General features: G+C 74.8%; 45 protein-coding genes and 1 pseudogene (1 of these 46 running past the window's edge). 15 read left to right on the top strand and 31 right to left on the bottom strand.

The features are described from left to right. Both AB0C21_RS26640 and imuA' read right to left on the bottom strand, forming a co-directional pair. Positions 1–78 carry the beginning of a DNA polymerase Y family protein gene (locus AB0C21_RS26640; RefSeq protein ID WP_500207773.1) on the bottom strand. It extends 1,437 nt beyond the left edge of the window, so only the first 78 of its 1,515 coding nucleotides appear in the window; it begins with the start codon at positions 76–78; its stop codon lies off the left edge, out of view. After that, complete coding sequence (gene imuA' / locus AB0C21_RS26635) at positions 75–860, bottom strand: DnaE2-dependent mutagenesis accessory factor ImuA' (RefSeq protein ID WP_500207772.1); 786 nt, start codon at positions 858–860, stop codon at positions 75–77. Before imuA' ends, AB0C21_RS26640 begins: the two co-directional genes overlap by 4 nt. Positions 861–1,006: 146 nt before the next feature. On the opposite strand from imuA', the gene mtnA reads away from it, so the two are divergent. After that, positions 1,007–2,065: an S-methyl-5-thioribose-1-phosphate isomerase gene (gene mtnA, locus AB0C21_RS26630; protein ID WP_500207771.1), complete on the top strand. Its 1,059-nt coding sequence runs from the start codon at positions 1,007–1,009 to the stop codon at positions 2,063–2,065. On the opposite strand, the gene AB0C21_RS26625 is transcribed toward mtnA, so the two are convergent. Then, positions 2,049–2,375, bottom strand: coding sequence for a transferrin receptor-like dimerization domain-containing protein (locus tag AB0C21_RS26625; protein ID WP_500207964.1), 327 nt, complete (start codon positions 2,373–2,375; stop codon positions 2,049–2,051). The genes mtnA and AB0C21_RS26625 overlap by 17 nt on opposite strands. Before the next feature lie 112 nt (positions 2,376–2,487). Between AB0C21_RS26625 and AB0C21_RS26620 the strand changes: the two are divergent. After that, positions 2,488–3,436, top strand: a pseudogene (locus AB0C21_RS26620) (RNA-guided endonuclease InsQ/TnpB family protein); the annotation flags it as partial. Between the two features lie 18 nt (positions 3,437–3,454). Next, on the top strand, positions 3,455–5,707 hold the full coding sequence (gene recD2 / locus AB0C21_RS26615) for an SF1B family DNA helicase RecD2 (protein WP_500207769.1): 2,253 nt from the start codon (positions 3,455–3,457) through the stop codon (positions 5,705–5,707). On the opposite strand, the gene AB0C21_RS26610 is transcribed toward recD2, so the two are convergent. The 7 genes from AB0C21_RS26610 to AB0C21_RS26580 form a co-directional block, all read right to left on the bottom strand. After that, positions 5,698–6,483 (bottom strand): MBL fold metallo-hydrolase, encoded by a 786-nt coding sequence (locus AB0C21_RS26610; RefSeq protein ID WP_500207768.1) that lies wholly within the window; start codon positions 6,481–6,483, stop codon positions 5,698–5,700. The two genes, recD2 and AB0C21_RS26610, sit on opposite strands and share 10 nt — an antisense overlap. A 9-nt stretch (positions 6,484–6,492) precedes the next feature. Continuing rightward, entirely contained in the window at positions 6,493–7,056 is a 564-nt protein-coding gene (locus tag AB0C21_RS26605; protein ID WP_500207766.1) for a TetR/AcrR family transcriptional regulator, read from the bottom strand. Between the two features lie 97 nt (positions 7,057–7,153). Beyond that, a complete protein-coding gene (locus tag AB0C21_RS26600) occupies positions 7,154–7,987 on the bottom strand; it encodes an oxidoreductase (protein WP_500207765.1) in 834 nt (277 codons plus the stop codon). Beyond that, positions 7,984–8,562: a TetR/AcrR family transcriptional regulator gene (locus AB0C21_RS26595; RefSeq protein ID WP_500207763.1), complete on the bottom strand. Its 579-nt coding sequence runs from the start codon at positions 8,560–8,562 to the stop codon at positions 7,984–7,986. The genes AB0C21_RS26600 and AB0C21_RS26595 overlap by 4 nt, the downstream gene beginning before the upstream one ends. A gap of 109 nt (positions 8,563–8,671) precedes the next feature. Beyond that, complete coding sequence (locus AB0C21_RS26590) at positions 8,672–9,694, bottom strand: LacI family DNA-binding transcriptional regulator (protein ID WP_500207762.1); 1,023 nt, start codon at positions 9,692–9,694, stop codon at positions 8,672–8,674. Between the two features lie 44 nt (positions 9,695–9,738). Beyond that, positions 9,739–10,278 carry an NADPH-dependent FMN reductase gene (locus tag AB0C21_RS26585; protein WP_500207761.1) on the bottom strand — a complete coding sequence of 180 codons (540 nt, stop codon included), beginning with the start codon at positions 10,276–10,278 and terminating at the stop codon, positions 9,739–9,741. Between the two features lie 16 nt (positions 10,279–10,294). Continuing rightward, positions 10,295–11,824 carry a peptide ABC transporter substrate-binding protein gene (locus AB0C21_RS26580; protein WP_500207760.1) on the bottom strand — a complete coding sequence of 510 codons (1,530 nt, stop codon included), beginning with the start codon at positions 11,822–11,824 and terminating at the stop codon, positions 10,295–10,297. Positions 11,825–12,028: 204 nt separating this feature from the next. Between AB0C21_RS26580 and AB0C21_RS26575 the strand changes: the two genes are divergently transcribed. Next, the gene (locus AB0C21_RS26575) at positions 12,029–13,474 is read left to right on the top strand and encodes an LVIVD repeat-containing protein (protein WP_500207759.1); all 1,446 of its coding nucleotides are present in this window, start codon (positions 12,029–12,031) and stop codon (positions 13,472–13,474) included. Between the two features lie 16 nt (positions 13,475–13,490). Here the strand turns inward: AB0C21_RS26575 and AB0C21_RS26570 are convergent, their stop codons facing one another. Together AB0C21_RS26570 and AB0C21_RS26565 are read right to left on the bottom strand one after the other, a co-directional pair. Beyond that, complete coding sequence (locus AB0C21_RS26570) at positions 13,491–14,882, bottom strand: FUSC family protein (protein WP_500207758.1); 1,392 nt, start codon at positions 14,880–14,882, stop codon at positions 13,491–13,493. Between the two features lie 79 nt (positions 14,883–14,961). Beyond that, entirely contained in the window at positions 14,962–15,495 is a 534-nt protein-coding gene (locus AB0C21_RS26565; protein ID WP_353819556.1) for a CGNR zinc finger domain-containing protein, read from the bottom strand. 116 nt (positions 15,496–15,611) lie between these two features. On the opposite strand from AB0C21_RS26565, the gene AB0C21_RS26560 reads away from it, so the two are divergent. Beyond that, entirely contained in the window at positions 15,612–15,767 is a 156-nt protein-coding gene (locus AB0C21_RS26560; RefSeq protein WP_500207756.1) for a hypothetical protein, read from the top strand. 33 nt (positions 15,768–15,800) lie between these two features. On the opposite strand, the gene AB0C21_RS26555 is transcribed toward AB0C21_RS26560, so the two are convergent. Then, positions 15,801–17,258 carry a type I glutamate--ammonia ligase gene (locus AB0C21_RS26555; protein ID WP_500207754.1) on the bottom strand — a complete coding sequence of 486 codons (1,458 nt, stop codon included), beginning with the start codon at positions 17,256–17,258 and terminating at the stop codon, positions 15,801–15,803. A 97-nt stretch (positions 17,259–17,355) separates the two neighbouring features. Here AB0C21_RS26555 and AB0C21_RS26550 point away from each other — a divergent pair, with 97 nt between their 5' ends. From AB0C21_RS26550 to AB0C21_RS26535, 4 genes are read left to right on the top strand one after another with little or no spacing between them, the layout of a single operon-like run. Then, positions 17,356–18,471 carry an amidohydrolase family protein gene (locus AB0C21_RS26550; protein ID WP_500207752.1) on the top strand — a complete coding sequence of 372 codons (1,116 nt, stop codon included), beginning with the start codon at positions 17,356–17,358 and terminating at the stop codon, positions 18,469–18,471. A 57-nt stretch (positions 18,472–18,528) separates the two neighbouring features. Then, positions 18,529–19,917, top strand: coding sequence for an FAD-dependent oxidoreductase (locus AB0C21_RS26545; RefSeq protein WP_500207750.1), 1,389 nt, complete (start codon positions 18,529–18,531; stop codon positions 19,915–19,917). Between the two features lie 37 nt (positions 19,918–19,954). Further along, entirely contained in the window at positions 19,955–23,299 is a 3,345-nt protein-coding gene (locus AB0C21_RS26540) for a DUF4132 domain-containing protein (protein ID WP_500207749.1), read from the top strand. A 13-nt stretch (positions 23,300–23,312) separates the two neighbouring features. Beyond that, positions 23,313–25,475: a DUF4132 domain-containing protein gene (locus tag AB0C21_RS26535; protein ID WP_500207748.1), complete on the top strand. Its 2,163-nt coding sequence runs from the start codon at positions 23,313–23,315 to the stop codon at positions 25,473–25,475. Here the strand turns inward: AB0C21_RS26535 and AB0C21_RS26530 are convergent. From AB0C21_RS26530 to AB0C21_RS26515, 4 genes are all read right to left on the bottom strand, one after another. Then, positions 25,472–26,722 (bottom strand): tetratricopeptide repeat protein, encoded by a 1,251-nt coding sequence (locus tag AB0C21_RS26530; protein ID WP_500207746.1) that lies wholly within the window; start codon positions 26,720–26,722, stop codon positions 25,472–25,474. The genes AB0C21_RS26535 and AB0C21_RS26530 overlap by 4 nt on opposite strands. 48 nt (positions 26,723–26,770) lie before the next feature. Continuing rightward, positions 26,771–27,880, bottom strand: coding sequence for a cystathionine gamma-lyase (locus AB0C21_RS26525; RefSeq protein ID WP_500207745.1), 1,110 nt, complete (start codon positions 27,878–27,880; stop codon positions 26,771–26,773). A 67-nt stretch (positions 27,881–27,947) separates the two neighbouring features. Then, positions 27,948–28,847 (bottom strand): tetratricopeptide repeat protein, encoded by a 900-nt coding sequence (locus AB0C21_RS26520; RefSeq protein ID WP_500207743.1) that lies wholly within the window; start codon positions 28,845–28,847, stop codon positions 27,948–27,950. A gap of 16 nt (positions 28,848–28,863) precedes the next feature. Beyond that, on the bottom strand, positions 28,864–32,322 hold the full coding sequence (locus AB0C21_RS26515) for a protein kinase domain-containing protein (RefSeq protein WP_500207741.1): 3,459 nt from the start codon (positions 32,320–32,322) through the stop codon (positions 28,864–28,866). Positions 32,323–32,371: 49 nt separating this feature from the next. Between AB0C21_RS26515 and AB0C21_RS26510 the strand changes: the two genes are divergently transcribed. Further along, on the top strand, positions 32,372–35,662 hold the full coding sequence (locus AB0C21_RS26510; protein ID WP_500207739.1) for a DUF4132 domain-containing protein: 3,291 nt from the start codon (positions 32,372–32,374) through the stop codon (positions 35,660–35,662). 25 nt (positions 35,663–35,687) lie between these two features. Here AB0C21_RS26510 and AB0C21_RS26505 read toward each other — a convergent pair whose 3' ends face one another. Beyond that, positions 35,688–37,100 (bottom strand): aminotransferase-like domain-containing protein, encoded by a 1,413-nt coding sequence (locus AB0C21_RS26505; protein WP_500207737.1) that lies wholly within the window; start codon positions 37,098–37,100, stop codon positions 35,688–35,690. Between the two features lie 61 nt (positions 37,101–37,161). Here AB0C21_RS26505 and AB0C21_RS26500 point away from each other — a divergent pair, with 61 nt between their 5' ends. Continuing rightward, positions 37,162–38,556, top strand: a complete 1,395-nt coding sequence (locus AB0C21_RS26500; RefSeq protein ID WP_500207736.1) for a pyridoxal phosphate-dependent decarboxylase family protein — start codon at positions 37,162–37,164, stop codon at positions 38,554–38,556. Here AB0C21_RS26500 and AB0C21_RS26495 read toward each other — a convergent pair. From AB0C21_RS26495 to AB0C21_RS26480, 4 genes are all read right to left on the bottom strand, one after another. After that, the gene (locus AB0C21_RS26495) at positions 38,553–39,080 is read right to left on the bottom strand and encodes an SbtR family transcriptional regulator (protein ID WP_500207735.1); all 528 of its coding nucleotides are present in this window, start codon (positions 39,078–39,080) and stop codon (positions 38,553–38,555) included. The two genes, AB0C21_RS26500 and AB0C21_RS26495, sit on opposite strands and share 4 nt — an antisense overlap. Before the next feature lie 293 nt (positions 39,081–39,373). Then, positions 39,374–40,759 (bottom strand): hypothetical protein, encoded by a 1,386-nt coding sequence (locus tag AB0C21_RS26490; protein WP_500207733.1) that lies wholly within the window; start codon positions 40,757–40,759, stop codon positions 39,374–39,376. A 25-nt stretch (positions 40,760–40,784) separates the two neighbouring features. Next, on the bottom strand, positions 40,785–41,393 hold the full coding sequence (locus AB0C21_RS26485) for a hypothetical protein (RefSeq protein WP_500207731.1): 609 nt from the start codon (positions 41,391–41,393) through the stop codon (positions 40,785–40,787). 187 nt (positions 41,394–41,580) lie between these two features. Further along, positions 41,581–41,901, bottom strand: coding sequence for a hypothetical protein (locus AB0C21_RS26480; RefSeq protein ID WP_500207730.1), 321 nt, complete (start codon positions 41,899–41,901; stop codon positions 41,581–41,583). Positions 41,902–42,075: 174 nt separating this feature from the next. On the opposite strand from AB0C21_RS26480, the gene AB0C21_RS26475 reads away from it, so the two are divergent. The 4 genes from AB0C21_RS26475 to AB0C21_RS26460 are packed head-to-tail and all read left to right on the top strand — an operon-like array spanning position 42,076 to position 48,690. Then, positions 42,076–43,248, top strand: coding sequence for an ATP-binding protein (locus AB0C21_RS26475; protein ID WP_500207729.1), 1,173 nt, complete (start codon positions 42,076–42,078; stop codon positions 43,246–43,248). Then, entirely contained in the window at positions 43,206–45,569 is a 2,364-nt protein-coding gene (locus AB0C21_RS26470; protein WP_500207727.1) for a DUF5682 family protein, read from the top strand. The genes AB0C21_RS26475 and AB0C21_RS26470 overlap by 43 nt, the downstream gene beginning before the upstream one ends. Next, positions 45,566–46,726 (top strand): VWA domain-containing protein, encoded by a 1,161-nt coding sequence (locus AB0C21_RS26465; protein ID WP_500207726.1) that lies wholly within the window; start codon positions 45,566–45,568, stop codon positions 46,724–46,726. Before AB0C21_RS26470 ends, AB0C21_RS26465 begins: the two co-directional genes overlap by 4 nt. Then, the gene (locus tag AB0C21_RS26460) at positions 46,723–48,690 is read left to right on the top strand and encodes a YehQ family protein (RefSeq protein ID WP_500207724.1); all 1,968 of its coding nucleotides are present in this window, start codon (positions 46,723–46,725) and stop codon (positions 48,688–48,690) included. Before AB0C21_RS26465 ends, AB0C21_RS26460 begins: the two co-directional genes overlap by 4 nt. 7 nt (positions 48,691–48,697) lie before the next feature. On the opposite strand, the gene AB0C21_RS26455 is transcribed toward AB0C21_RS26460, so the two are convergent. From AB0C21_RS26455 to AB0C21_RS26415, 9 genes are all read right to left on the bottom strand, one after another. Beyond that, positions 48,698–49,636: an MBL fold metallo-hydrolase gene (locus AB0C21_RS26455; RefSeq protein ID WP_500207723.1), complete on the bottom strand. Its 939-nt coding sequence runs from the start codon at positions 49,634–49,636 to the stop codon at positions 48,698–48,700. Positions 49,637–49,708: 72 nt separating this feature from the next. Then, positions 49,709–50,767, bottom strand: a complete 1,059-nt coding sequence (locus AB0C21_RS26450; RefSeq protein WP_500207721.1) for a rod shape-determining protein — start codon at positions 50,765–50,767, stop codon at positions 49,709–49,711. Positions 50,768–50,948: 181 nt separating this feature from the next. Continuing rightward, on the bottom strand, positions 50,949–51,848 hold the full coding sequence (locus tag AB0C21_RS26445; protein WP_500207719.1) for a metal ABC transporter permease: 900 nt from the start codon (positions 51,846–51,848) through the stop codon (positions 50,949–50,951). Next, the gene (locus AB0C21_RS26440; RefSeq protein ID WP_500207718.1) at positions 51,845–52,543 is read right to left on the bottom strand and encodes a metal ABC transporter ATP-binding protein; all 699 of its coding nucleotides are present in this window, start codon (positions 52,541–52,543) and stop codon (positions 51,845–51,847) included. Before AB0C21_RS26440 ends, AB0C21_RS26445 begins: the two co-directional genes overlap by 4 nt. Continuing rightward, positions 52,540–53,448, bottom strand: coding sequence for a metal ABC transporter solute-binding protein, Zn/Mn family (locus AB0C21_RS26435; RefSeq protein WP_500207716.1), 909 nt, complete (start codon positions 53,446–53,448; stop codon positions 52,540–52,542). Before AB0C21_RS26435 ends, AB0C21_RS26440 begins: the two co-directional genes overlap by 4 nt. Before the next feature lie 159 nt (positions 53,449–53,607). Next, positions 53,608–54,603 carry an aldo/keto reductase gene (locus tag AB0C21_RS26430; RefSeq protein WP_500207715.1) on the bottom strand — a complete coding sequence of 332 codons (996 nt, stop codon included), beginning with the start codon at positions 54,601–54,603 and terminating at the stop codon, positions 53,608–53,610. Between the two features lie 101 nt (positions 54,604–54,704). Continuing rightward, on the bottom strand, positions 54,705–55,712 hold the full coding sequence (locus AB0C21_RS26425) for a C40 family peptidase (RefSeq protein ID WP_500207713.1): 1,008 nt from the start codon (positions 55,710–55,712) through the stop codon (positions 54,705–54,707). A 150-nt stretch (positions 55,713–55,862) separates the two neighbouring features. Next, positions 55,863–57,293, bottom strand: coding sequence for a maltokinase N-terminal cap-like domain-containing protein (locus tag AB0C21_RS26420; protein WP_500207711.1), 1,431 nt, complete (start codon positions 57,291–57,293; stop codon positions 55,863–55,865). Between the two features lie 2 nt (positions 57,294–57,295). Continuing rightward, positions 57,296–57,671, bottom strand: a 376-nt coding sequence (locus AB0C21_RS26415) for an alpha-glucosidase C-terminal domain-containing protein (RefSeq protein ID WP_353822039.1), incomplete at its 5' end; no start/stop codon positions are given.

Genomic DNA, 57,671 nt, shown 5'->3' with positions numbered 1-57,671 from the left:
GGCCCCCGGCGTCGCCGCGTCGATCCCGACCGCGGTGACCGGCCAGTCCGGGCACCACGCCACGAGGACCCTGGTCACGCGATCCCCTCCTCGACCGCCGCCCGCACGAACGGCGGGGCGCCGGACGGCCGCGGATGCACGGGCGCGCCCGCGGCCACGGAGCCGGGGACCAGCTCCAGCGGCGGCCGGGCCGTCTCGACCGGCCGGACGGTGCCGTCGGGCGCGGGGAGCCAGAGGCCCGCGCGGCGGCCGGCGCCGGGGGCGTCCCGGCCCTCGGCGACCACCTGGACGCGGCGGCCGGTGAGCCGGCCGTGCCCCTCGGCCAGGCCCTCCCAGGCCGGGTCCTCCACGCGGAGGCGGAGCCGGGTGCCGGGCCAGTCGCGGGCGAACGCCCCGGTCAGCGTGAGGACGCAGCCGTGCTTGCGGGCCAGCGCCGACAGCCGGCGGACCGCGGCGGCGCCGGGCCGCTCCGGCGGGCACAGCAGGACCAGGTCGACGGCCTCGGCCAGCGCGGCGACCACGTCCGGCCAGCGGTCGCCGGGCTCGTCGACGAGCAGGAGCCGCTCGGGCGCGGCGCCCATGCCCGCCGCGGCCGCCACGCCGAAGCCGGGGAGGCCGACGACGCCGCACCAGCCGCCCGCGCCGTCCTCGCCGCCGTGCGCGGACACGCCCGCGACGAGCGCGAGGCCGAGGGAGGCGGCGCCGGGGCCGTCGAGCCCGACGGCCGAGCCGGGACGCAGCCCGCCGCCGGGGACCACGGTCCGCAGCGCGGGCAGGACCGGCACGGTCGCGTGCGGCGCCGTCCCCGCTCCGGCGCCCTCCAGCGCCGTCGCGAGATCCCGCAGGGCCGCCTCCGGCACGCTCGTTCCTCCTCTCGAACCCTCCCGGATCAATTTCGAACACGAGTTCGACCTCTGTCAAGTTGTCGCAGGTCACGCGGGGGAGTCGGGCGGGCCCGAAAGCCTGGTGGGGCAGGGCTTCCCGGTATTTCGGACATGATGGGGGCATGACGACCGACGTGCCGACCCTCGAATGGACCGGCGACGGCCTGCGGCTGCTCGACCAGACCGTCCTGCCCGGCCGGGTCGAGTTCCGCACGGTCCGCGACGTCGACGCGCTCGTGGACGCGATCCGGCGGCTGGTGGTGCGGGGCGCGCCCGCGCTCGGCGTGGCGGGCGCGTTCGGCGTCGCCGTCGCCGTGGCGCAGGCCGCGCGCGAGGGCTGGGACGACGCCCGGCGCGACGCCGCGATCGCCCGCGTCCGGGAGGCGCGCCCGACGGCGGTGAACCTGGCCGCCGGCGTCGACCGGGTGCTGCCGTTCGTGCCGCGGGGCGCCGGCGCGGTGGCGGCCGAGGCCCAGGCCCTGCTGGACGAGGACGTGCGCGGCAACCGGGCCATCGGGGCGCACGGCGCCGACTGGATCCTCGCGCGGGCGGGGGACCGGCCCCTGCGCGTCCTGACGCACTGCAACGCCGGGGCGCTCGCCACCGCCGGCTGGGGGACGGCTCTCGGGGTCGTCCGGGAACTGCACGACCGGGGACGCGTCGAGCTCGTCTACGCGGACGAGACCCGCCCCCTCCTCCAGGGCGCGCGGCTCACCGCGTGGGAGCTCGACCAGGCCGGCATCCCGTGCGTCGTGCAGGCGGACGGGGCCGCGCCGAGCACGATCCTGCGCGGCCTGGTGGACGTCGCGGTCATCGGCGCCGACCGGATCGCCGCCAACGGCGACACCGCCAACAAGATCGGCTCGGTCGGCGTGGCGCTGGCCTGCCGGGAGGCCGGGGTCCCGCTGGTGGTCGCCGCGCCGTGGAGCACGGTCGACCTCGCGCTCCCCGACGGGACCGGCGTGCCGATCGAGGAGCGCGAGGCCGAGGAGATCCTGGCCTGGGGCGGCGCGCGGACCGCCCCGGAGCGGGTGGGCGCGTTCAACCCCGCGTTCGACGTCACGCCCGCCCGCCTGGTGACCGCGCTGGTCACCGAGACGGGCGTGCTGGAGGTCTCCGCGGGCGCGACACCCGCTCAGCGGGCGGCCGCGAACGCCCCCGGGGTCACTCCTCGGGCGTGAGGTTGCGGGTGGCGGCGCGCAGGCTCTCGAACAGGCGCGCCTCCTGCGCCCTCGCGGCACGGACGTCGCGGTCGACGAACAGGGCGTCGTGCAGCCGGGGAAGCCGCTGCGTGGCGTAGCCGGTGTCGATCCCCGGCGCGTAGATCTGGTGCCGGTACCAGGGGCGGCCCGGCAGCCCGGCCCGCGTCAGCAGATCCCGCTCGGTCCGCATGATCTTGTCGTTGAGGCGCCGGAACGCGGCCGTGCCGCCCCTGCGCAGCGCCTCGTCCGCGCGCGCCTGCAGCGCCTCAGCCGCGCGCTGCCGCCGGATACCTGGCCGACTTCACCACCGAGCAGCGCAAGCGGCTCGGTCCGTCGTCGTGGACGTCTCGCGCGACATCGCGCAGGCCAGGGCCTGGCGTCTCCTCCGCGTACGGGCGGGGCACCTGCAGACGGCGTTCACCAACTTCTTCGCCAAGCGCGCCGCCTACCCGCGGTTCAAGTCGCGCAAGAGGTCCCGCGCGTCGGCCGAGTACACCCGCAGCGCCTTCACCTGGCGCGACGGGCACCTCACACTGGCCAAGATGACTGCGCCGCTGGACATCCGCTGGTCGCGTCCGCTGCCCAAGGGCGCGGAGCCGAGCACGGTGACGGTGTCGCGTGACAGCGCGGGCCGCTGGTTCGTGTCCTTGCTGTGCCAGGACATCATTCCTGCGGCCCCGGCCACGGAGCGCGGTAGGAATCGATGCCGGGATTACTTCCCTGGTGGTCCTGTCGTCCGGGGAGAAAGTCGACAATCCCCGGCACGAGCGGCGTGACCGCGCCCGCCTGGCCAGGGCGCAGCGGAACCTGTCCCGCAAGGCCCCGGGTTCGGCGAATCGGGAGAAGGCCCGCCGCAAGGTGGCCCGTGTTCACGCGCGGATCGCCGACCGGCGCCGCGACCTGCTGCACAAGGTGTCGACTCGCCTCGTCCGTGAGAACCAAACGGTCGTGATCGAGGACCTCGCTATCAGCAATCTCGTGAAGAACCGCAGGCTCGCGCGCGCCATCTCGGATGCGGCGTGGCGGGAACTGCGCTCGATGCTGGAGTACAAGTGCGCCTGGTACGGCCGCGACCTGGTCGTGATCGACCGCTGGTTCCCCTCCTCCAAGCTGTGCGGAACCTGCGGAACCGTCCGCGCCAAGCTGCCGCTGGACGTCCGCCAATGGACGTGCGGCTGCGGCGCCGTGCATGACCGCGACGTGAACGCCGCGCGCAACATCCTGGCCGCCGGGCTGGCGGCATCCGCCTGTGGAGACGGTGTAAGACCTCAACGGGACACCTCCCGGACGGGGCACTCGTCGGCGAAGCAGGAAACCCAGCGGGCGACCGCCGGAGCCCTTCGCCTCTAGGCGAGGGAGGATGTCAACATGGTTGTCGTGCCGACCTCCCCGAACCCACCCGCCACGCCGCGTCCGGCGGAGCTGGAGGCGGTGCTGGAGGCGGTGCTGGAGCGGATCACCTACGCGAACGAGGACACCGGGTACACCGTCGCGCGTGTCGCGACCGCCAAGAGCGGCCCCGACCTGCTCACCGTCGTGGGCGCGCTGCTCGGCGCGCAGGTGGGGGAGAGCCTGCGCCTGGTCGGGCGGTGGCGCTCGCATCCCAAGTACGGCAAGCAGTTCGAGGTCGACTCCTACACGACCGTCCTGCCGGCGACGATCCAGGGCATCCGCCGCTACCTCGGCTCGGGAATGATCAAGGGCATCGGCCCGGTGATGGCCGACCGGATGGTCTCGCACTTCGGCACCGACATCCTGCGCGTCATCGAGGAGGAGCCGGAGCGCCTCGTCGAGGTCCAGGGCCTCGGCCCCAAGCGCACCAAGCGGATCGGGGACGCCTGGCAGGAGCAGAAGGCCATCAAGGAGGTCATGGTCTTCCTCCAGGGCGTCGGCGTCTCCACCTCCCTCGCCGTCCGCATCTACAAGCAGTACGGTGACGCCTCGATCGACACCGTCCGCAAGCGGCCCTACCAGCTCGCCTCGGACGTGTGGGGGATCGGGTTCAAGACCGCCGACACGATCGCGCAGGCCGTCGGCATCCCCCACGACAGCCCCGAGCGGATCAAGGCGGGCCTGCAGTACACGCTGTCGGAGGCCGCCGACGACGGGCACTGCTTCCTGCCCGAGCCCAACCTCGTCACGGCGGCCGAGAAGATCCTCGGCGTCGGGCGGGAGCTGGTCGTCCCGGCGCTTGACGAGCTGGCGCGCGAGGAGGGCGTCGTCCGGGAGCCGATCCCGGGGGAGGGGGAGGACGCCGCGACGATCCCCGCCGTGTACCTCGTCCCGTTCCACCGCGCCGAACGCTCCCTGGCCCGCGGCCTGCTGGAGCTGCTCGACGCCCCCGAGGACCGCCTCAAGGCGTTCGCCGGCGTCGACTGGGACAAGGCGCTCCCGTGGCTCAAGAAGCGCACCGGCCAGGCGCTCGCCCCCGAGCAGGAGGACGCCGTCAAGCTGGCGCTCACGTCCAAGCTCGCGGTGCTGACCGGCGGCCCCGGCTGCGGCAAGAGCTTCACCGTCCGCTCGGTGGTGGAGCTGGCCGCCGCCAAGCACGCCAAGATCGTCCTGGTGGCGCCGACCGGCCGGGCGGCCAAGCGGCTCGCCGAGCTGACCGGGCACGAGGCCGCGACCGTGCACCGGCTGCTCCAGCTCCAGCCGGGCGGCGACCCCAAATACGACCAGGACAACCCCCTCGACGCCGACCTGGTCGTCGTCGACGAGTGCTCCATGGTCGACCTGATCCTGGCCAACAAGCTGGTGAAGGCCATCCCGCGCGGCGCGCACCTGCTGCTCGTCGGGGACGTCGACCAGCTCCCGTCCGTCGGCGCGGGCGAGGTGCTGGCCGACCTGCTCGGCGCCGAGGCCGTCCCGCGCGTCCGGCTCACCAGGATCTTCCGGCAGGCGCAGCAGTCGGGCATCGTCGTCAACGCGCACCGCGTCAACTCCGGCGACCACCCCCACACCCGCGGCTACCCCGACTTCTTCCTGTTCCCCTGCGAGGAGCAGGACGAGGCCGCCGAGCTGACGGTGGACGTCGTCGCGAACCGCATCCCGCGCAGGTTCGGCCTCGACCCGCGCCGCGACGTCCAGGTCCTCACCCCGATGCACCGGGGCGCCGCCGGGGCCGGCACGCTGAACTCACTGCTCCAGGAGAAGCTGACCCCGCACGACGAGGCCCGCCCCGAACGCCGCTACGGCGGCCGGGTCTTCCGCGTCGGCGACAAGGTCACCCAGCTGCGCAACAACTACGACAAGGGCGAGGCCGGCGTCTTCAACGGCACCGTCGGCGTCGTGTCGTCCGTCTCCCTGGAGGACCAGTCCCTGACCGTCGTGACCGACGAGGACGAGAGCGTCGACTACGCCTTCGACGAGCTGGACGAGCTCGCCCACGCGTACGCGATCACGATCCACCGGTCGCAGGGCAGCGAGTACCCGGCCGTCGTCATCCCGCTCACCACCGGCGCGTGGATGATGCTGCGCCGCAACCTCCTCTACACCGGCATCACCCGGGCCAAGAAGCTCGTGGTCCTCGTCGGGTCGCGCCGCGCCCTGGCCGCCGCCGTCCGCACCGCCGGCGCCGGCCGCCGCCACACCGCCCTGGCCCACCGCCTGAGTCAGCGGTAGCGGGCCAGTTCCCAGGGGTCGTGGGCGCAGAACACCTCGACCTCGCCGCCGTGCGCCAGCTCCCGCAGCCGCGCCACGTTCGCGAGCCGCAGCTCCCGGTCGACCTCGCCGCTCATCTGGACGAGCTCCATCAGCGGATGCACGACCGGTTCGGGGCGGTCGACCTCCCCGTGGTACATGTACGCGTCGCCCGCGTGCAGCAGCCAACGGGCGCCGTCGCGGACGGCCACGCCGGCATGCCCCGGCGTGTGGCCGCCGAGCGGGACCAGCAGGATGTCGTCGGGTACGCCCTCCAGCGACCGGACGCCCTCGAAGCCGTGCCAGGTCCCGCCTCCGCCGCCGTCGTAGGCGACCCACTTCGGGCCGTGGGCGAGCTGCGCCGGGGTCTTGCCGCCGTCCGCCAGCTCCGCCTCGAACAGGTGCACCGCGGCGTCCGGGAAGTCGCTGAGCCCGCCCGCGTGGTCGCGGTGCAGGTGCGTCGGGACGACGTGCCGGACGTCGGCGGGCGAGTACCCGAGCCCCTCGACCTGCCGGACGGCCGTCGCGGACGGATCGAGCGTCGGCCCCGCCATCTCCACCCAGTCGTCCAGCAGCCGCTCGGACGGCCGCTCGATGTCGCCGAGCCCGATCCCGGCGTCCACGAGCACGAGCCCGGCCGAGTCGGTCTCCACCAGCAGCACATGGCCCGTGGCCCGCGCCGGCCGCAGCGGGCTCTCCGGCCCGTCGGCCGGTTCGATCTCCCGCATGGGAGCGCAGTCGAGATGGTGAACGCGCATTGAAGCTCCTTAGACCAGGTCGCCGAGCCGGCGGGTGACCTCGTGGATGACGGACACGTCGCGCCGGACGCGGGCGAGCATGACGGCGCCCTGCACCGACGACAGGACGAGCTCCGCCAGCGGATCGGCGCGCTCCTCCGGCACGCCCCACCCGCGCAGGGCCGCCGCGATGCCCCGCTGCCATTCGGCGTAGACGGCGTCGCAGGCGGCCCGGATGGTCTCGCTCTCGGCGGCCGTCTCCAGCGCCACCGTCGCGACCGGGCACCCCTTGGTGAAGCCGGATTCCACCAGGGCGCGCGCGAAGTGGTCGCCGAGGGCGGCCAGCCCGGCGCGCCCGTCCGGCGCCGCGACGAGGGCCTCGGCGAGCGCCTCGCCCACCGCGCGGCCGGACCGCGCCACCGACTCGGCCGCGAGCTGCTCCTTGCCGTCCGGGAAGTGGAAGTACAGCGAGCCCTTGGGCGCCCCGCTCTCCGCGAGGACCTGGTTGAGCCCGGTGCCGTGGTAGCCCTGCCGCTGGAACAGCTCCGCCGCCGTCCGCAGGACGCGCTCGCGCGTCTCGCCCCGAGGTGTCATGACCCCAAACTAGACCGACTGGTCTATAGATTACAAGTCGGCGCCGAGACGGATCCGCGAGCGGATCGAGCCACCCGAAATATTTCGAGCCCCTGCCTCAGGCGCCGCGGAACTGCATGCGCAGGTAGGCGTCGAAGGCGCCGGCGCCGAGCAGGCGGCGGGTGTGGATCAGAGCCCTGGCGGCGGGGGTGACCACGTACCGGGAGCGGGGCCGGGCGGCGGTGACGGCGCGTTCGATCACCTTGGCGACCGACTCGGGCGGAGCGGACAGGGCGGCGTTGCGGTAGGAGGCCGCCATCTGGCGGTCCGCGGCGGCGTTGAGAGCGGCGTAGGGGCCGGCGGACCCGGCGGAGCCCGCGAGGGTGTGGGCGGCGGTCTCGCCGAAGGAGGTGCGGATCAGGCCGGGTTCGATCAGGCTGACCTTGATCCCGAACGGGGCGGCCTCGAAGCGCAGCGCGTCGGTGAGGGCTTCGACGGCGTACTTGCTCGCGTGGTAGTACCCGCCCGCGGGGAAGACGATCCGCCCGCCCATGGAGCCGACGTTGACGATCCGCCCCCGTCCGGCAGTCCGCATGCCGGGCAGGACGAGCTGGGTCATGCGGGCGAGGCCGAACACGTTGGTCTCGAACTGGCGGCGCACGCCGTCGAGGTCGGTCTCCTCGATGGTGCCGTACTCGCCGTAGCCGGCGTTGTTGACCAGCGCGCCGACCGCCCCGTGCTCGGCCTCGACCGCGCGGACCGCCGCGCGCATGGACTCCTCGTCGGTCACGTCGAGCGCCAGGACGCGGGCGCCGGCCTCGGCGAGGCCGGCGATCGTCTCGGGGCGGCGGGCGGTGGCGTACACGGTCAGCTCGGCACGGGCGGCCAGCCGCTCGGCGGTGGCCCGGCCGATGCCGGAGGAGGTCCCTGTGATCAGGACTGCGGTCGTCATGGCTGCTCCGAGGTGAGGGGTCGCTGCTGGGTCAGGCCCGCCACGAGCAGCGCCACGGCATGGCGCAGCCGTCGGGTCGGGGCCTCGGGGTCGGTGAGGTCGGCCTCCAGGCCGCGCGTCAGGGCGAGGAGGAGCTCGGCGAACTCGGCGGCGTCCGCGTCCGGGGCGCCGGTGCGGACGGTGGCGGCGAGCAGGTCGCGCATGGCGGTGTCGTAGGACTCGATCAGGTCGGCGGACAGGCGGGCGTCCTCGCCCAGCAGTTCGGCGGCATGCGCGGGGCTGTCCTGCCACAGGCGCAGTGCCAGGCCGAGCTTGGCCTGCAGCGCCGCGGTGAGCCGCGCCGCCAGCCCTTCGCCGGACTCCGCGCCGAGCCGGGCCTCGGCCAGGGCCCGCTCCAGTAGCCGCTCGGCCAGGCGGCGGAAGGCGTCCTGCTTGTTGCTCACGTGCTGGTACACCGCCGCGCGCGACATGCCCGCCTCGCGGGCGATGTCGTCCATCGTGGTGCGCCGGACTCCGTGCCGGGTGAAGCACGTGTACGCGGCGTCCAGGATGGGTTCGATCCTCGCGTCCGTCACTCTGACATTCTATGCATAAAATGTCAGACTGACACACAGGGACGCGAGGGAGTGGCCGACGGCGGCCGGGAAGAGTTCGGTCGGAACGGCGGAACGCGCTTGAGCGCGGTCAGCCCGCTTCGGGCGGCGGGGCGGTGCTCTTGCGGACGACCAGGCTGGTCGACAGCTCCATGCGGGTGGCGACGGGCTCGTCCGCGCGGACGCTCAGGATGATCTGGGCGGCGGACTCCGCCATCTGCCGCAGCGGCTGGTGGACGGTGGTGAGCGCCGGGCTGGCCCAGGGCGCCACCGCGACGTCGTCGTAGCCCACCACGGAGAGGTCGTCCGGGACCCGCAGCCCGTGCACCCGCGCGGCCTCCAGCACGCCGAGCGCCTGCAGGTCGCTGCCCGCGAAGATCGCGGTCGGCCGGTCGGGCCGGGCGAGCATCTCCGCGGCCCTCTCGAACCCGCCCTGGACGTGGAAGTCGCCGTAGGCGACGAGGGACGGGTCGACCTCCAGGCCCGCCATGCCCATCGCCGACCGGAACCCGTCGAGGCGCGCGACCGAGCACAGCATGTCGGCCGGCCCGGTGATGATCGCGATCCGCCGGTGCCCCAGGTCGATGAGGTGCCGGGTCGCCGCGAGGCCGCCGGACCAGTTGGCGGAGCCGACCGAGGGGACGTCGGGGTCGGGGTCGCCGGCCGGGTCGATGATGACGAACGGGATCGACCGGGACCGCAGCCGCTTCTTGTCCTGCGGCGCGAGGCTGGAGAAGGTCAGCACGACGCCGAGCGGGCGGCGCCGCAGCACCCCGCCGATCCACTCGGGGCCGGGGGAGTGGCGGGTGCCGCTCTCGGTCAGCACCAGGCTCGCGCCGTTGGCCTTCGCGACGCTCTCCACGCCCCGGATCAGCTCCATGGTCCACAGGCTCTCGATCTCGTGCAGCACGAGCTCGATCAGCGGCGCGTCGGTCGCCATCCGGGAGCCCCGCTGGTAGCCGTGCTGCTCCAGCAGCCGCTCCACCCGCAGCCGCGTCCCGCGCGCCACGTCCTCGCGGCCGTTGAGGACTTTCGAAACCGTCGAGATGGAGACGCCGGCCTGGTCCGCGACCTGGGCCAGGGTCACCCGGCCCGCCCCCTCGTCCTGCTCCATGCCGGCAAGCATAGGGATTTCGGGCGACGCCCCGAAACTTGCCGTCAGCGGAGCGCGGCCCGCAGCGCCTCCATCGCCGCGGCGATCCGCTCGCGCGGCTCCGCGGTGCGGACCAGCCCGTCCTCGCCCACGTCGGGCCGGGTCACCGGGATCCGCGCGCACGCGGCCTCGACGATCTCGGCGCCCGCGTAGCCGAGCACCTTGCGCAGCGAGGCGTGCGCGTCGCCGCCGCCCGTCGGAGCCGACGGGGAGGCCACGTTCAGCCAGGCGGCGGGCTTGCCGTAGACCTCGCCACCGCCGATCGTCCAGTCGAGCAGGTTCTTGAACGAGCCGGGGAGCGCGCCCGCGTACTCCGGGGTGCAGATCAGCAGCGCGTCCGCGGCGCCGATCGCCGCGCGCAGGCCGGCGACGGCCGGGTGCAGCGGCTCGCGGTCGTCGTCGGGGTTGAAGTGCGGCAGGTCGCCCATGCCGGGGTAGAGGGTCGCCTCGGTCCCGGCAGGCGCCACGGCCTGCGCGGTGCGCAGCGCAGCCTCGTTCGTGGACCCCTTGCGCAGGCTTCCGCACAGCATCAGCACGTTCGTCACGATCACCAGGTTACGGTCAGTCCTCGACGGTCAGGCGGTCGAGGCGCAGGCCGGTGAAGGCGTCGGCGGTGACGCCGCGGACGCGTTCGGACCAGACCATGTGGTCGTGGTGCGACCACAGCGGCATCGCGGGCATGTCGCGCAGCATCGCGCTCTCGGCCAGGCGCGCCGGGATCACGCCCTCCTCGGGGGTGGCCGCCCGCTCGGCCTCGGCGACGAGACCGGCCGTGTACTCGTCGTCGAACCCGGTCCCAGCGCCCAGGAGCGGCGCCAGCGCGGCGACGGGCGCGGGGTAGGCGGCGGTCGTGCGGACGGCGAAGGGGCCGTCCACGTCATGGGAGTCCAGGGCCTTGCGCAGGTCCGCGACGGGGTGGGGGCGCGCGTCGAGCTTCAGTTCCTTGCGGAGCTGGTCCGCGACCGCCTTCACCCAGGCGTCGTCGCCCCGGCCCGCCTCGTACCAGAGGTTCAGCGGGCCCTTCAGCCCGCCCGCGTCGGCCAGCGCGGCGACCGCCGCCTTGGAGTCGTGGACGCACAGCCGGCACTGCCCCTCGCGGCGGCCGGGGCGGATGCCCGGCGCGACGAGCGAGTCGGAGGGGGAGTACTGGTGGCCGAGCGGCCCCTCCGTGACGGCGGAGCGGTCGATCGCCATCGACAGCGCCGACCGGACCGTGGGGGACGACAGCCGCTCCGCCCAGGCGGGGAACGCCAGGTAGGCGGCGTCGCGGCCGGGGACGGCGAGGTGCCGGTCGCCGAAGTCGGCCTCCATCGTCTCGTGCCGGTCCGCCGGCACCGTCGTGGCGACGTCCAGGTCGCCGGAGCCGGCCGCGGTGTACTGGCGCTTCGCCTCCGGCATCGCCTTGACGACCACGGACCGCCCGTCGCCCGAGCGCCGGCTCAGGACGATCTCCCGCGCGCTCCGCGACCGGAGCCGGAACGGCCCGTTGCCGACCGGGGCGCGGCCGTAGGCCGCCCAGTCGCGCGACGCCAGGACGCTCTCCGGTACCGGGAAGAACGCGGGGTCGCCGAGAAGGGCGGGGAAGCCGTTGAGGGGGCGGTCCAGCGTCACCTCGAAGGTCCGCTCGTCCTTCACCTTCAGGCCCGCGACCCCGTCCTCGCCCGCTCGGGCGCCCTTGACGTGCGCGACCTCGGTGAACAGCCGCGACCCGGCCCAGCCCTCGCGCAGCACGGCCGTCCAGGCGCCGGTGAACGAGCGGGACGTGACGGGCGAGCCGTCCTGGAACGTCGCGCCGGGGCGGAGCCGGACCGTCCAGACGCGCCGGTCCGGGCTGGTGACCGACTCGGCGGCGGCGTTCACGGGCGCGCCGGTCCGCGGGTCGTAGGCGACCAGGCCCGTCCACACCGCGTTCGCGATCATCCGGCCGGGGGCGTCGCGGACGTCGCCGGGCAGCAGCGTCGCGGGGGCCGAGGCGCCGACCGAGATCCGCGGATCGGCGGGTTCGCTCCACGCCTTCAGGGCCGCGACGGGCGCCACCAGCACCGCCACGGCCCCGGCGACCAGGGCGGCGGTGCGGGCTGAGCTCTTCAAGGGCCACTCCCGGGAGCTGGGCGGGCGCCGCCGGGCCGGGACGGCTCCGAGGGCCGGGGCGGCCCCCAGGGGAGGCTAGACCACGATGTCAGGTCCCACCAGTCCTTACGGTGCTGAGTCCATTTCGTGACCCGCGGGCCTGTTGATCACCTCGGCGGTGCCGGTCACACTGGCGCTTGCGAAGATCCTTTCCGTGGAGGCGCGATGCACCCCCGCACATCCTTTCCCTCCGGGCGCCTGCTGCAGGGCGCCGCGGCGGTCGCGGCGACCGTGGCGCTGACCGCCGGCAGCGCCTGGGCGTGCCCGCCCGAGCCGGAGAACTCCCAGACCAAGCAGGCCGCCGCGGCCGGCGGCGAGGCCGCCGAGGGCACCGGCGGCCACGCCGGGCACTACCACCGGGCGGCCCCCGCGAGCACGAAGTCCGAGGCGGTGAAGGGCGTGCGGCGCGTCGGCGGCGTGCCCGACGCCAAGGGCGCCATCTCCCTGATGTTCATGGACTACGGCCGCGGACCGCACAAGCGGACGATCATGTACGCGACCGGCCAGTTCGGGCTGAAGGCCTACGACATCAGCGCCGACCCCCGCGTCCCCAAGCTGGTCGGGCAGCTGAACATGCCCGGCATGTGGGAGACCGAGGACACCGACTTCGACCCCAAGCGCAAGATCATCTACCTCTCCCGGGACCCGCGCGCGTTCGGCGGCAACACCGCCACCGGCGAGTCGGGCATCTACGTCGTGGACGCCTCCAAGCCGGAGAGCCTGCGCCAGATCACCTACGTGAAGGTGCCCGCGGGCCACACCACGACCTGCGTGAACGACTGCAAGTACCTGTGGACGGGCGGCCCGGCGAAGGCCAGCTGGATGCCCGCGGACTGGGGCGGGCGCCCCGTCTGGGTCACCGACGTGCGCAACCCGGCCAAGCCGAAGGTCCACAAGGACCCGATCGACACCGGCCGCAACGACGGCAAGACCGACTACACCCACGACATCCAGGTCGACTCCGACGGGGTCGCCTGGGCCTCCGGGCGCGGCGGCGTGCGCGGCTACCACACGACCGGCCGCCACTACGACCCGGTGGAGAAGAAGTGGCGCACGGCCACCGCGGTCGACCCCGTCCCGTACGCGGGCGGCGGTCTGGACGAGGCCACCACCAACTCCACCTTCATGCACAACAGCTACCGGGCGGTCGGGCAGACCCGGGACCAGGCCGCCGACCCGCGCCGGTGGGGTAACGGCAAGCTGCTGTACGTCACCGAGGAGACGTTCAACGACGGCTGCGCCAACGACGGCCTGCTCGTCATCGCGTCGCTGAAGGGCTCCTACGGCGGCGAGGGCTGGCGGTCCACGCCGGAGCACAAGTTCCGCCTGAACACCGTCGCGACCTGGGGAGTGGCGGGCAAGGAGGGCAGCGACCCCGAGAGCACGGACTGCTCGGCGCACTACTTCGACGTGCGGGACGGCGTGATCGCCCAGTCGTTCTACTCGCAGGGCACCCGGTTCCTGGACGTCACGGACCCGACGAACCCCAGGCAGGTCGCCTACTACCGCCCGGCGGACGCCGCGTCCTGGCAGCCGTACTGGCACGGCAAGTACGTCTACGTCGCCGACAACACCCGCGGCGTCGACGTGCTGGAGCCCACCTTCCGCTGACCGTCCCACCGGGGCCTCACGCCCCGCGCGAAGACCCGTCCCCCTCCCCCCGGGGGCGGGTCTTCGCCCTGCTCGGGTCGGTCGCGCGCGTCTCGATCTCGCCGGCGCCGCGCTCGGCGGCCGCGACCGCGGACCCGGCCGCCCGGCGCAGCTGCTGCCCCGCCTGCTGGACGACCTGGACCGGCCGCGCCGGCAGGTGCCGCGAGGCGCCGCGGTGCCGCCGCCAGTGCTCGCGGGCGCGGGCCCGGTGCTCGACCCGCAGGTTCTCGATGAGGCGGTCGATGTCCATGGAGACCTCCCCGTACAGCGGCCACAGGTCGCCCGCCGCGGCCCGCTCGTGCAGCCGCCGGGTCAGCCGGGCGCGGCGCTCGCGGGCCACGTCCACCCGCACCTCCAGCTCGTGCTCGGCGAGGAACGGCCGGGCGTCGCGGGTGAGGTCGGAGCGGGCCAGCCGGCCGTAGGAGGCGATGCTGGCGGCGATCCCGGCCAGCGCGTCGCCGAGCTCGCGGCGCAGTTCCGGGTCGGTCAGCAGCCGCCCCCGCTCGCCGAGCCGCTCGTCGTCGGCGAGGGAGCGGGTCAGCCCGCGCAGCGACAGCGTGGAGTGCTCCATGGTCTCCATGGCGTTGCGCAGCGCGACACCGGCGTCGATGAGCCGCCGCGCCTGGGTCCGCGGGTTGAGCCGGACGCTCTCCTCTGCGGCGCCGAGGTCCCGGTCGGCGCGGCCGATCTCGCGCGCGAGGCGCTCGGCGTCCGCCTGCCAGCGGGCCGCCTCGGCCGGGGTGCGCTCGCCGCGCAGCCCGTCCGCGATGCCCTCGATCAGCTCCCGCAGCTTCTCGGCGACGTCCTGGACGGCCTCCTCAGCGGGCCGCACCCGCACCGTCGGCACCAGCAGCGTCGCCGCCAGCCCGGTGGCGGCGCCGATCAGCGTCTCCAGCACGCGGTCGGCGGCGCCCGCCTCGCTCGCCGCTCCGAGCGCGAAGATCAGCATCGCGGAGATCGGCGCCTCCAGCACGTGCTCGCCGAGCCGCAGCACGTGCCCGATGACCAGGGCCGCGAGGATCGTCAGGCCGAGCGTCCACCAGGAGAACCCGATGGTGCTCGCGGCCATCACCGCGACCAGCACCCCCGAGGTGACCGCGGCGACCCGCAGGATGCTCGCCTTGATCGTCTGGTAGACGGAGAACTGCACGACGAGCAGCGCGGTCAGCGGTGCCAGCAGCGGCTGCGGCCCGCCGGCCGGGAGCACCTCCAGGGCCAGCACGAACGCCAGCGTGGCGGTGATCGTCAGGCGGGCGATGCGGAAGACCGTGGAGCGCATCTCCGTCGCCACGCGCAGCGGCGAGCGGTCGCGGCGGTCACCCTGGCCGGAACGCCGGCGGAAGAACACGAGCGACATGCGCTCTGTCATGCCCGCAGGCGGGTAAAGGTCACAGATAGGGACAAAGATCACAAAAGCGCTGAAGCTGCAGGTCAACGGGGGAGGGGCGTCACTCCCGCCGGCGCGCGCGGAACGCGGCGACGTTCGTGCGGTTGGCGCAGGCCTCCGAGCAGAACCGGCGCCGGCCCGCCCGGGACGTGTCGGCGTACACGCGGTCGCAGCCGTCCGCCGCGCAGACGCCCGTCCGGCCGAGCCCGTGCTCGACGATCAGCTCGGCGAGGTTCATCAGCGTGGTCGCGCGGAACCGCTCCACCAGCCGGGACGAGGGCGGCGCGTAGTGCATGTGCAGGCCGTGCGGCTCGTGGTCGGAGAGGTGGGGGTGCATGGGGATCTCCAGCATGAGCCCGTTCAGCAGCGCCATCGCCTCCTCCAGGCTCCGCGCCTCGAAGAAGGGTCGCAGGACCCGGCCCCAGCGCCGGAAGTCGCCGGCGTCGGCGTCCTCGAACTCCTGCCAGAAGAACTCGTTCTCCCGCAGGATGCGGCGCAGCGCGCCGGGCGAGTCGTCCCCGCCGGCGCTCGTCACGGCGTTGACCAGCGCGGCGGCGGCGGCCACCCCGTGACTCTTGTATCCAGTGATGCGCATTACCCGGGCCTCCGGTCCCGCAGCCGATCAGTAAATGTTATCTTGTTTATAACCCTTACAGACGTCCCTGGGGATGCGCGGTGGAATGCCCACGCTGTGGCTGGCCTGAGTCCGATGTGTACGAGGTGCTGTCGCGGCACCTGACCTCCGAGGGAGTGGTGACCTACACCCGCTGCGCGTGCGGCCGGCTGCAGATGCGCGTGCAGCGGTTCGAGGCGGGCCCGGTCGCGGCGGCCGGTCGCGACGGCGGGGCCGCGCCGAAGCACCCCTAGCCGCACCCCTGGTCGCGCACTGGGCGGCCACCGCTAGTGCCGCCAGCGGGTGGCGGCGGCCACCTGCTGCGGGGTCGCCCCGTCCAGCAGCGCGATCTCCCCGCGCCGCACCGCCGCCACCGTGTCGGTGACGGCCTCGCCGAGCGCCTCGCGCAGGACGGCGTCGGCCTCGAACGCCGCGACCGACTCGGCCAGCGACGACGGCAGCGGGGCGATGCCCCGCGCGGCGCGCTCCTCCTCCGCCAGCCCCGCCGGGTCGACGTCGACCGGCTCCGGCAGCCGGAGGTCGGCGCCGAGCCCGTCCCGGCCGGCCGCGAGCAGCGCCGCCAGCAGCAGGTACGGGTTGGCGGCGCCGTCCAGGCACTTGACCTCCAGGTTCGCGGCGGTGGCGCGCTCGCCGTCCGCGCCCGTCACGAACCGCAGCGCGGCCTCCCGGTTCTCCAGCCCCCAGCACGCGTACGCGCCCGACCAGTGCGAGGGGATCAGCCGCAGGTAGCTCGCCACCGACGGCGCGCCGACCGCGAGCAGCGCGGGCAGCCGCCGCAGGATGCCCGCCGCGAAGGCCTCCCCGGCCGCCGTCATCCCGTACGGGCCGGAGCCGCCCGCCATCGCGTTCACCGCGCCGTTCGCCGCCGCGTTCGCCGCGCCGTCCCGCCACAGGCTGAGGTGGACGTGCGCGCCGTTGCCGACCGAGTCGGCCTCGACCTTCGGGGAGAACGAGGCGGCCATCCCGTGCCGCATCGTCACCGCGCGGATCGTCTCCCGGACGAGCACGGCGGTGTCGGCCGCGCCGACCGGGTCCTCGGCGGCCACCGACACCTCGTACTGCCCGGGCGCGTACTCCGGGTGCAGCTGGACGACCGTCACGCCCGTCGCCCGCAGCGCCTCCAGCAGGTCCCGCAGGTAGCCGGCCAGCTCGGTCACCCGCGTCATCCCGTACGCGGGGCCCTTGCAGGCGGGGGAGAACTCCTCGCCGCCGCCGTCCGACACCGCCCACTCGATCTCGAACGCCGCCTTCACCGCCCAGCCGCGCTCGGCGAGCCGGCCCGCCTCGCGGCGCAGCAGGGCCCGCGTGTCCAGCGGGTGGATCGAGCCGTCCTGGGCGTACCGGAGGGCGGGCGCGTGCGCCCAGCCCGGCAGCGCGGCCAGCGGGACGAGCCGGTCCAGGTCGGGGTGCAGCCGCAGGTCCCCGCTCGGTCCGCCGATGTGCCGCCCGGACACGATCGAGTCGTCCAGCAGGAACACGTCGAACACCGGGGACATCCCGACGCCCCACGCCGCCGCGTGCTCCAGCCGCTCCACCGGGACGGTCTTGGTGCGCGTGATGCCGCTGACGTCCACCCACGTCAGCGCCACGGCGACGATGCCCTCGCCGGCCAGCCTGCGCCCCGCCTCGGCGGCGCGGGCGCCGAGCCGGGCGCGCTCGTGCCCGTCCAGTGCCTGCGCTCCGGTGCCGCGCCCCCGGGGGGCGGGAAGAGAGGTCGGTTCCACGGTGCTGGCTCCCGGTCGGGTGGCGGCGGAGGTGGACACGCTCCGTAAGGGCATCGTAGGGAGAACGCGTGCGTGTTTCAGGAAGGAGACGGGAACCGTGCTGGAGTATCTGGAGTCGCTGCGGCTGGTCGACCACCACTGCCACGGCGTCCTCGACAGGGACCTGGGCCCGACGGCCTTCGAGGAGATGCTGACCGAGGCGGAGACCGCCGGGCCGCCCGGCGTGAGCATGTTCGACACCCAGGTCGGGTTCGCGCTGCGGCGCTGGTGCCCGCCCGTCCTCGGCCTCGACGCGCACGCCGGGCCGGACGAGTACCTGGCGCGCCGGGACGAGCTGGGCGCCGCCGAGGTGAACCGCAGGTTCCTGGACGCCGCCGGGCTGGACGCGCTCTGCGTCGACACCGGCCACCTGCCGGAAGCGATGCTCGACCCGCCCGCCCTCGGCCGCCTGGCGGGGGCGGAGGCGCACGAGATCGTGCGGCTGGAGTCGGTCGCGGAGCAGGTGGCGGCGGACGGGGTCGAGGCGGCCCGGTTCGCCGACGAGGTGCGCTCCCGGCTCCACGCCAGGGACGCGGTGGGCGCCAAGTCGATCGCCGCCTACCGGGCCGGGCTGGAGCTGTCCGGCGAGCGGCCGTCGGAGGGAGAGGTCGTCTTCGCCGCCGACCGGCTGATGCTCGCCGCGGAGCGCGCCGGGACCCCGCCGCGCGTGTGCGACGAGGTGCTGCACCGCTTCCTCGTGTGGTGCGCGGTGGACGCCGGGCTGCCCGTCCAGTTCCACGTCGGCTACGGGGACGTGGACGCCGACCTGCGCCGCGGCGACCCGCTGCTGCTCATCGAGCTGCTGCGCGCCATGGACCCCGTCCCCGCGATGCTGCTGCACAACTACCCGTTCCACCGGCACGCCGGGTACCTGGCGCAGGTGCTGCCGAACGTGTACGTCGACGCGGGCCTGGCGACGCACAACCTCGGGCATCGCTCGCCCGCGCTCATCGCCGAGCTGCTGGAGCTGGCGCCGTTCGGGAAGGTGCTGTACTCCTCGGACGCGTTCGGCCTGGCCGAGCTCTACCACCTCGGGGCGCTGCTGTTCCGGCGCGCGCTCGCCGGGTTCCTGGCCGGGGGAGTGGACGACGGAGCCTGGACGCCCGGGGACGCCGAGCGCGTCGCGGGCCTGGTCGCCTCCGGCAACGCCCGCCGGGTCTACGGTCTGAAGTGAACCGATCATCCGGGCGGAACCGGCGATCGGGAGGATTCGGCATTTGGGGGGACCGGTATGGCCGCACGTGAACGCCTGCTCGTCGTCGGGGGCGACGCCGCGGGGATGAGCGCCGCGTCCCAGGCCCGCAGGCTGCGCGGCCCGGACGACCTGGAGATCGTCGCCTTCGAGCGGGGGCACCACGCGTCCTACGCCGCATGCGGCATCCCGTACTACGTCGGCGGCGTGGTCGAGGAGCTCGACTCGCTCATCGCCCGCACGCCCGCCGAGTTCCGCGAGCGCGGGATCGACCTGCGGCTCCGCACCGAGGCCGTGGAGATCGACCCCGGCGGCGGCCGAGTGCGGGTCCGCTCCCTGGACGGCGGCGGCGAGCGCTGGGAGTCCTACGACCACCTCGTGATCGCGACCGGCGCCGTGCCCACCCGGCCGCGGCTGCCCGGCGCGGACGCAGAGGGCGTCCACGGCGTGCAGATCCTCGACGACGGCGTGGCGATCCGCCGCGCCGTCGAGGACGGGAGCCCCCGCCGCGCCGTCGTCGTGGGCGGCGGCTACATCGGCCTGGAGATGGCCGAGGCGCTGGTGATGCGCGGCCTGGAGGTGTCCCTCGTGGACTTCGCCGACCAGCCGATGCGCACCCTCGACCCCGACATGGGCGCGCTCGTCGCGGACGCGATGCGCGGCATCGGCGTGCGGTTGTACCTGGGGGAGCCGGTCGAGGGCTTCGACACCTCGCCGGACGGGCGCGTCACCGCCGTCCGCACGCGCGGCCGCACTTTGCCGGCGGACCTGGTCGTCCTCGGGCTCGGCGTGCGGCCGGCCTCCGAACTGGCTCGCGAAGCGGGGATCGAGACCGGCCCGACCGGCGGCATCGTCACCGACCGGCGGATGCGCACCCGTACCGAGCGGGTGTGGGCCGCGGGCGACTGCGTCGAGACCCGCCACCTGATCTCGGGGGCGCCGGTCGCGATCGCGCTCGGCACGCACGCGAACAAGCAGGGCCGCGTCGCCGGGATCGGCATCGGCGGCGGCTACGCCACGTTCCCCGGCGTCATCGGCACCGCCGTCTCCAAGATCTGCCACGTGGAGGTGGCGCGGACCGGCCTGAACGAGGCCGAGGCGGCCGCGGCCGGGTTCGAGACGCTGAGCGTGGCCGTCGGGTCCACGACCCGGGCCGGCTACATCCCGGGCGGCGCCGCGATGACGACCAAGCTGATCGCCGAACGCAGGTCCGGGCGGCTGCTCGGCGCGCAGATCGTCGGCGAGGAGAACGCGGCCAAGCGCATCGACGGCCTGGCGATCGCGCTGTGGAACGGGATGACGGTCGAGGAGATGACGGGCCTCGACCTCGGCTACGCGCCGCCGTTCGCGCCCGTCTGGGACCCCGTGCTGATCGCCGCCCGCAAGGCCGCCGACGCCGTCGAGCGGGACATGCGCTCCGGCTCTTGATCCTCTTTGTCGGTGATCTCCCTTACGGTGTGGCGTCATGGCGACTGCGGGGCCGGCGGCGGCCGACGAGAGCACCTGGGTGATGCCGGAGGAGTGGCGGCGGATCGCGCATCCGCGCCGGGACCGTCCCGGGCCGTGGCCGGACGTGCGGATCGACACCGGGGCGGTCGGCGAGGCGCGGGCGCTGGTGGAGGCCGCCCGGGGCGACGTCGAGGAGGTCCTCGCGCTGCCCGGCACGCCCTCCGAACTGGCCGAGCGCGGCCGCGCCCACCTGAAGGGCGAGGCGGACGCTCTGGGCGCGGCGGTCGTCGCGTCCGTCGCGGTGTCCAGGCGCGGCCTGCGGGGACTCCGCGGGATGGACCCGTTCCGGGACGCGTGGGCCGCCGAGCACGGCCTGCCGTTCGCCGCGTGCGCCTACGCCGAGCTGTGCGACATCACGACCGACTACCGGCAGGCGGGGGGTACCGCGACCTGGAGCGGCGTGCGCTGGGCCGAGGCGTCCGACCACCGCGGCGGCTGGTGGGCGAGGCAACGCGCGGCGCGGCACCTGCGGGCCCTGGTGTCCGCCGCCGATGACGACGAGTACGCCGAGGTCGTCGCGGAGCTGGCGGGGCGCCGCCGGACGCCGCTGCAGCGGATGGTGGTCTCCTACCTGGCGCCGACCAGGCGGGACTGGGTGGACGAGGTCCGCGCCGACCCGGCGATCATCGGCCTGCCGCCCCACATGACGTACCGGTGGATGCTGTTCTGCTCGCTCGGCGCGCCGGAGCAGGTCGACCCCGCCGCCCTGCCGCTCGGCCCCCACGACCGGCGGACGAGCGTCGTCGCGACCCTCGTGGACGGCGTCGGCCCCTCCGCCGCGGTGCCGCTGGTGGCCAGGGCCCTCGAACGCGGGTACACCGACGCGGAGACGTACCGGGGACTGCTGGACGTGCTCGCCCGGCTGCCCGTGGACGAGGCCTTCCAGGCGCTTCTGGACCGGATCCGCTTCAAGGACGTTCCGCCCGCGCTGACCGCCGCCGCACGTGCGTATCCGCGGCGGGCGCTGCGCCTTCTCGCTTCGGCCGCGCAGAGGCCGGAGGTGGAGGAGGTGCTGTGGGCGCACCTGCTCACACATCCCGAACTGGCGGATGAGACGCTGCCGGAGCTGCCGGGGGGACCGCGTGCGGTGGTCGAGGCGCTCCGCGAGACCACCGTCCGCGTACCGGAGGCGTCCGTCGACGCCCTGCCGCCGCTGCTCGTCGATCCGCCCTGGACCCGTCCCCGAAGGAAGTCCAAGCCCGTCGTCATCAAGGACCTGGAGCCGCCGGGCACCTGCTCCGTCGTCTGGGAGCCCGGCGAGCGGCAAGCCTGGAGGGCGGGGGTCACCCGGCCTCGATGGGCCGAACGCGTGGACTGGGCCCTCGAGGTCGAGGAGCTCAAGAATGGCACCCTTCTCATCTCCCGGCGGTCGATGCTTTTCCTCGAGGCGCCCGAGGAACTCGTCCGCCCGCTCTTGGCGGACCTGGATCTGTCCGACTGGTACGCGGACGAGTGGCTGCGGGCCATCGTCGCCCGCTTCGAGCTCGACGCACTGGAGCTCGCCGTCAACGCGGCGCGGGGCAACCCCGCGAAGGCGGGCCCCGCCCTCCTGCCGTTCCTGAGCGACGAGGTCGCGCTGCTGATGGCCGACTGGCTCCTCCGGCTCAAGCAGGCGGGCGGGACCGCGCGGGCCTGGTTCCGGCGGCACGGCTTGGCCGCCGTCCCGGCCCTGCTGCCACCCGCGCTGGGCAAGGCCGGTGCTCAGCGCCGCGCCGCCGAGGCCGCGCTGCGCCTCGCCGCCGAGCGGAACGGTGCGGAGGCGGTCGTCGCGGCGGCCCGCGTCCACGGTGACCGGGCCGCGGGCGCCGTCGAGGCGCTGCTGGCAGCGGACCCGCTGGACCTCCTGCCCGCGAAGACACCGTCCGTCGGCGACTGGGCCGACATACGACTGCTCCCGCAACTCCTGCTCCGCGGCCGGGAGCGGGCGCTGCCGGACACCGCCGCGCGGCACGTGGTGACGATGCTCGCGATGTCCAGGCCCGGTGACGTCTATGCCGGGGTGGACGCCGTCCGCGAGCTGTGCGATCCGAGGTCGCTCGCCGAGTTCGGGTGGCGGTTGTTCCGGCGGTGGGAGGCGGAAGGAGCGCCGTCCAAGGAGGGATGGGCGCTGACGCAGCTCGGCCTGACCGGCAACGACGAGACCGTCCGCCGCCTGACCCCGACGATCCGGGAGTGGCCCGGCGACGGCGGGCACGCCAAGGCGGTCACCGGCCTGGACGTCCTCGCCGCCATCGGCACCGGTCTGGCCATCACGCACCTGCACGGTATCGCCCAGAAGGTGAAGTTCAAGGCGCTCCGGACCAGGGCGCAGGAGAAGATCGAGGAGGTCGCCGCCGAGCTGGAGCTGACCGCCGAGCAGCTCGCGGACCGGCTCGTCCCCGACTTCGGCCTCGACGAGGGCGGGACCCTGACGCTGGACTACGGTCCGCGCCGCTTCGTCGTCGGCTTCGACGAGCAGCTGAAGCCGTACGTGGCCGACGAGGACGGTGTCCGCCGCAAGGCGCTGCCGAAACCCGGCGCCAAGGACGATCCCGAACTCGCCCCCGCGGCCTACAAGGCGTTCTCGACGCTGAAGAAGGACGTGCGGGCTGCCGCCTCCACCCAGCTCCGCCGCATGGAGGCGGCCATGGTCGCGCAGCGCCGCTGGCCGGTGCGGGAGTTCCGGGAGCTGCTGGCCGGGCACCCGCTCGTCCGGCACATTGTCCGGCGCCTGGTGTGGCTCGCGTGCGAGGGCGAGGGCGAGGGGGAGGGCGCGAGGACGACCGCGTTCCGCGTCGCCGAGGACGGCACGTTCGCCGACGTCGAGGACGACGCCGTCGCCCTCCCGGAGTCGGCGGAGGTCCGGGTGGCGCACCCCCTCGACCTCGGCGGCTCCCTCGCCGCCTGGTCGGAGGTGTTCGCCGACTATGAGATCCTGCAGCCGTTCCCGCAGCTCGGACGGCCCGTGCACCGGCCGGCCGACGGGGACGGCGGGCTCGGGCGCTTCGAGGGGCAGACCGTCCCGGTCGGGAAGGTGCTCGGCCTGACCTCGCGCGGCTGGGAGCGCGGCGAGCGGCAGGACGGGGGCGTCGAATTCTGGATCTCACGAGGGCTCCCCAGTGGCCGGTACGTCGTCATCGACCTCGACCCCGGCATCGTCCCCGTCGCGGTGGAAGCGGCGCCCGAGCAGACGCTGCGGGGGATCGGCCTTGTGGACGGCCGTGAGCAGGTGGGCTCGGGCGGCGCCGGCACGGCGTCCCTCGCCGACCTCGACCCGATCACCGCGTCCGAGATCCTCGCCGACCTGGCGACGCTGACCTGAGAAAGAGAACCCCATGGATCTGCCTGAAGCGCTGCTGGACCCGCCGTGGGCGCGCAAACCGGCCGCCCCGCCCACCGGCGACGAGCCGGTCATCATCGTCCCCGGCCTGGCGGCGCCGGACGGCCGCGAGATCGTCTGGGCGCCCGGCGAGCGCGAGGAATGGGCCGCGATCCGCTCCTACGAGTCCTGGAAGGACGACGAGTGGGAGGAGGCCGCCGAGCAGTTCCGCGACGGCCGGATGGGCTACGAGCCAACCCGGGCGGGCTTCCTCGCGCAGGCGCCCGAGCATCTGGCGCGGCCGCTGCTGGACGGGTGGGAGCCCCACGTGACGTGGGACTTCGACCATTCCCTCAAGCCGATCGTGGCGCGGTTCGAGACCGCGGCCTGGGACGTGGCGGTCCGGCTCGCGAAGCAGAACCCCTTCGGGACGGGCCCGGTCGTGCTGCCGTTCCTGTCCGCCGACGTGGCCCGGCTGGTCGCCGACTGGCTCTACCGGCTGAAGTCGGCGCAGGAGCTCGCGCACGCGTGGTTCGAGCGGCACGGCCTGGCCGCCGTCCCGTACCTGGTGCCGGACGCGCTGGGCAAGCGCGTCGGGCCGCGCCGGGGCGCGGTGAAGGCCCTGCGGACCATCGAGGGGGACGTCGTGGCGGCGGCCCGCGTCCACGGGGACGAGGCGGCCGAGGCGGTCGCGCGGCTCCTCGCCGCCGCGCCGTCCGTCGCCGCGCCCGTCGAACCTCCGGTCAGGGCGCCGTCCCTCCCGAGGTGGCTCGACGCCGACGCGCTTCCCCGCCCGGTCCTGCGGGACGGCGGTGAACTGCCGCGCGACGCGGCCCGCACCCTCCTGCTCGCCCTGACGGTGAGCCCGGGCGGACGCCTCGATGCGACCGGCGTGGTGGACGCCGCCGCCGAGGTCTGCGAGCCGGAGTCGCTGACCGCGTTCGCGTGGGCGCTGTTCGAGGCGTGGCAGGCGGCGCGCATGCCGAACCGCAGCGGGTTCGTGCTGGCGGCCCTGGGGCGCTTCGGCGACGACGGGACCGTCCGCCGGCTCACGCCGATGGTCAAGGAGTGGCCGGGGCGGAGCGGCGGCTACAGCAGCGCCGTCCAGGGCCTCGACGCGCTGGCGGCCATAGGCACCGACGTCGCCCTGACGCACCTCAGCGGCATCGCGCAGAAGTCGCGGTACAAGGGGCTGCGCGGCGAGGCGCAGCGGAGGCTGGCCCAGATCGCGGAGCGGCGCGGCCTGACGGCGGAGCGGCTCGCCGACCGGCTCGTGCCCGACTTCGGCCTGGACGCGGACGGGACCCTGACGCTGGACTACGGTCCGCGCCGCTTCGTCGTCGGGTTCGACGAGCAGCTCAAGCCGCAGGTGTCGGACGAGAGCGGCGCGCGCCGCAAGGCGCTGCCGAAACCCGGCGCGAAGGACGACCCCGATCTGGCCGCGGCCGCCTACCGGCGCTTCGCGGAGCTGAGGAAGGACGTCCGCGCGGTCGCGTCCACGGAGGTGGCCCGGCTGGAGGCGGCCATGGTCGCGGGCCGCGAATGGTCGCACGGCGAGTTCGGCGAGTTCGCCGTCGCGCACCCGCTGATGCGGCACCTCGCCCGGCGGCTGGTCTGGCTGAGCGGCGGCCTGGCGTTCCGGATCGCCGAGGACGGCACGTTCGCCGACGTGCATGACGAGACCGTCGCGCCCGACCCCGCGGCGGGCGTCCGCATCGCCCATCCGGTGCTGCTGGGCGAGTCCCTGGCCGCGTGGGTGCGGGTGTTCGCCGACTACGAGATCCTCCAGCCGTTCCCGCAGCTAGGAAGGCCCGTCCACGTGCTCGCCGACGGCGAGGGCGAGAACGGCAGGCTCGAACGCTTCGAGGAGGCGGCCGTCCCGACCGGCAGGTTCCTCGGCCTCACCCGGACGGCGTGGAAGCGCGGCGCCCCGCAGGACAACGGCGTCGAGCACTGGATCTCCTGCACGCTCGCGCCGGGCGTGGCCGTCGTGGTCGACCTGTACCCCGGGATCGCGGTGGGCCTCGTCGACCTGAACCCCGTCCAGACGATCGAGCGGGTCTGGATCGGCCGGGCGCCCGGCGACCCGTCCAGCATGATCGCGAACGGGCTCGCCGGTGCGGACCCGGTCCTGGTCTCCGAACTCCTCGCCGACCTGACGGCCCTCACCGCGTCCTAGGCGAAGCGGCTGCTGGGGACCGGGCCGGGGGAGTGCACCATGTACCTCGGCCCGGCGAGCCAGTGGCCGGCGACCGCACGGACGAAGCCCGCCAGGCGCTCGTCGGGGTCCGGCGGCGCGTCGCCGTCGCCGGCCTCCGGCGCGGGGTCGGCGGTGACGATCTCGGCGGCCAGCTCCTCCTCGGGGCGCTCGTCCTCCGGGGCCCGCTCCGGTTCGCCGCCGGGCGAGAACCGCAGCTGCTCGCCCCACGGCGACACCACGACCTGGTGCAGGAACCCGGTGACGTCGGCGCTCACCGCGGGCGGGTCGGTCCAGCAGGAGGCGTGCTCGAACAGCACCTGCCCTTCGGCCCGCTCGTGCAGGCCGCCGGGGTCCGTCTCGTTCAGGTCGTAGGCGACCACGAGGGCGCCGGGGCGGTCCGGGTCGAACGGCTCGGCGGGCAGCCCGAACAGCCGCGCCGCCGCCAGGCCCAGGATGCGGCTCGACCGGCCGGGCAGCAGGCCGACCGACGTGGGGCGCCGCCCCGCCGCGTCCAGGACGAGCCGCAGCCGGTCGAGGGTCCGCCTGCACGTGGCGAAGCTGTCGGAGGTGTAGGCGAAGCGGCCCGTCATGCCGTCCTCGAACCCGTACGGGGAGATCGTGGCGAGGACGGAGCCGCCGAGCGCGAAGTGCCAGCCGCGGAGGTCCCGGGAGTCGAGCGGGCTCACGGCCCGGGCAGCCGCCGCCCGGGAGAGCATCCGCGCGAGCCGGTCGTTGGCCAGGCCCCACTGCTCGTCCGGCGCGGGCAGCCTCGCCGCCTCGCGGGCGGCCCGGTCCAGGTCCCCGGAGAACAGCGCGTTGTAGGCCAGCAGGTACCGGGACGGCCACGGGTCCAGCGCGTCCACGTGCGGTTCCAGGGCGGCGACGGCCTCGGCGTTCCGGTTCTCGCGTTCCAGCGCCGACACCAGTTCCGCCAGCAGGGCGGGCTCGCCCGGCATCATCTCCAGCGCCCGCCGCAGCGCCGGGACGGCCAGGAAGGCGACGCCGCGCTCGATGCAGGCGTAGCCGAAGTCGTAGAGCTGCTGCGGCTCCTGCCGGGCGGCCAGCGCCGCGGCGGCCTCGCGCATGTCGTCGAAGCCGGACACCGCCGCCGCGCCCTCCATGAGCCGCGCGACCTCGGCGGGCTCCATGGCGTCGGCGTTGAACCGCAGATGCCGGATCAGGCCGGAGATGTCGCCGCTTTCCAGGAGTTCCCGCGCTTCGCTCATGGGCCGCCACGCTAGCGGCGGCCGCCCGCGGCGATCACCCGGTTTTTCCTATTCGGTCGCCGCCAGCGCCCGCAGGATGTCCGCGACGAGGTCGCGGGTGTCCTCGATGCCGGCGGACAGGCGCACGAAGCCGGGCGGCACGGCGTCGCCGCCCCACCGGCCGCGCCGCTCCGCGGAGCTCTGCACGCTGCCGAAGCTGGTGGCCTGCATGACGAGCCGCAGCGAGCCGAGGAACCGCTCGGCGGACGCCTCGTCCCTCAGCGCGAACGACACGACGCAGCCGAACCGCCGCATCTGCCGGGCCGCGACCTCGTGCGCCGGGTCGTCCGGCAGCCCCGGATACCTGAGCCCGGACACCAGCGGATGCCCCCGCAGCGCCTCGGCCACGGCCAGCGCGTTGGCCGTCTGCCGGTCCAGCCTCAACTGGAGCGTGGCGAGCGACCGGTGCGCCAGCCACGCCTCCATCGGCCCGGGAATGGCGCCGACGGTCTTGCGCCAGAAGCGGACCGCGTCCGCCAGCTCCGGGTCGCGGGTCGCGACATGCCCGAGCAGCAGGTCGCCGTGCCCGCTCATCGACTTGGTGTCGCTGGCGACGGAGAAGTCGGCCCCGAGGTCCAGGGGGCGCTGCCCGAGCGGCGTGGCGAGGGTGTTGTCCACGGCCACGAGCGCGCCCGCCCGGTGCGCTGCGTCGACGATCCGCCTGACGTCGCACACGTCCAGGTTCGGATTGGTCGGGGTCTCCAGCCAGACCAGCCGCGCCCCCTCCAGCAGCCCGAGCTGCGCGTCGCCCGCGGTCGGCGCCATCCGGACCACGGCCCCGTAGGACTCCAGCCGCTCCTTCAAGGCCCGGGCCGTGTAGTAGCAGTCGTCGGGCATGACCACGACGTCGCCTGAGCCGGTCTGCGACAGCAGCACACTTGCGACCGCCGCCATGCCCGACGAGAACGAGACGACCTCCGCGCCGCCCTCCAACTCGCCGATCGCCCGTTCCAGCAGCGCCCACGTCGGGTTGGAGTCGCGCCCGTAGGTGTAGGGGCCGACCGCCTCCCCGGCCAGGTGGTAGTGCGCCGCGAACACGGGACCGGGCAGCGCGGGGGCGAAGTTCTCCGCCTCCGGCCGCCCGGCGCCCACGGCCAGCGTCCCGTCCCCGATCTCCACGCGCGCTCCTTTCCCGCAGGTCCGGCCCCCATCGTCCCACCCACGGACCCGACCGGGCGCCTGCGGCTCAGGAGTGGCGCAGGGAGTCGGCGATGCCGCGTGCCCTTTCCGACTCCTCGATGCGGCCCAGCCGCTCCAGGGCGTAGGACTTGTTGTAGTGGTCGTTCCAGGAATCGGGGCCGTTGTCGATGGCGTAGTCGATGACGGGCAGGGCCTCCGCGTAGCGGCCGAGCTTGACGAGCGCCGCGCCCTTGACGCTGTGGGCCGAGGCGAGGTCGTAGCGTCCCGCGCCGACGGCGCTCCCGGAGGTGAGGAGGGCGATGGCGCGGTCCACGGCGGCCAGCGCCTCAGCGTCCCGGCCGCCGTCCATGAGGATGATCGCCCGGTTGATCTGCGGCGCGGCGTAGCCGGGCCGCAGGGCGATCGCCTGGTCGTAGGCGGCGATCGCCTCGGCGGGGCGCTCCATCCGCAGGAACGTCCCGGCCCGCTCGACGTGCGCGAGCGCGTCGGACGGATTGAGCTGGAGCGCCTGGTCGAACGCGGCCAGGGCCTCGGCGTGCCGCCCCGTCCCGCTGAGGGCGATGCCGCGCAGCCGATGCGCCTCGGCGTACTCGGGGCGGAGCCGGACGGCCTCGTCCAACTCGGGCAGGGCGTCCTGGAACCGGCCGGACTCCATGAGGCGCACGGCCTGGGCGTGGTGCTGGGCCGCGGCCGGCCGGGGGCGGCCGCTCATCTGCTCCAGCCTCGCACCGGGGACGAGCTTGCCTCCGCAGGACGTACAGCGCGGAGCGCGGAAGCGGGAGCCGGGCTCATGGCACCGGTCGCAGAAGTTGCTGCCGCAGAAGTCGCAGATCATGAACTCGATCGCGAACCCGTCGGGGTCCTGCCGCGCCACCGGGTTGCCGCCCGGCACCTTCGACACCGAGATGAGCCGCGTGCACGCCCAACCCGAACAGCTGAGAAGCATGGTCGCTCCCGTTCCCTTAGTGTGCGTAATCCCAGTCGAGTTCCCAGACGCGCATACCGTGGTCCCGGGTTCGCGTGATCGCGATCCGGGTGTCGGCGGTGAGGCCGACCCACTCGATCGCGGCGGTGTCCGCGCCGAACGCGTGCAGGCAGCGGCCGGCGGGCAGGTCCCACACCCGCACGGTCCCGTCCGCTTCGCCGGACACCGCGAACCTGCCGTCGGCGGCGGGGGCGAGGCAGACGGTCGAATCCGACAGGCGGTGCAGGAGGCGCCCGGCGCGCACGTCGAAGACCCGCAGGGCGTGCCCGGGGCCGACGGCGGCGGCGATCCCGCCGTCCGCGCTCACCTCGATCGCCGCGAGCTGCTCGGACGGGCCCCGGACGTAGCCGGTGGCCTGGCCGGTCGTGCCGTCCGCCGTCCACAGCGTCCCGACCGTGTGCCCGCAGGACACGACGGTGCGGCCGTCGCCGCTCATGGCGGCGGGCGTCTGGCCGGGCAGGATGTGGCGGCGCTCCCCGTCCAGCTCCCACAGCGTCACGACCCGCTGGAAGTCGCCCACGAGCAGGGTCCGGCCGCCCTGCCCGAACCCGACCTCGAACACGATCCCGCCGTGGCCCTTGAGGACGTGCCTGCGCCTGCCCTTGGCCAGGTCCCAGACGCGGACGGTGCCGTCCTCGTCGCCGGACGCGGCGAGCCGCCCGTCCGGGCTCACCGCCAGCGCCCTGACCTCGGCGCGGTGCCCGCCGAGCACGTGGACGCAGGCGCCGGACGCCACGTCCCACATCCGGACCTTCCCGTCGCTGGCGCCCGTCAGCAGCAGGGCGCCGTCGGGCGAGAAGGCCGCGGCGCCGACGGACGTCCCGCCGACGTGGAGGGTGTGGAGGTGCTCGCCGCCCTCGACGTCCACCAGCCACACCTCGGACCAGCCGCCGAACCGCACGGCGAGGACGCCGCCGCGGCTCAGTGCGGTCCCGTTGACCGCGCGGCCCCCGGTGTCCGGGAGGGCCCGCACCTCCCAGGCGCCCAGGACCGCCGTGGGACGGCCGTGCCGTCCGGCGGCCCGCCACAGGTCGAGCAGCTCGCGGTTGCGCTCATGGCCGGGGACGCTCCGCGCGGCGCGGATCTGCGCCGCGGCCCGCGCCCAGTCGCCGCGCTCGGCGTGGCCGCGGGCGCGGGCGGCGGCGAGGGCGGCGGTGTCCGCCTCGCGCGCGAGCTCCGCCGCCCCGCGCGGCCGGGCGTGGCTCCACGGCGCGCGCGGTCCGGCGGGCCCGAGCCGCCAGGCGTGGACGGTCCGTCCCGCCGCGGTGAGCCCCACGCGCCCGTCGGCGCTCAGCACGGGCGCGGTCAGGGAGCCGCCGTCGCCGGGCAGGGTGCGCAGGCAGCGGCCATCGTCCAGGTCCCACAGCTGGAGGCTGCCGGTCAGCGCCCGCGACCCGTCGCCGCTGACCGCGAACCGTGCGCCCCGGCCGACGGGGAAGCGGACCGTCCGCAGCGGCAGGCCCGCGACCGGGTCCACCAGCCGCTGCTCGGTGTCCGACACCGCGAGCGCGACGCGCCCGCCGGGGCCGAGCGCGACGGTCGTCCCCGGCAGCGGCATCGTGCGCACCAGGCCGCCGGTTCCGGTCTCCCAGACGCGGAGCCGCATCGTCGTCGGCTCCCACTTCACGATGTGCGCGCCGTCGCCCGTCACCGCGACGGCGGTCCCGTGGCCGCGGCCGAGGTCCTGCTCGTTCTGGAGCGCGTGCACGCACCGTCCGCCGAGCGTGGCCCACACGCGGACGGTCCCGCCCTCGGTGGCCGACACCAGCAGCGAGCCGTCCTCGGAGAAACCGAGCGAGGCGACCCTGCTGGGATGGTCCTCGAACCGGTGCAGGACCCGTCCCGCGCGGACGTCCCAGAGCAGGAGGGCGCCGTCCGCGCCGGCCGAGGCCATGAACCGGCCGCAGGGGCTCAGCGCGACGGCGCTCACCCCGCCGGCGAGCCCGCCCGGATGCGCCGGCAGCGCGTGGAGGCAGCGCCCGGAGGCGAGGTCCCAGAGCCGGACGGTGCCGCCTTCGGAGCCCGGCGGGGGATTGGACGAGTCGTCCCGCCCGCCGCTCACCGCCAGAGCCGCCCCCGGGCCGAGCGCGAGCGCGTTGACGCCGTTGGCGTGCCCTTCCAGGACGACCGGCGGCCCTGGCGCGTGCAGGCGCCGGGCGCGTTCCAGCGCGGCGGCGGGCTCAGGGGCGTGCGGCGCCCGCCGGACCGCCGCCTCAAGGAGCGCCGCCGCCTCGGCCGGGTCGCCGCGCTCCAGGTGGACGAGGCCGAGCAGGTGGTCGCCGATCCAGTCGCCGTCGTGCGTCGCGCGGACCGCCTCCAGTTCGGCGAGCAGCTCGGCGTCGGTCAGCCGCCCCGCGCGCCAGCGGTGCAGGCCCCGGTCGAACACGGCGTGCGGGTTGTGCGGATCGGTCTCCAGGGCCCGCTCCCACAGCGCCTCCGCCTCGGCGGGGTGCCCGAGGTCGAGCATGGACAGCGCCTGGTTCGACAGGCCGTCGGCGAGCAGCGTGGCGGGACGGGGCCGGGCCCGCGGGTACGGGACGCCGGCGACCTGCGCGTAGACGGCCGCGAGCGCGTCCGCCAGCTCGTCCATCCGGTCCGGCCGCGCGGCCGGGTCGGGGCGGAGGCACGCGCCCAGCAGGGCGGTCAGATCCGGCGGCAGGCCGGTCGCCCGCGCCGCGAACTCCTCGAACGCCCGCCCGCCCAGCGCGCCGAACCGGACCGGCGGGCCCCCGGTGAACATCGACAGGACGCTGAGCGCCCACGACCACACGTCGGTCGCGCGGGTGAGCGGCGTCCGGCCGTCCTCCGCCGCGAGCGCCTGCTCGGGCGAGCAGTACGCCGGGGTCAGCCCGGCGATGCTGACCAGCGGGTCGGCGTCGGGGCGCGGCACGCCGTCCTCGCCCGCCCGGACGCGGGCCTTCGCCAGGCCGAAGTCGGTCACCTTGGCGGTCCCGTCCCGCGTGAGCATCACGTTGGCGGGCTTGACGTCCTGGTGGACGAGGCCGCTGCGGTGCGCGTGGTCCAGCCCCCACGCGAACTGGATCGCGACGTCGACGATCCGGGCCGTCGCGCGCCGCGGGTCGGGGTCGCGCAGCCGGCCGTCCCGGACCGCCTCCGCGAGGCTGCCCCCGTCCACCCACTCGGCGAACACCCCGAGCAGCGGGCCGAGCCGGCGCACGTAAGCGCAGCTCACCGTGTGCGGGTGCAGGCCGAGCCCGACCCAGGTCTGCGCCTCGTCCTCGAACGCGCGCAGGTCGTCCGGCGATCCCAGCAGTTCCGGCCGGGGCACCTTCATCGCCAGCTCGGCGTCCCACCCGCGGTGCCGCACCCGGTAGACCAGGCCCATCCCGCCGCTCGCCACCACGTCGAGGACCTCGTAGAGGTCGAGGACGACGTCGCCGCGCCGCCACGTCCGCGCGCCGCCAGAGTCGATCATTTCCCGGATCCTACGGATTTGTCGGCGCGCCCCTCTACGGTTGGGCGCCATGGAAGATCAGCTCCCCGGCGAGGACGACCTGGTGATCCCGGACGCCTGGCGGCGTTCGCTGCACGCGCGGCGCGGCGGCGCGCCCGGCCCCAAGATCAAGTTCGACCGCTCGGCAGCGCGCGCCGTCCAGGGCTTTGTGGAGCAGGCCGCCTGGGCGGTCGAGGCGCTCCTGGAGGGCGGCGCCGGCGAACCCGACCTGACCGAGGCGGCGCGGCGGCACCTCGACGGCCGGCCCGATCCGGCCGGGGCGGCGGCGGTCGCGGCCGTCACCGTGATGGGCGTGCCCGGCGTGGACCAGAAGGACAAGGCCCACCGGGCGTTCGTCGACGCATGGGTCACCGAGCACGGGGTCGCGTTCGCGGCGTGCGCGCTGGTCGAGCTGAGCCGGATGGAGGCGACCAGAGCGGGCCGCACCGGGGCCGGCGTCCAGCGCATCGCGGACGAGCGCGGGCGGCACAAGACCCTGGATGAGGACGCGCGCCGCGTCCGCGGGCTGCTGGCCGTCGCGTCCGAAGCCGAGTACGCGGACGCGGTCGAGCGGCTGGCAGCTCTCAGGACCGGCTGGCACGCCCGGTGGTTGGTGTCGTACCTCGTCCCGACCCGGGAGGACTGGGTCGACGAGTGCTGCGCGGCCCCGCTGCCGCAGACGCGCTCTCACGGCCTGATGTGGCTGGTGATGTCGGCGCTGGGCAAGCCGGAGCAGCTCGCCGCCCCGTACCCGGCGTACGGCCTGTCCTGGGGCCAGGCGACCCGGGCGGTGCTGGCCACCATGGCCGACGGCATCGGCCCCGGTGTCCTGTCCTTCCTGCTCGCGGAGGTAGACGCCTACGGGCTGGAGTCGGAAGACCGCAGGCGCATCTTCGAGACGGTCGCGATCCTGCCGACGGACGAGGCGTTCCAAGCGCTGCTCGACCGGCTCGACCGCAAGCACGTCAGGGCGGCCCTCGGGGAGGCCGCCCGCCGGTTCCCGGTGCGGGCGCTGCGGCTGCTGGCCCGCGCCGGCGCCGACGACCTGCTCGCCGCCCACGTCGAGGCCAACGCCGACCTGGTCGTTTCCGTGCTGCCCGGCCTGCCGGACGACGTGGCCGACGCCGTCCGCCGCGCCTCCGCCGCGTCCGCCCGCGTCCCGGCGGCGGCGCCGGACGAACTGCCCGCCGTGCTCACCGACCCGCCGTGGCTGCGTCCCCGCCGCCCCGTCCTGACCGGCCTCACCGTCCCCGAGCCGCGACTCGCGTGGCTGGACGGCGAACGGCAGAAGTGGCTCGACGCCTCCCCGGGGGTCAAGGAGCCGGACGGCGCCGACTGGGAAGCGCTCGTCGAGCACTACAAGACGGCGAACCACAGGACCGGCGCCGTGGAGCTGATGGTGTTCGGGCCGGAGGATCTGATCCGTCCCTTGCTGCCCGACTGGAAAGGCTACGGCGTCCGTTGGGCCTACACGTGGATGCAGTTCCTCGCGGCCCGCTACGAGATCGACGCCCTGCCGGCGGCCGTCCAGACGGCCAAGGCGCACCCGGAAACCTGCTGCGACCCGCTGATGCCGTACCTGGACGAGCGTGTGGCGATGCTGATGGCGGAGGGCCTCGCCAAGCGCGGCGCGCTCCTCTCCCCGGCCCGCGAGTGGCTCGGCCGCCACGGGCTCGACGCGGTGCCCTTCCTGGTCCCGGCGGCGCTCGGGAAGAAGGCCAAGGACTGGCGGAACGCCGAGACGGCCCTCCGCCACCTGCTGGACGCGCACGGCCCCGACGCGGTCGTGGCCGCCGCCCGCGACGCCCATGGCGGCGAGGCCGCGGACGCGATCGGGGAGCTGCTGTCCCGGCCCGCGGCGGAGACGGGCCTCGACCAGCCCGCCAAGATCGGTGCCTGGGCGGATCCGGCGCCGCTCCCGCAGGTGCTGCTGCGCGGCCGCGACCGCGCCCTTCCCCTGGACGCGGTCAGCCGCCTGATCGAGCTGCTCGCCCTCCCGACCCCCTACGGGATGGACGAGCTGGCGGAGGCGTGCGCGCCGGGCGCGGTGGCCGAGTTCGGGTGGGCGCTGTTCCGGCAGTGGCTCGACGCCGGCAAGCCGTCCAAGGACGCCTGGGCCCTGCGGCAGCTCGGCCGCACCGGCGACGACGAGACCGTCCGGCTCCTCACCCCGGTGATCCGGACGTGGCCGGGGGAGGGCGGGCACAGGAACGCCGTCAACGGCCTCGGCGTCCTCGCCGAGATCGGCACCGACGTGGCGCTGATGCACCTGCACGGCATCGCGCAGAAGGTGAAGTTCAAGGGCCTCCAGTACGAGGCGCAGGAGCGGATCCGGCAGGTCGCCGAGCGGCTCGGGCTGACCACCGACCAGCTCGCGGACCGGCTCGTCCCCGACTTCGGCCTCGACGCCGACGGCGGCATGGCCCTCGACTACGGGCCGCGCCGCTTCCTCGTCCGGTTCGACGAGCAGCTCAAGCCGTTCGTCGCCGACGAGGACGGGAAGCGCCGCAAGTCCCTCCCCAAGCCCGGCGCCAAGGACGACCCGGAACTCGCGCCCGCCGCCTACAAGGCGTTCGCGGGGCTCAAGAAGGACGTCCGGACCGTCGCCTCCGAGCAGATCCGCAGGCTGGAGCAGGCGATGGTGACGCGGCGCCGCTGGACGCCCGCCGAGTTCGGCGAGCACCTCGTCCGGCACCCGCTCGTCTGGCACGTCGCCCGCCGCCTGGTCTGGCTGGCGGAGGACGGCGCCACGACCACCGCGTTCCGCATCGCCGAGGACCGGTCGTTCGCCGACGCCGGCGACGACGCGTACGCCCTTCCCGAGTCGGCGCGCGTCGGCATCGCCCACCCGCTGGACCTCGGCGACGCGGCGCAGGCGTGGACGGAGGTGTTTGCCGACTACGAGATCACGCAGCCGTTCCCGCAGCTCACCCGCCCGGTCTTCGCGCTGACGGAGCAGGAGCGCGGCAGCGGGCGGCTGGAGCGGTTCGAGGGCCTCAAGCTGCCCTTCGGCGACGTCCTCGGGCTGGTGAAGCTGGGCTGGGAGCGTGGCGCCCCGCTGGACGCGGGGGTCGAGCGGTGGATCTACCGGCGCGTCGCCGATCAGCAGTACGTCGTGATCGACCTCGATCCCGGCTTCGCGGTCGGCGCGCTCGACGCCACCGGCGACCACCAGGTCCTCGACTACGTGTGGCTCGCCCCGGAACCCGACGACTTCTGGCCCAGCAAGGGGACGCCGCTGACGTTCGGCGAGCTGCACCCCGTCATGGCGTCCGAGATCCTGTCCGACCTGGCCGCCCTCGCCGAGAAGGCTGAGAAGTGAGCGGCACGACCACCTGAGCGGCAGCTCACCTGCCGGGTCGCGTCCCCCGGCGGCCCGGACTCGGGACCTGCGGGCCTTGGCCGCCGCACGCGCCGTCCAGCACGGCGGCGACGCGGTCCAGCGTGGCGATCGGCGAGGTGTAGGGCAGGCGCAGATGGCGGGAGCAGGTCGCGTCGGCCGCGAAGGACGGCCCGGGTGCGAGTTCGAGCCCGTGCGCACGGGCCCGGGCCGTCACGAGGTCGGATCGCACGTCGGTCAGGCGCAACCACAGCGCGAGCCCTCCCGGAGGGACCGTGAACCGCCAGCGGTCGTCTCCGGCCAGCAGCCCGCTCAGGTGGTCGCGCTGCCGTCTCAGGGCCGCCCGCCGGTGGTCCAGGACCGGGGCGGGGTCGCGGAGGAACTCGGCGGCGATCATCTGCTGCGTCGGCGCCGCGGACAGCGGCTCGCACAGCGGATGGCGGGCCAGCTCGCCGACCAGCGCGGCCGTCCCGCGGATCCAGCCGACCCGCAGGCCGGCCCAGACCGTCTTGGCCGCCGACCCGATGAGGACGGCGCGGGGTATCCGCTCGAACGGCTCCGGTGCGGCGCGCAGATCGATGTCGCGCATGGTCTCGTCCACCAGGACGGTCACCCGGTGCCGTTCGGCGAGCCGCGCCACGGTGCGCCGGGCGGTGTCCGGCATGAGCGCGCCGGTCGGGTTCTGGAAGTCGGGGACCAGGTAGGCCACCCCGCCCGCCGAGGCCCGGAACGCGTCGTCGAGCTGGTCCAGGTCCCAGCCGTCCGTGGTGACCCGGCAGCCGGCCAGGCGGGTTCCGGCGGCCCGGAAGGTGGCCAGCACGGCGGGATAGGTGGGGATCTCCACGGCCGCGGCCCGGGGACGCAGGTGCGCCGTCAGCAGCGCGAGGGCCGCGCGCGCCCCCGAGGTGACCAGGATCTGCTCGGGCCGCGTGACGAGCCCTTCCCCCGTGTAGCGGTCCGCGATCAGTGACCGCAGCTCCGGAAGCCCGGGGCCGGTCTCCCCGCTCTCGGCCAGGACCGGGCCGGAACGCTCGGCCGCTCTCAGGACCGCCTGCTGGTACGCCGTGTGGGGCGCGGCCGGAACCGCCCTTCGCAGGTCGATGACGCCGTCCTCGCCGACGGCCGAGGTCGGGGCGACGCGCATCGCCGCCTCCGGCGGAAGCCGCAGCGTGCTCGCGCTGCCGCGACGCGTGTCGACCCATCCCTCGGCACGGAGGATGTCCAGCGCCGCGGTCATGGTGCCCCGGCTCACGCCGAGCGCGGCGGCGGCACGGCGTTCGGCGGGAAGCGGGGAGCCGACCCGCAGCCGGCCGTCCAGGGCGGCGTCGCCGACCGCGTCGGCCAGCGCCCGGGCCAGCGCCACGCCCGGTCGTCGCCACGCGCCCAGCGCCGCGGCCAACTGGAGGTCGGTAGTACGCACTGGTCCAGTTTGCCAGTATTGGACCACGTTTTCGGACGCCGGCCTGGATAGCGTTCCGCTCATGCATCCACGCCTCGCCGCTGATCTCGCCGGGCTCCCGGATCTCCTGCGGACGGTCGGCCTACGCGCGAACGACATCCTCGGCCGCCTGCACGAGCAGCCGGTCGTCCCGCCGCTGCGCCTGCCCGACGCCGAACCGCTCCCCGAGGAGGGGACCGGGCTGGCTGCGGCGCTCACGGAGTTCACCCGCGAGTGGGCTCCGCTGCTTTCCGCCAGCGCGGGGCCCCGCTACCTGGGCTTCGTCACGGGCGGCGTCACACCGGCCGCGCTGGCGGGCGACTGGTTGACGGCGGCCGCCGACCAGAACCCCACGTCGGCGCTCGACGGCGCGGGCCCGGAGCTCGAACGCCGGACGGTCGGCTGGCTGCGCGAGCTGTTCGGTCTCGGCGCCGGGCACCAGGGGGCGTTCGTCAGCGGCGCGACCATGTCCAACACGGTGGGCCTGGCCATCGCCCGCGAGTGGCTCGGCGAGCGCATGGGCGTCAACGTGGCGGAGGACGGCGCGGCGGCGCTGGGGCGGGTGCGCGTCCTGTCCGGCAGCCCGCATTCGAGCATCGGGAAGGGCCTGTCCCTCCTCGGCCTCGGCCGCGCCTCGCTGGTCCACGTGCCGGTTCTGCACGGCCGGGAGGCGGTCGATGTCGAGGCGCTGGAGCGGGCGTTGGCCCAGTCCGGCGGCCCGGTGATCGTGGTCGCCAACGCCGGCACGGTCAACACCGTCGACTTCGACGACCTCCGCGCCATCGCCGCGCTGCGGGAACGCCACGATTTCTGGCTCCACGTCGACGCCGCCTTCGGCGCCTTCGCGGCGCTGTCGCCGGACCACGCGGACCTGGTCGCCGGACTCGACGCCGCCGACTCCATCTGCGTCGACCTGCACAAATGGCTGAACGTCCCCTACGACAGCGCCGTGCAGTTCACCCGCCACCGGCGCCTCCAGACCCGGGTGTTCCAGAACGCCGCGGCCTATCTCGGCCCGCTCGGCGAGACGCCCGACCCCGTCCACCTCACCCCGGAGAACTCCCGCCGCCTGCGCGCCCTCGCCGCCTGGTTCACGCTGCGGGCCTACGGACGGGACGGGCACCGCGAGATCGTCCAGCGGAACATCGCCTGCGCCCACGCCCTCGGGCAGGCCGTCGAGACGACCCCCGGACTGCGCCTGCTGGCACCGGTCCGCCTGAACGTCGTCTGCTTCACGCTCGCCGAGGACCCCACCGCCGAGCGGCTCGCCGGCCTCGCCGCCGACCTCAAGGACGAGGCGTTCCTCACCCCGACCACCTATGCCGGGGTACCCGCGCTCCGCGCCGCCTTCAGCAACTGGCGTACCACCGAGGCCGACGTCCACCGCCTCACCGAGGCCCTGAGGCACAAGCTGAGCCGTCCGACCTTCGCGCCCTAGGCATCCGCCGCCTGACCACCTGCACCGCCAAGGGCGATATCCGCCGGGCGGTGCGGCGCGGCGCGGGGAACGGCAGATCGGCGGTGACGAAGCGTGGGGCCGACACCGCCGCCCGAGACCACCCGCCCGCCCCCGGCCGCCTGACGTCGTTCCGCGACTGCCAGGCGGCCGGGAACTCCTTGTGCCTGAGCACCGCGCCGGCCTGCTCCGCGGCGAACTCGCGGTAACCCTTGGGCCGCGGCGCCACCGCAGGACGCACCGCTCCATCCGGATGACGTGGGGGAGGGGCGCAGGTCAGCGCGGTCGGAAGCCGTCGAACATGAAGGCCAGGGCGCGGGTGCGCGGGCGCGGACCAGCAGCGCTTCGATGGCCTCGACCATGTCACGGTGCAGGTCGTCCATGCCCGCCTTGACGTCCACGCCCGCGTCGGCGAGGGCGTCCACGAGCATCTTCTTGTCGGTGGAGTCGGCCACGACGCGGGTGAAGAAGGCGAAGAACGCCGCCCCGGCGTCGTCGGCGGGCACGGGCTCGGCGCCCTGGTCTACTCCCCGCTCGGCGGCGGCGTGCTGACCGGCCGCTACGGCCGCGACACCGCCCCGGACGCGGGCAGCCGCATGGGGCTGCTGCTGGACTCCGACCTCCCGGCGGCCCGCACCTGGGCGCGGGAACTGCTGCGCGATCGCAACCTGGACATCGCCGAGGAGGTCACGCCTGGCGCTCGACCTGCCCGCCGAGGCCGCCGACCGCCTGACGGAGGTGTCCCGGTGCACGACGATCGCCCCGGTCAACGGCATGAACGACCCGACCCGCCCCGCCTTCAGCCCTCGAACCGACGCGGGCCGGTTCGCCGGCGTGCATGTTCGCGCCGCCGGCGCTGATGACGGTGGCCCATAACGAGCATCCAGCTAAATGTGGCGGTGATCGCGGTGAAGAACAGGGTGAGACCCAGCGCCGAACCCCCGTCCAAGCCGGTGTCGTCCGCAGGCGGCGTCCGGAACGACTGCCACGCCGTCACACCCGCCCAGACGGCCAGGGAACCGAACAGGGCGACGACGGCGCCGAGCACCACCGTGACGCCGACCATGAATCGTATGCTCTCGGGCCGCTTGATCTGCGGTGCCGGCTCGTGGTCGGCGGGGACGACCTCGTACGGCTCGATCTCGTCTCCGTTCCGGAGGCCGGGGAAGTCGACGCCGACATCGAGCCAGCCGGCCCGCGCCTTGGAGCCGTAGTCGACGGCCACCGTCTGGAGGAGGCCCGGCTCGCGGACATCGCCGATGGTCAGACCGTCGGCCACGACGACCCGATCGCGCAGCACCCGCGCGCGGTGCCCGACGGCCAGTTCCTGCCCTCCATGCGGAGAACTCGGAACCGGCTGGACACGGGCCGTGGCCACCAAGGCGTTCGACCCCGCCAGCAGGACGGTGAGGATCTGCTTGCGTTCCTCGGTTCGCTGCGGGGGCGGAACGTCATATGCCTGGACGACGTCTCCGGGACGCACATCGGGGTGGCCCAGGTACAGGGTCCCGGTGCTTCCCTGCGGAAGGTCGTCCTCCGGTCCGCCGTTGCCGTCCGCGAGGGCCAGCAAGCGCAGCGCCTCGACCACCGGGCGTCCGTCGCGCACGACCCGCACTCGGTCACCGACCGCCAACCTGCCCTCGGTCACGATGGCCCGCGCGACGGGCCCGGCCAGGGGATCGCCGGCGACCTCGCGGACCTCGGCTCGTCCGAGCCCGCGCCGGTGCTCCGGTAAGGGGTCCTGGTACCCCGGAACAAGGTCGGAACCGACCCCCGCGGGCTCCGCGCGGACGTAGGCCTGGATCTGATCGCCCTTGAGGACGTGCCGGTGACCGATGGCCGGCATGCACCTTTCCAGGATGCCGACCCGTTCCCTGGGCTCCAGCCCAGACCCGATGCCGGCCTTTTTGATCAGAGCACCGATACGGAGATCCTCGGCGATCACCGTGCCGTGCCGAAGCAGTCGCGCCCGGGCGCCCCGAGCGATCCCGGGCCCTCCCACCACCCTGCCCTTGGGAAGGAGGCCGAGCCCCGGAACCTCCTGGAAACCCGACACGGTCATCAGGCCCAACCGCTTCTCGCCCACCCAGACGCTCTGCATCCTCACGCCCATCCCTTGCGAGGTGACTTCCAGCGAAACCCCGGATAGGACGTGGCGGTCATAGCGACCGTTCCCGGCGATCATTCGGGAGCAGGCGGGCTTCCGCGGCCTAAGGGAATCTGGAATGGTATTGGCCGAGTCCTTCGCCGCCCTCTTCAAGGACCCGCTGGTAGTCGGCCTCCGTGTAGCGGGAACATTCGACCAGTGCCTTATAGGTCAAGCAGGCCTGCGCGTCCAGGACGTTGATCTCGTGTCTCAGGGTGAGCTCGGGGTCCAGGTTGAATCGCCGCAACTCGCGGTCGCGGTGGCGGTCCGGGTGCCCATGGGTGCCGAGGAGGCGTGCGAGACGGGCCCGGGCGTCGGCGAGATGGGCGATGAGCTGTGCGGCGTCGACCGGCTCGCCGCCCCCTTCGAGAAGCGCGCCATCGGCCACGGCTTCGGGGACGCTCTTCCCGCGGGCCGGGTCGAGCGCTTCGTACATGAGGACCGCCCTGCGCGCGGCGGTGATGCCCTCCAGTCCCCGCCCGTTCTTCTCCAGAAGCAGCGCCTGGTTGTAGTGCAGCGATCCGAGGACTGCGATGTGGCGGCGGTTGCCGGGTTCGGCCTGCCGGAGGCGAGTCACCACCTGGACAGCGGCCATGTTCTCTGACAGTGCCACGTCGTATCTGCCGATCGCCGCATTGGCGTCGGCTTCGCGAATATGCGGCTCAGCCGACATGCGAAGCTGCTCAGCAGACCTTTTCCGCCACATTCCCGTCGGCCGCCCTCCACATCGTCCGGTCCGATTCTCGCCCATGCGAACCCAGAAGGCCACGGCGCGCCCCCGCCGCGCCGCAGCGCTGTCAGACGGTCTTGAGGGTGCCGCCGTCGATGACGTGGTCGGCGCCATGGACTGCCGCGGCCGCTCAGAGGAAGGCGGCGCGGTGGTCGCGGGCGAACTGCTCGAAGGACGTCGGCTCGCGGCCGGTGAGGTCGCGGACCGCCGTGGTGACCGTCTCCGCGCCGCCGTTCCGGTACGCGCGGCTCACCTCGATGAGGGCGTCGGCGTGGTACGCGGGCAGGCCGCGTTCCAGCATGGCGGCCCGGGCTTCGTCGTCCGAGAGCTGGACGAAGCGGACCGGCCTGTCCAGCACCCGGGAGAGCACCTCGGCGGCCTGCTCGTAGGTCAGCGCCTCGGGGCTCGTGAGGTCGTGGACGCGACCGTCATGGCCGTCGGTGGTGAGCACATGGGCGGCGACCCGGGCGATGTCGCGGACGTCGACGAAGCTGATGGGGGGCTCCCGTTACCAAGATCATGTTGCGCATGCTGGCCAGACCGGCCGACAGCCCCGCCCTCCCGCTCGGGGGAAGATGGGGATCTCTGGGCGGAGTGTCCGAGGGGTCCCCTAGCGTTGGGGGGCATGGAAGATCATCCCTCGGAGGGGTCCGAGGACGCGGGTGCGGGGGCGGCGGAGTACCAGCGGCCGCCGGCGGAGGTGCGGTTCGCCGACGAGCTGGAGAGGCTCCGCGAGAGCGACACCGGGCCGCGGCCGCCCGGGTGGGCGCTGAGCCTGACGGCCGCGCGGCGGTTCATCGTCGGGGACGACGCGCTCGGCGTCCGCCGCAAGTTCGTCGGCGACACCGCGCTCATCGACCGGGCCCTGGTGACGCTGGCGACGAGCCGGGGGCTGATGCTCGTCGGCGAGCCCGGGACGGCGAAGTCGCTGCTGTCGGAGCTGATCGCGGCGGCGGTCAGCGGCACCTCCACGCTCACGATCCAGGGCGGCGCGGCCACCACCGAGGACCAGATCAAGTACTCGTGGAACTACGCGCTGCTGGTGTCGGAGGGGCCCTCCACGCGCTCGCTCGTGCCGGCGCCGCTGCTCACCGGGATGGCCGAGGGCAAGGTCGTCCGGTTCGAGGAGATCACCCGCTGCCCGCTGGAGGTGCAGGACTCGCTGCTCTCGCCGCTGTCCGACCGCGTCCTGGCGATCCCCGAGTTGTCCCGCGCGGCGGCCGTGGGGAGTGGCGCGGTCTCGCACGGGGGCCAGAGCGCGGACGCGATGGTGTTCGCGCGCGACGGGTTCAACATCATCGCTACCGCCAACACCCGCGACCGCGGCGTCAACGAGATGAGCGCCGCGCTCAAGCGGCGGTTCAACTTCGAGACCGTGTTCCCGATCGCCGACTTCGCGACCGAGCTCGACCTGGTCGAGCAGGAGGCGCGGCGGCTGCTGGAGCACAGCGGCGTCGAGGTCGCGCCGCGCCGCGACGTCCTGGAGGTGCTCGTCACCGTGTTCCGGGAGCTGCGCGACGCCACCACCGGGGAGGGCCGGGCGATGGACCGGCTGTCGGCGGTGATGAGCACCGCCGAGGCGGTGTCGGTCGCCCACCAGGTCGGGGTGCGCGGCTGGTTCCTGCGCGGCGAGGCGGGAGGCGCCGCCGACATCGTCGAGTGCCTCGCCGGCACCGCCGCCAAGGACAGCCCCGAGGACCTCGCCCGGCTGCGCCGCTACCTGGAGCAGCAGGCGCCCCGCCGCGGCGGGGAGCAGTGGAGCGCGCTGCACGCCGCCCGGCACCTGCTGCCCGGCTGATGGCCGTCACGTTCGTCGGCGTCCGGCACCACAGCCCCGCGTGCGCCCGGCTCGTCCGGGACGCGATCCGGCGGCTGCGGCCCGCGTACGTGCTGGTGGAGGGGCCCGCCGACTTCGGCGGACGGATCGGCGAGCTGCTCCTCGGCCACCTGCCGCCCGTCGCGGTGTTCAGCTACTACCGGGACGCCGAACGCGTGCACGCCTCCTGGTCGCCGTTCTGCGCGTACTCCCCGGAGTGGGTCGCGCTGAACGAGGGCCGCGCCGCCGGGGCGGAGCTGCGGTTCATCGACCTGCCCGCGTGGCATCCGGCGTTCGCCGGCCGCAGCAACCGCTACGCCGACGCCGAGCGCCGCTACGCCGAGGTCACCGAGCGGCTGTGCCGGGAGTTCGCCGTCGACAACACCGACATCCTCTGGGACCACCTGTTCGAGATCGACGCCGACGGCGCGGCGGAGCGGCTCGACGCGTACTTCGGGCTCCTGCGGGGCGAGGCGGAGGCCGGGGAGGACGACACCGCCCGCGAGTCCTACATGGCGGAGTGGGTGCGGGCCGCCGAGGCCGACGCCGGGGACCGTCCCGTCGTCGTGGTGACCGGCGGCTTCCACAAGCCGGCCCTCGAAGCCCTCGCCGCGTCCGGCGGCACCGAATGGCCCCGCGTGCCCGAGCCGCCCGACGGCGCCGCCGGGGGCAGCTTCCTCGTGCCGTACTCCTTCCGGCGGCTCGACGCGTTCACCGGCTACCAGTCCGGGATGCCGTCGCCGGAGTACTACCAGCGGCTCTGGGAGGACGGCCCCGAAGCGGCCGCCGAGGCGCTCGTCGAAACGGTCGTGGCCCGGCTGCGCGGGCGCGGCCAGGTCGTGTCGACCGCCGACCTGATCGCCGCCCGCACCCTCACCGGCGGCCTCACCCGGCTGCGCGGCCACTCCGCGCCCGCCCGCACCGACCTGCTCGACGGCCTGGTGTCCGCGCTGGTGAACGACGACCTCGACCAGCGGCTCCCGTGGACCTCGCGCGGCCCGCTCGCCCCCGGGGCGCACCCGGCCGTCGTCGAGATGGTGGCCGCGCTGAGCGGCGACCGGACCGGGCGGCTGCACTCCGACACCCCGGCCCCGCCGCTCGTCGCCCACGCGACCGCCGAGCTGGCTCGGCTCGGGCTCGACCGCGACGGCCGGGTCGTGCTGAAGCTGGCGACCCCGCGCGGGCTGGAGCGCAGCCGCACGCTGCACCGCCTGCGCGTCCTGCGCGTCCCCCTCGCCGAGCGCGAGTCCGGTCCCGAGACGGGCGCCGACCCGGTGCTGGAGGAGCGCTGGGTCCTGGACGCCTCCGACCGCGACGGGCGCCGGCACGCCGCCCTCATCGAGGCGGGCGCCTACGGGCCGACCCTCGCCGACGCCGCCGCGGCCGTCCTGGACGAGCGGACGGCCACCGCGGGCGCGGACATGGACGACCTCGCCGCCGTGCTGTTCGACGCGGCGCTGTGCGGCTGCGCGGACCAGTCCGGCCGGATCGCCGAGTCGATCGCCGCAGGCGTCGCCGGCGCCTCCGACATCGCCGCGCTCGGCGCCGCGCTCGAATCCGTCCTCGGGCTGTGGCGGCACGACCGCGTCCTCGGCACGGCCGGCAGCCCGCTGTTCGGCACGGTCATCGACGAGTGCGTCGACCGGATCCTGTGGCTGGCGGAGGGAGTGCGCGGCGGCCCCGCGCCCGCCGACCTGCGCCGGCTCCGCGCCGTCGCCGCGGCCCGCGACGCGCTGCTGCACGCCTCCGGCGCGCTGCGCCTCGACCGGGCCGCGGCACTCGGCGTGGCCCGGCGCGTCGCCGCCGAACCCGGCGCGCCGCCCGACCTGCGCGGCGCCGCGTTCGGGCTCGCCCGCGCCCTCGGCGACGCCTCCGACCCGGCCCGCGCGGTGCGCGGCGCGGCCGCGCCGGAGACGTTCGGCGACTGGCTCGCCGGCCTGTTCGCGCTGGCCAGGCAGGAGGTGCTCGACCCCGGCGCCGCCGTCCTCGGCGTCCTCGACGAGCTGGTCGGCGGGCTGGACCAGACCGAGTTCCTGGTGGCGCTGCCCGCGCTGCGGCAGGCGTTCGAGTTCTTCCCGCCGCGCGAGCGCGAGGCCATCGCCCAGGGGCTGCTGGACCGCCGGGGCCTGAGCGGCTCCGGCCGCGCGCTGCTCCGCGCGCCCGACCCGCCGCTGCTCACCGCCGAGGCCCTCGCGCTGGACGCCCGCGTGGACCGGGCCCTCGCGGCCGCGGGCCTCCTGACCGCCGAACCGGACGGGCAGGGCGCGGAAAGCCAGCCCACCGCAGAGGAGGGGGCATCGTGATCCCGCCCGACCTGGAACGCTGGCGGCTCGTCCTCGGCTCGCCCGCCGGGGCGTGCATGGGCGGGCTGGGCGGCGCGGCCGCCGAACAGGACGCGGCGCTCGACTGGCTGTACGGGCGCGACCCCGACCTCGGCCGGCGCGGAGTGCGGCGCGGCGGCGGGAACTGCGACGGCGACCCCGCCCGGTCCGACGACCGCGCCGGCGGCGACGGGCCGTCCAAGCTCACCACCGTCGACTGGCTCGACGCCGTGCACCGGCTCTTCCCCAAGGAGACGATCGAGCGGCTCGAACGCGACGCCGTAGAGCGGTACGAGATCCACGAGATCGTCACCGACCCGGCCGTCCTGGAGCGCATCGAGCCGGACGAGGCGCTGCTGCGCGCCGTCCTGCGGACCAAGCACCTGATGAACCCCGAGGTCCTCGCGCTCGCGCGGAAGATCGTGGAGGCCGTCGTCCGGCAGCTGATGGAGCGGCTCGCCACCGAGGTCCGGCAGGCGTTCCACGGCACCCGCTCGCGGCGGCCGAGCCGCGTCAAGAACTCCCGCAACTTCGACTTCCACGGCACCGTCCGCGCCAACCTCGACCACTACCGACCGGACGAGCGCCGCCTCTACATCGAGAACCCGAGGTTCGTGTCCCGGACGCGGCGGCACGTCGAGCAGTGGCAGATGATCCTGCTCGTCGACCAGTCCGGCTCCATGGTCGGCTCCGTCGCGCACGCCGCCGTCACCGCCGCGTGCCTGTGGGGGCTGCCCGGCCTGAAGACGCACCTCGTCGCGTTCGACACCTCCGTCGTCGACCTGACCTCCGACGTGACCGACCCCGCCGAGCTGCTGATGAAGGTGCAGCTCGGCGGCGGCACCGACATCGCGCGGGCCGTGGCCTACGGGGCGGGCCTCGTGGAGAACCCGCGCCGCTCGATCGTCGCGCTCATCACCGACTTCTACGAGGGCGGGGACCAGCACCGGCTCGTCCGGGAGGTGCGGCGGCTCGTCCAGCAGGGCACGCAGGTGCTCGGGCTGGCGGCGCTCGACGAGGAGGCCAACCCGTCCTACGACCGGGGGACGGCGCAGCGCCTCGCCGACGAGGGCGCGCACGTCGGCGCGATGACGCCGGGGCAGCTCGCCGAGTTCGTCGCGGAGAGGATGGGCCGTTGACCCGCGCCGACCTCCTCGCGCTCACCCCGGACGCGCTGGCCGCCCTCGCCAACCGCGGCCTGGTCAAGCGCGCCGCCAAGGACCTCGACGCCGGCAACGGCCCCGAGATCACCGTCCTGCCGGACGGCGGGATCGAGGGCGCCTTCCCCGACGGCACCACGGCGTCCCTGCCCGCCGGGGCGGGGCTGGACGCCGCGCACTGCTCCTGCGCGGCGACCGGGACGTGCCGGCACCGGATCTGCCTCGTGCTCGCCTACCAGCGCGGCGCCGCCGAACCGGACGCCCCGCCGGCCCCGGAGCCGGCGGCCGACTGGTCGCCGGGCGCCTTCGACGACGACGCGCTCGCCCGCGTCCTCGGCCGGCGCGCCCTCACCGCCGCGCGCCGCGCCCTGCGCGCCGGCTACTCGGCGAAGATCCGCCGCCCCACCGCGCAGGACCCGGTGGCGCAGGTCGAGCTGCCGACCTGCACGGTCCGGTTCCTGGTGCCCGGCGAGCTCGGCTACATCCACACCGACGCCGTGGCGGCGGTGCGCGGCGAGGTCACCGTCCTCGCCGTCTGGGCGTTCCGCGCCGCCGACGAGCGCGGCCTGACCGGCGAGGAGGTCCGGCTGGACGTCGGCGGCCCGGCCGCGGCGGACGGGTCGGGCGGGACGGGCGGGAACGGCCTCGACGCCGCGCTCGACCTCGCCGACCAGGTCCTCCTGGAGGGCGCCGCGCACGCGGGGCCCGTCCTCGCGACCGCGCTGGGACGCACCGCCGGCGACCTCGCGGCGGCCGGTCTGCACTGGCCCGCCGCCGCGCTCGGCGACCTGGCCGAGCAGCTCGCCGCGCACCACGAGCGCCGCGCCGACCACGACCCGGTGCGCGTCGCGGAGCTGCTCGCCGAGCTGCACGCCCGGCACCGCGCGGCGGCCCGCGGCGGCGGCCGCTCCCAGGTGCTCGGCACGGAGGAGGCCGCGGACACGCCGCTGCGCCGCGTCCGCCTCGCCGCCCTCGGCTGCCGCGTCGGCGGCACGCCCGGGAGCCGCACCGCCGACGTCTACCTCGCGCACACCGGCACCGGGATCGTCCTCGTGCTGAAACGGCGCTGGGACGTCCCGGACGGCGACCGCCTCACCGGCTCCGACCTCGCCGGGCGCCGCGTCCTCGGGTCCCCGCTGCGGTCCCTCGCCGCCGCGAACGTGGTGTCCGAGAGCGCCTCGCGCAGCGCCGGCCGCGTCGTCCGGGTCGCCGCCGGGCGGATCGCGAAGACGACGGTCACCCCGCTCGGCGACACCTGGGAGAGCCTGCCCGCCCGGCTGCTCGTCCGCGACCTGGCCGCCGAGGGGCGGGCCCTGGACGCGCTGCCGCCCCGCCTGGTGCGGCCCCGCGTGGAGGCCGAGCTGGTCCGCGTCGTCGAGATCGCCGAGGTCCGCGACATCGGCTACCACCCGGGCGCGCAGCGGCTGGAGGCCGTGGTCGCCGACGCGGCGGGGACCACGGCCGTCGTGTCCGCCGACTACAGCCCGCACCGCCCCGCCGCGCTGGACGCCCTCGCCGAGGCGCTCGCGGCGGAGCCCCGGTTCGTGTCGGGCGCCGTCCGCAGGGACCGCGGGGGACTGGTCGTCGACCCGCTCGCCGTCATGACCTCGCACGGCACCGTCGTCCCCGACCTGGCGCCCGGCGACGGCACCGCCGCCCTCGGGGCCCCTCCCGCCGGGGCGCCGGACCCGCTGGGCCGGGCCCTGGACGAGGCGCTCGCCGCCTGCGCCGAGGCGGCCCACCGCGGCCTGCTGCGCCTCCCGGCCGGGGTGCGGGAGCGCCTCGTCCGCGCCGGCGCCACGCTGGAGCGCGCCGGCCTCCGCACGACCGCCGGCGCGCTGGACGCCCTCGCCGCCGCGCTCGCGGGCGACGACCCGAGGAGCATGTCCCGCGCCTGGGCCACCGCCCACATCCGCCTGGTGACCGCGGCGGAACTGCGCTGACGCGCCGCTAGGCGCGGCAGGTGAGCGGGCGGCCCCCGTTGAAGGTGATCATGTCGCTCAGGGCGGCGACCAGGTCGATCGGCGCGCCGGGCGCGTGCCCGTCCAGCTCGGCGTAGGCGCGGTGCAGGTTGCCGACGAGGCGCTCGGGGTCGGTCAGCTCCGCGTACGGGCCGAGGTCGGCCTCGCGGGCGGCCTCCAGCGGCGAAAGCCCGGCCGGCTTGGCCTCGGCGGCCGTCGCCTGGACGAACCGCGCGTAGCCCAGCACCCGGCCGATGAGCTCGGGGCCGCCGACGGGGCCGTGCCCGGGGACGATCGTCTCCGCCCCCAGCGGCGCGACGACCTCCTCCAGCACCTTGATCGCGCCCGCGACCGAGCCCTGCATCAGGAACGGGGTGCCGCCGTTGAACAGCAGGTCGCCGCAGAACAGCACCCGCCGGTCGGGGAGCCACACGATCGAGTCGTTGGTGGTGTGCGCCGGCGTGCCGACGTGGCGGACCTCGCACCGCAGGTCGTCCACCCACAGCGTCACGGAGTCGGTGTAGGTGAGGAACGGCGGCTCGATCTCGACGCCGCCCCACTCGACCTTCGTCCAGAACGGCTCGTCGAACGGCTCGCCCCAGCTGAGCGCGTCGTCCCGCGTCCTCTCGTGGCCGACGACGGTCGCGCCGGAGAACAGGTAGTTGCCGAAGGTGTGGTCGCCGTGGTGGTGGGTGTTGACCAGCGTCCGGACGGGGCGGTCCGTGACCGACCGGATCGACTCCAGGTACGCCCGGGTGCGGCGCTCGGTCGAGCAGGAGTCGACGCTCGTCACCCCCCGCGCCCCCACGAGGAAGCCGGTGTTGTTGATCCACCAGGTGCCGTCGGGCTGGACGTAGGCGAAGATCCCGTCGGAGACCTCCTGCAGCCGCGGGCTTCCTGGTCCCTCGCGGTCGGGTGCGTCGCTCATGGGACCGGGAGTGTAACGGGCGGCGGGAGCGCGACCGGGCGGGCCGCTCCCGCGCGGCCGCGGCGGGCCCGGTCAGTACTCCGCCACGGTCGTCAGCAGGTGCGCGCGCGGCGAGACGGCCCGGGCGGACGGCTCCTGCGTCCCGGCGGAGCGCAGGACCTCCCCGGCGCCGAGCACGGCCGCGTCGCCGGTGTCGTCCCCGAGCCGCGCGCCCAGCCCCGTCCGGTCCTTGATCAGCCGCTCCAGGCCGGGCAGCCGGGCGCAGCCGCCGGTGAGCGTGATGCCGACGCCGAGCAGGGCGCCGGAGATCTCGGGCGAGCAGCCGGAGAGCCCGGTGCCGATCGCGTCCACGATCCGCGCCACCGGACCGGAGATCGCCCGGGCGACGTCCGCGGTGGTGAGGACGATGCCGCGCGGCATCCCCGTCGCGATGTCGCGCCCGTGGACGACGGTCTGCCGCACCGGGCGGCGGCCGAGCGGCGGCACCGCGCCGACCTCCAGCTTGGCCTGCTCCGCCGCCGACAGCGACAGCGCGATGCCGTGCTCCTGCCGGACGAGGGTGGCGATGGCGCGGTCCAGCGCCGACCCGCCGACGTGCGCGGTGTGCGAGGTGACCAGGCCGCCGAACGCGATGACGCCGACGTCGGTGACGTCCGCCCCGATGTCGGCGATCACCGTGATGTCGGGCCGCACGGCGGAGGTCATGCCCATCCCGATGGCGGCGGCGATCGGCGTCGGCACGAGCGTGAGGTGCCGCGCGCCCGCCTGGTAGGCGGAGAACTGCAGCGCCCGGTAGTGGACGGACGTCAGCCCGCTCGGGACGGTGACGACCAGGCGCGGGCGCGCCGTGTAGTGGCGCTTGTGGTGGCGGCGCACCAGGTGCCGCATCAGGTACTCGGCCTCGTCGGTCTCGGTCGGCGCGCCTTCGCGGATGGGCCGGACGAGCGTGACGTCCGGGTTGCGCCCGGCCATCTCCCGCGCGGGGGCGCCGAGGGCGAGGATGCGCCCCGTGTCCCGGGAGCGTGCGAGGAGCGACGGTTCGCGGCAGACGACGCCGCGGCCCTTCACATGCATCCGCACGGTCGCGCTGCCCAGGTCGATAGCGGTGTCCCGGCCCGCGAAGTCCCACATCGCGTCCCTCCCAATCGCCCTGTTCGTCGCAAGAGTCCAGATGATTCCCGTGCTACCTGCGGCGATGCCCACGCCCGGGTAAGCGAATCGCAACGACCTGGCGGGTTGGATCCGGAATGTCTGGATCGCGGAACGCGCTCCGGCGCCGGCCCGGCACCCGCTCCCGGGCCGGCGCCCGAGATCATGCGGGGACGGTGCCGGACCGCGCGCCCGGCGGCGCCGTCCGGCCCTGCCGGCCCCACCGGGCCCGGACCTCGCCCACCGCGCGGCATGCCCCGTACAGCAGGAACGAGACCGTGGTGACGTACGGGCTGATCGGAAGGCTGGACCCGATCGACAGCAGGATCCCGCCCACCGCCGACACCGTCGCCAGCCCCGCGCTCAGCACCGCCGCCGCGGCCGGCGACGCGGTGACCCGCACCGCCGCCGCGGCGGGCGTGCAGATCAGCGCGAGCACCAGCAGCGCCCCGACGACCTGCACGGACACGGCGACCGCCAGGCCGAGCACGAGCATGAAGGCCGGCGACAGCGCCCGCACCGGCACGCCCCGCGCCGCCGCCGCGTCCGGGTCCAGGCTGGCGAACGCCAGCGGGCGCCACATGACCGCGAGGCACGCCAGCACCACCGCCGACGTCGCGAGCAGCCAGGTCAGCCCCGGCGTGTCGATCGCGACGATCTGGCCGGTGAGGAGCCCGAACTTGTTGGCCGACCGCCCCTGGTACAGCGACAGGAACAGCACGCCGAGCCCGAGCCCGAAGGGCATCAGCACGCCGATGACCGACCCGCGGCCGCGGGCCTTCGCGCCGAGCACCCCGATCAGGCCGGCGGCCGCCAGCGCCCCCGCCACCGAGCCGCCCGCCACGCTCGCCCCGGCCAGCAGGGCGGCCGCCGCCCCGGCGAACGACAGCTCGCTGATGCCGTGCACGGCGAACGCGAGGTCGCGCATGACGACGAACGTCCCGGCGAGCCCCCCGACGAGACCGAGCACGGCCCCCGCGATGAGCGAGTTGCGCACCAGCCCGAGCAGCGCCCCGTAGTCCTGGAAGTTGAAGACCTCGTGCCACGCCTCCTGCCAGCTCATACCGTCTCCGAGCGGCAAGGCCGGGCGCTTGCCGCTGCGCGCGCCGGAGCCTCCGTGACCCGGGTCGTGCCCATGTCCAGCAGCCGGTCGGCGAAGGGGAGGACCGGGTCGATGTCGTGGGTGACGAAGACGACGGTCGTGCCGTGCTCGCGGCGGCGCCGGTCGACCAGTCCGGCGACGACGCGCTGGTACCGGGCGTCCAGCGACGCCAGCGGCTCGTCGCACAGGAGGACGCGCGGGCCGGCCGCCAGCGCCTGCGCGACCCGGACGCGCTGCAGCTCGCCGCCCGAGAGGAGTTCGAGCGGGACGTCGGCGAACGCGGCGGCGCCCACGTCGGCGAGGGCGGCGTCGACCCGGCGGCGCACGTCCCGGCGCGGCAGGCCGGGCCCCCAGCGATGGCCGTCGACGCCGAGCCGCACGAGGTCGCGGGCGCGCAGCGGGGTGTGCGGCGGCACGGCCCTGTGCTGCGGGACGTAGCCGGTGCCGGCGCCGCCGCGCCGGGGGCGGCGCCCGTCCACCGCGACCGTTCCGGACGACGGCCGCTGGAGCCCGAGCAGCATCCTGAGCAGGCTGGTCTTTCCCGAACCGTTGGGCCCGACGACGGCGAGGAACTCGCCGGGCGCCACGTCGAGGTCCAGCCCGCGCCACAGCGTCCGGCCGCCGTAGGACAGGGCGGCGCCGCGCAGGGCGATCACGACAGCGCCTTCTGGAGCGCGGAGACGGTGCCGTCCATCCAGGCGACGTAGTCCCGGCCGCCGGGCAGCGTCTCGGTGACCGGGACCACCGGGACGCCCGCCTCGTCCGCCGCCTTGCGGACCTGCTCGGTCTGCGGGCCGCTCGTCTGCACGTTCTCGACGAGCGCCCGGACCTTCCTGCCGGTGAGCAGCGCCAGCGTGTCGCGCATGGCCCTCGGCGGGACGTCGTCCCCCTCCTCGATCGCCTCGGCGAACCCCTCCGGCGTCCGGTCCACCAGGCCGGCCGCTTCGAGGAGGTAGGCGGGTACGGGCTCGGTCACCGCCACACGTTCCCCGGCGTGCGCGGCCTTGATCGCCGCCACCCTCTCCTCCAGCGCCTTCAGCTTCGCCTTGAAGGACGCGGCGTTCGAGGCGAAGGTCTCCGCGGCCTCGGGATCCGCCTCGCCGAGCGCGGCCGAGACCCGGTCGGCCAGCAGCGCGACGGACGGCAGGTCGTACCAGACGTGCTCGTTCGGCTCCTCGCCCGCGGGCGCCGTCTTCCCGGAGATCTGGAAGGCGTTGAGCACCCGGGCCTTCGAACCGGCGCCCTTCAGCAGCGTGTCCACGAAGCCGTCGTAGCCGCCGCCGTTCTCGATGACCACATCGGCCTTGGACAGCGCGAGCCTGGCGCGGGTGCCCGCCTCGAAGGAGTGCGGGTCCTGCGCGGGGTCGCTGATGAACGACGTCACCGTCACCCTGCCGCCGCCGATCTGCCGCGCGATGTCCCCGTAGACGTTGGTCGACGCCACGACCTGGACCGTCGCCGCCGCGCCCGCGCCGGGGGACGATCCGCAGGCGGCGGACCCGAGCGCCGCGGCGGCGAGGACGGCGCCCGCCCCGAGGACGCGCGCACGCTGAGCAGGCATCATGAACCTCCTGAAAATGATAACGATTTTCAGTGGCAACCTAGCACGGCTCGCCCGCTCTGTCCCGTTCGTCGCTCGTCGCCGGCAAGGCCCCCGCACGCGAAAGGCCGCCGTCCCGGTCCGGGACGGCGGCCTGTGCGGTGTTCGGTCGAGGGGGCTCTACCAGGCGAACGCCTCCGGCACCGGACCCGGGCCGGGGAAGATGTCGTCCAGGGCGGCCAGGAACGCCTCGGGCAGCTCCAGGTCGGCGGCGCGGACGGCGGAGTCGAGCTGCTCGCGGACGCGCGGCCCGACGATCGGGCCGGTCACGCCGGGACGGGTGAGGAGCCAGGCGAGGCCGACGTCGCCCGGGGGGAGGCCGTGCTCGTCGCACAGGTCCTCGTAGGCCTGGACGCGCGCCCGCTCCGCCGGGTCGGCCAGCATCTCCGCGGCGCGGCCCGACCGCGACCGGGAGCCGTCCCCGTCGCGCTCCTTGCGCAGGACGCCGCCGAGCACCCCGCCGTGCAGCGGGGACCACGGGATCACGCCGAGCCCGTAGGCCTGCGCCGCCGGGACGACCTCCATCTCGGCGCGCCGTTCGACCAGGTTGTACAGGCACTGCTCGCTGACCAGGCCGAGCGAGCCGCGGCGGGCGGCGGCCTCGTTGGCCTGCGCGATGCCCCAGCCGGGGAAGTTGGACGAGCCGGCGTAGAGCACCTTGCCCTGCTGGACGAGGACGTCGACCGCCTGCCAGATCTCCTCCCACGGCGTCGACCGGTCGATGTGGTGGAACTGGTACAGGTCGATGTGGTCGGTGCCGAGCCGCTTCAGCGACGCCTCGGCGGCCTGGCGGATGTGCAGCGCGGACAGCCCGCCCTGGTTCGGCCAGGGCGAGTCGGGCGGCGCCATGTCCGCGTAGACCTTCGTCGCGAGGACGGTCTTCTCGCGGCGACCGCCGCCCTTGGCGAACCAGGAGCCGATGATCTCCTCGGTGCGGCCCTTGTTCGCGCCCCACCCGTAGGCGTTCGCGGTGTCGAAGAAGTTGATCCCCGCGTCGAGCGCCGCGTCCATGATCGTGTGGGCGTCGGCCTCCTCGGTGAACGGGCCGAAGTTCATCGTGCCGAGCACCAGGCGGCTGACCTTCAGGCCGGTGCGGCCGAGTCGGGTGTATTCCATGGTGATCAAGCCAAGCACCTGGAGCGTGCTCCAGGTCAAGTGTGACGCGCCCCCCGGCGCCGCACGGCGCGCGCATGGCGCCGGGGCAGGCGGAAAGAGGCTCAGGGACCGACGTACTCGGCCCACGGCTCGTAGGCCGGGCCGTGCCAGAAGGATCTCGGTTGCGCCGCGGCTCTCGGCCGGGGTTCAGGCTTTGACATGTCCGACGGTGTGTCGCTTCGCGGAGCCTGGGCCGCGGAATCGTCCGGTCTGGAGTGGCCGCCGGGTGGTGCGGCCTTCGCTACCGGGTGGCGGGGGGCCTTTTTGGAGGGTTTGTCGCTTTTCTTGTGTGATTTCAAGTGATGTGGCGGAATGTGGGGGGTCCGCTCGCTATCTGGGGGCTGGTCGGCTCTCTTCTGCGCACTCATCCGGTCGATCTTCTCGACGAGCTCCCGCACGGACGGCGACCACTCGCGATAGGCGGGCGCGCCGGGCCGTACCGCGCCCGCGAACTGTTTCTTGCGCCGCGCGCCGAACTTGTCGATGCGGACCCTGGCCCCCGAATTGGGCGCGTGCAGGAACCGGCCGTGCCCGACGTACATGCCGACGTGGCTGCGGCCGTGGAAGAAGATGAGGTCCCCGGGCTTGAGCTGCCTCATCTTCACCTTCCGGTCCACCTGGCGGTACTGGGCGTAGGTGACGCGGGGGATCCTGACGCCCGCCCTGCGCCACGCGGCCATCATGAGGCCGGAGCAGTCGTAGCCGGACGGCCCCGTGGCGCCCCACCGGTACGGCTTGCCGATCTGCTTGCGGGCGAACCGCAGCGCCTTCTTCGCGCGCTTGCGCTGGGCCGCCTCCCGCGTCCGGTACTTGTCGTACGCCCGGACCTTCTGCAGCGTGGCCGCGTCCAGGTGCAGTCTCCTCAGCGCCGTCGGGCTGAGCGCCGTCGGCGTGAGCGCGGCGAAGGCCGTGGAACCCAGCGGGACCGTCAGCGCGAGCCCGGTCACCGTCGCCGTGACGGCGGTTCGGAGCGCTCCCCGTTTTCGGTCGGCCGCCCGGCCGCGGCCGGTCCGGCCCGCGATCGCTCCGCTTCCGCTTTCGGCATCGTGCGAGTGGCGTGCGATGGACATTCTTCCGCTCTCCGTTTCCGATCAGGTATCGGCAGGTGATCATCATCCCGCCGAGGGAACGGGTACCCGTTGAACGGCACGGAATTGTGCGAGCGCGCCGATTTTACGTGATCATGACGCCGAATTGGAGGCCGGGTTCAGTGTCTTTGATCAAGCGGTCAGATGGGCGAGCGATTTCAGCGGGACGGCGAGCCAGGCGGGCCTGTTCTGCGCCTCGTACCGCACCTCGTAGACGGCCTTCTCGAATTCGAAGGCGCGGATGAGCACCGAATGCGCGGCCGGGTCGGGGCCGCAGCCCGCCGCGTAGCCGCGGCAGAACGCGGCGCGGTTGCGCGCCGCCCAGGCGTGCGCCCGCGTCTCCAGCCGCGGCCCCGACTCGCTCGGCACCGTGCCCGCCTTGGTGATGAGGTACCGCGCGGCGTACTCGAACGAGCGGAGCATCCCGGCGACGTCGCGCAGCGGGTGCGCGAGGGCGCGGCGCTCGCTCTGCGTCCGCGCCGGCTCGCCCTCGAAGTCCAGGACGCTCCACCCGGACTCGGTGCGCAGGACCTGCCCGAGGTGGTAGTCGCCGTGGACGCGCTGGACGGGCAGCGGCTCGGCCCGGGCGGCCAGGTCGAGGTACGCCTCCGTGAGCGCCTTGGCGTGCGGCGCGAGGGCGGGCACCGTGCGGCAGGTGCCGGTCAGCTCGGTGTTCATCCGCGCGGCCATCGCGCGGACCTCCGCCGCCGGGACGACCGTCACGCCGAACGCGTCGGCGAGCGCCCGGTGCACCTCGGCGGTGGCCGCGCCGAGCCGTTCGGCCTCGGCGGCGAAGTCGCCGCCGGCTGCGCTCGCGTCCAGTTCGGCCCACTCGTCGCCGCCGGGCGGCGGCGTGTGCGCGAACCAGTCGCGCACGCTGGCGATCGCGAGGCTCCACCCGTCCACGCCGGTGTGCAGGTAGTCCGACAGGAGGGCGAGCGTGACCGGCTCCCCGCCCGCGGGGGCGCCGTGCCCCCGGTCCAGCTCGATCCAGCCGAGGACGGCCGGGACGTGCGTACAGCCGCCGCGGGTCAGCGCGAGGTTGACCTCCAGGTCGAGGTTGACGCCGGGGGACAGGCGGCGGAACAGCTTGCAGATGTACTCGTCGCCGAACAGCAGCGACGTGTTGCTCTGCTCGGCGGTCATGGGCAGGCTCGCCAGGTCCGTGCGGATGCGGGCCCCGCCGGCGTGGTGGAACCGCAGCGGGCCCACGGACGCCCCGCGCGCCATGGCGTCCAGCAGCACCCGGGTCAGGTCCGGGTCGTGCGCGGCGTCGTACAGGCGGGGCCTCGCGGCCCGGTCGCCGCAGTGCCCGCCGATCTCGACGTGCCGGAGCCGGTCGGGCAGGTCGCGACGGACGCCGAGGAGGAGCTGGTAGTGGTCGGTGGTGTCGTCGCGGCGGACGTCGAGGACGAGGTGGTGCAGGGCGGGGTCGCCGGAGTGGAGTTCGGTGGCGGTGCCGATGGCGAGCTCGTGGATGGGGCCGTCCTTGCCGCCGAACCAGCGCTGCCGGGGCAGCCACTCCGCGATGTCCCGGACGAGGTCCGGCTCTGGAGGAAGCACGGTCAGACGGTCCTTCCCGCGCGCGTGCCGAGCCCGGCCTCCGCGCTAGGCCCGGGGGCCGCGTCGTCCGGGGGAATCAGCTGGAACCAGAAGAATCCGTGGCCCGGCAGGGTCAGCAGGTAGGGCAGCTCGCCGATGGCCGGGAACTGCACGCCGCCCATGCACTCGACGGGGGAGTAGCCCTCGAAGCGCCGCAGGTCCAGCTCGACGGGCTGCGGGAACCGGGACAGATTGCTGACGCACAGGACCGTGTCCATCTCCCCCCACGGGCTCTCGTCCTCGGTGATCTCGCGGGTGAAGGCGAGGACGGAGGGGTTGGAGGCGGACAGTTCGACGTAGGAGCCGACGCCGAAGACGGGGTGGCGCTGCCGGATCTCG

It is taken from the genome of Spirillospora sp. NPDC049024, assembly GCF_040649235.1.
Classification (GTDB): Bacteria; Actinomycetota; Actinomycetes; order Streptosporangiales; family Streptosporangiaceae; genus Spirillospora.
This window is presented reverse-complemented; position numbering and strand designations above follow the sequence as displayed.

Bases quoted from the DNA above. Each gene is read 5' to 3' on its own strand.
- AB0C21_RS26510 (WP_500207739.1), top strand. From the start codon at position 32,372: ATGGAAGATCAGCTCCCCGGCGAGGACGACCTGGTGATCCCGGACGCC.
- mtnA (WP_500207771.1), top strand. From the start codon at position 1,007: ATGACGACCGACGTGCCGACCCTCGAATGGACCGGCGACGGCCTGCGG.
- AB0C21_RS26565 (WP_353819556.1), bottom strand. From the start codon at position 15,495: ATGCGCATCACTGGATACAAGAGTCACGGGGTGGCCGCCGCCGCCGCG.
- AB0C21_RS26515 (WP_500207741.1), bottom strand. From the start codon at position 32,322: ATGATCGACTCTGGCGGCGCGCGGACGTGGCGGCGCGGCGACGTCGTC.
- AB0C21_RS26530 (WP_500207746.1), bottom strand. From the start codon at position 26,722: ATGAGCGAAGCGCGGGAACTCCTGGAAAGCGGCGACATCTCCGGCCTG.
- AB0C21_RS26610 (WP_500207768.1), bottom strand. From the start codon at position 6,483: ATGCGCGTTCACCATCTCGACTGCGCTCCCATGCGGGAGATCGAACCG.
- AB0C21_RS26600 (WP_500207765.1), bottom strand. From the start codon at position 7,987: ATGACGACCGCAGTCCTGATCACAGGGACCTCCTCCGGCATCGGCCGG.
- AB0C21_RS26445 (WP_500207719.1), bottom strand. From the start codon at position 51,848: ATGAGCTGGCAGGAGGCGTGGCACGAGGTCTTCAACTTCCAGGACTAC.
- AB0C21_RS26605 (WP_500207766.1), bottom strand. From the start codon at position 7,056: ATGACACCTCGGGGCGAGACGCGCGAGCGCGTCCTGCGGACGGCGGCG.
- AB0C21_RS26485 (WP_500207731.1), bottom strand. From the start codon at position 41,393: ATGTCGGCTGAGCCGCATATTCGCGAAGCCGACGCCAATGCGGCGATC.
- AB0C21_RS26500 (WP_500207736.1), top strand. From the start codon at position 37,162: ATGCATCCACGCCTCGCCGCTGATCTCGCCGGGCTCCCGGATCTCCTG.
- recD2 (WP_500207769.1), top strand. From the start codon at position 3,455: ATGGTTGTCGTGCCGACCTCCCCGAACCCACCCGCCACGCCGCGTCCG.
- AB0C21_RS26545 (WP_500207750.1), top strand. From the start codon at position 18,529: ATGGCCGCACGTGAACGCCTGCTCGTCGTCGGGGGCGACGCCGCGGGG.
- AB0C21_RS26430 (WP_500207715.1), bottom strand. From the start codon at position 54,603: ATGGAATACACCCGACTCGGCCGCACCGGCCTGAAGGTCAGCCGCCTG.
- AB0C21_RS26490 (WP_500207733.1), bottom strand. From the start codon at position 40,759: ATGATCGCCGGGAACGGTCGCTATGACCGCCACGTCCTATCCGGGGTT.
- AB0C21_RS26570 (WP_500207758.1), bottom strand. From the start codon at position 14,882: ATGACAGAGCGCATGTCGCTCGTGTTCTTCCGCCGGCGTTCCGGCCAG.
- AB0C21_RS26435 (WP_500207716.1), bottom strand. From the start codon at position 53,448: ATGCCTGCTCAGCGTGCGCGCGTCCTCGGGGCGGGCGCCGTCCTCGCC.
- AB0C21_RS26540 (WP_500207749.1), top strand. From the start codon at position 19,955: ATGGCGACTGCGGGGCCGGCGGCGGCCGACGAGAGCACCTGGGTGATG.
- AB0C21_RS26425 (WP_500207713.1), bottom strand. From the start codon at position 55,712: ATGTCCATCGCACGCCACTCGCACGATGCCGAAAGCGGAAGCGGAGCG.
- AB0C21_RS26475 (WP_500207729.1), top strand. From the start codon at position 42,076: ATGGAAGATCATCCCTCGGAGGGGTCCGAGGACGCGGGTGCGGGGGCG.
- AB0C21_RS26590 (WP_500207762.1), bottom strand. From the start codon at position 9,694: ATGGAGCAGGACGAGGGGGCGGGCCGGGTGACCCTGGCCCAGGTCGCG.
- AB0C21_RS26450 (WP_500207721.1), bottom strand. From the start codon at position 50,767: ATGTGGGACTTCGCGGGCCGGGACACCGCTATCGACCTGGGCAGCGCG.
- AB0C21_RS26535 (WP_500207748.1), top strand. From the start codon at position 23,313: ATGGATCTGCCTGAAGCGCTGCTGGACCCGCCGTGGGCGCGCAAACCG.
- AB0C21_RS26455 (WP_500207723.1), bottom strand. From the start codon at position 49,636: ATGAGCGACGCACCCGACCGCGAGGGACCAGGAAGCCCGCGGCTGCAG.
- AB0C21_RS26575 (WP_500207759.1), top strand. From the start codon at position 12,029: ATGCACCCCCGCACATCCTTTCCCTCCGGGCGCCTGCTGCAGGGCGCC.
- AB0C21_RS26520 (WP_500207743.1), bottom strand. From the start codon at position 28,847: ATGCTTCTCAGCTGTTCGGGTTGGGCGTGCACGCGGCTCATCTCGGTG.